This window comes from Streptomyces poriferorum, from assembly GCF_019399235.1.
Classification (GTDB): domain Bacteria; phylum Actinomycetota; class Actinomycetes; order Streptomycetales; family Streptomycetaceae; genus Streptomyces; species Streptomyces poriferorum.
Window position 1 is genome coordinate 1 of record NZ_JAELVH010000066.1, and the last position, 44953, is coordinate 44953.

Below are 44953 nucleotides of genomic sequence, written 5' to 3' on the forward strand. Positions count from 1 at the left end.
CGTCACCGGTGCGGGTGACGACCTCGACGTCGTAGGGGAGGCCGGTGCGGGGCGCGATGCGGGCGTCCTCGCAGGCCCGGTCGAGCACGGCGTCCAGGTCGGCGCCGGTCAGCCGGGTGGAGACGTACCAGGCGGTGCCCTCGCCGAGGCGGTGGCGGGTGACGGCGGGCCCGCCTGCCGGGATGCCGTCGGCGTAGGACCACATCGTCTCGGCGCCGCGCGGGATCACCACGTCCGACCAGAGGTCCCCGGTCAGCTCCGGGCCCTCGGGGGCGCCCTCGGGAGGGACCAGGCGGACCGTGCCGCCCTCGGCGAGCGGGGAGAACTCCTCGACCGTCAGCCCCAGTACGTCCCTGAGCGCGCCCGGGTACGGACCGGGGTGCACGGCGTCGTGGGCGTCGACGATGCCGGAGAAGTACGAGACGACAAGGGTGCCGCCGCCCTCCACGTACCGGCGGAGATTGCGGCCGGACTCCTCGGTGGCGAGGTAGAGGGCGGGGACGACGACCAACGGGTAGCCGGACAGGTCGGCGTCGGGGTGGGCGAAGTCGACGGTGAGGTGCCGGTCGAAGAGCGAGGCGTAGAAGGCGTCGGCGCGCTCCCGGGCGTCGTGGTCCTGGCTGGGGCGCCACTCCAGGGACTGCGCCCACCAGGACTGCCAGTCCCAGACCATGGCCACGTCGGCGACGGTCCGGGTGGTGCGGATCCCGTTCAGCAGGCCGAGATCGGCGCCGAGCCGGGTGACCTCGCGCCAGATCCGGGAGTCCGTGCCGGCGTGCGGGAGCATCGCCGAGTGGAACTTCTCCGCGCCCCGCAGGGACTGGCGCCACTGGAAGAACATCGCGCCGTCGGAACCGCGGGCGACGTGGGCGAGGCTGTTGCGGGCCATCTCGCCGGGGCGCTTGGCGGGGTTGCGGGGCTGCCAGTTGACGCCGCCGGCGGAGTGCTCCAGGAGCAGCCAGGGGGCGCCGCCCGCGACCGAGCGGGTCAGGTCGGCGGCCATGGCGAGGTTGACGTGGGTGCGGCGGCCGTCGGTGATCAGGTAGTGGTCGTTGGTGACGAGGTCGACCTCGCGTCCCCAGGCCCAGTAGTCCACCGAGTCGCACTGGCTGAGGGCGGTCATGAAGTTGGTGGTGACGGGGATGCCGGGGGCGAGCCGGTGCAGGATGTCGCGCTCGGCGCAGAAGTTCTCGCGCATGGTGGCGTCGGCGAAGCGGGCGTAGTCGAGCTGCTGGGCCGGGTTGCCGACGGTGGGCGTGGTGCGGGGCGGGTCGATCTCGTCGAGGCCGTGGTAGCGCTGGCCCCAGAAGGCGGTGCCCCAGGCCGCGTTGACGGCTTCGACGTCTCCGTGACGGGCGGTGAGCCAGCGGCGGAAATGGGCGGCGCAGTTGTCGCAGTAGCAGGCACTGACCGGGACGCCGTACTCGTTGTGGACGTGCCACAGGGCGAGGGCCGGGTGGCTGCCGTACCTGCGGGCGAGCTGTTCGGTGATGTTCGCGGCGGCGGCCCGGTAGTCCGGGTTGCTGTGGCAGATCGCGCCGCGTGATCCGAAGGCGTAGCGGACGCCTTCCCGGCTGACCGGCAGGGCCTCGGGGTGGGCGAGGTAGAACCAGGCGGGCGGGGCGACGGTGGGGGTGCCGAGGTCCGCGCGGATGCCGTTGGCGTGCAGCAGGTCCAGGAGGCGGTCGAGCCAGCCGAAGTCGTAGGTGCCGGGTTCGGGCTCCAGCAGCGCCCAGGAGAAGATCCCGACGCTGACCATGGTGACGCCGGCCTCCCGCATGAGGCGCATGTCCTCCTGCCAGACCTCCTCGGGCCACTGCTCGGGGTTGTAGTCGCCGCCGAAGGCCAGCTGGTGCAGTCCCTGCGGGGCAGTCGCGCGAGGGGTGTGCGGCATGGGCGTCTCCTGGGCTCTTTGGTACAACTTCTGGGAACGTGCACACACACTCTCGGTGGCGCAGGCCCAACATAACCGCACAGCATCAACCATTGACAAGTGTCGGTTTCGTTTCTCTACTGTGAACGCTCACAGCGCACATCAGCGCTGCACCCTCGCTTCTCGTCAGGGGAGACATCCATGAAGTACCGCATCGTCGCGGCGTCCACGGCCGCCGTGCTCGCCGCCACCGCACTGCTCACGGGCTGCGGCTCGTCGGACGACGACGGCAGCGGCGACGGCCCGGCCGCCTCCGGCCCCGTATCGCTCACCTACTGGGCCTGGGCCCCCGGCCTGGACAAGGTCGCGGACATCTGGAACAAGGGCGAGGGCAAGAAGGCCGGCATCACGGTCACCGTGAAGAAGCAGGCCTCGGGCGACGACCTGGTCACCAAGATCATCACCGCGGCGAAGGCGCACAAGGCCCCCGACCTGGTGCAGGCCGAGTACCAGGCGCTCCCCACCCTGGTCTCCAACGACGTGCTGGCCGACATATCCAAGGAGGCGGGCGACGCCAAGGGGAAGTTCGCCGACGGGGTCTGGCAGCAGGCGACGCTGGGATCGGACGCCCTGTACGCGCTGCCGCAGGACTCCGGCCCGCTGATGTTCTACTACCGCCAGGACCTGTTCAAGCAGTACGGCCTGTCCGTGCCCACCACCTGGGACGAGTTCGCCGAGACCGCCCGCGCGCTGAAGAAGAAGGCGCCGGACAAGGACCTCACCACGTTCTCCTCCAACGACTCCGGCCTCTTCGCGGGCCTCGCCCAGCAGGCCGGCGCCCAGTGGTGGACCACCGGCGGCGACAAGTGGAAGGTCGCGATCGACGACCCGGCCACGCAGAAGGTCGCGGGCTTCTGGGGCGGCCTGGTCAAGGAGGGCGCCATCGACAACCAGCCGATGTACACCCCGGCGTGGAACAAGGCGCTCAACACCGGCAAGCAGATCGCCTGGGTCAGCGCGGTCTGGGCGCCCGGCACCCTGACCACCGCGGCCCCCGACACCGCGGGCAAGTGGGCCATGGCCCCGCTCCCCCAGTGGACGGCCGGCGAGAGTGTGACCGGCAGCTGGGGCGGCTCCTCCACCGCGGTCACCAACGACTCGAAGCACAAGAAGGCCGCCGCCGCCTTCGCCAAGTGGCTGAACACCGACTCGGCGGCGCTCGCCGCGCTGGTGAAGGAGAGCGGGATCTATCCCGCCGCCACGGCCGCCCAGACCGGTGGCGCGCTCGCGAAGCCGCCGGCCTACTTCGCCAACCAGCCCGGTTTCTACACCGAGGCCGCCAAGATCGCCCAGGGCACCGCCCCGGCCGCCTGGGGCCCGAACGTGAACGTCGCGTACACCGCCTTCAAGGACAACTTCGCCAAGGCCGCCAAGAGCAGGTCCGACTTCGCTCCGGCGCTGACCGCGATGCAGGACGCCACCGTCGCCGACCTGAAGAAGCAGGGCTTCGGAGTCTCCGAGTGACACGCGCACGCCGCCGGAAGCCGTACGGGGTCAAGAGCGCCCCGTACGCCTTCCTGATCCCCGCCACGGTGCTGTTCCTGCTCTTCTTCGCCCTGCCCATCGGCTACGCGCTCTATCTCAGCCTCCGCCGGACCGAGGTCAGCGGACTGGGCCTCGGCAAGGGTGCCCGCAAGGAGATCTGGGCCGGGTTCGCCAACTACACCGACGCGCTCTCCGACTCGGAACTGCTGCACGGCGCGCTGCGCATCCTCGGCTACGGCGCGATCGTCGTCCCCGTGATGCTGGGTTTGGCCCTTCTCTTCGCCCTGCTCCTGGACACCGAACGGCTCCGGCTGCGCGGCTTCACCCGGCTGGCGATCTTCCTCCCGTACGCGATCCCGGGCGTCGTCGCCGCCCTGATGTGGGGCTTCCTCTACCTGCCCGACGTCAGCCCGTTCTACTTCCTGCTGGACAAGGCGGGTCTGCCGCAGCCGGATCTACTCGACGGCGGACCGCTCTACCTGGCGCTCGCCAACATCGCGGTCTGGGGCGGCACCGGCTTCAACATGATCGTGATCTACACCTCGCTGCGGGCGATCCCCGCCGAGATCTTCGAGGCGGCCCGGCTCGACGGCTGCTCGCAGCTGCAGATCGCGCTCAGGATCAAGATCCCGATGGTGGCGCCTTCACTGGTGCTGACGTTCTTCTTCTCGATCATCGCGACACTCCAGGTCTTCAACGAGCCGACGACACTGAAGCCGCTCACCAACTCCCTCTCCACCACCTGGAGTCCGCTGATGAAGGTCTACCAGGACGCGTTCGTCAACAACGACATCTACGCGGCGGCCGCCCAGGCGGTCATCATCGCCGTCGCCACCCTGGCCCTGTCCTTCGGCTTCCTCAAGGCGGCCAACTCCCGTACGAAGCAGGGGGCCTCCCAGTGACCACGCCGCACCTGAGGCCCCTGACCGCGGCCCCCCGCCGGTTCGCCCTCGTCCCCACCGCCGCCCTGCTGACCGGCGCGCTCTACTGTCTGCTGCCCGTCGCCTGGATCCTGGTCGCCTCGACCAAGTCCGGCAGCGAGCTCTTCTCCACCTTCACCTTCCTGCCCGGCTCCGGCTTCGCGGACAACGTCGCCGACCTGTCCGCGTACCGGGACGGCGTGTACTGGAAGTGGATGGCCAACTCGGCCCTCTACGCCGGGGTGGGCGCGCTGCTGTCCACGGCGGTCTCCGCCGTCTCGGGGTACGCGCTGGCGGTGTACCGCTTCCGCGGCAGGGAGAGCATCTTCAACATCCTGCTGGCGGGCGTGCTGATGCCGCCGGTGATCCTGGCGGTGCCGCAGTACCTGCTGATGGCGAAGGCGGACCTGACCGACTCCTACCTGTCGGTGATGCTGCCGGTGATCCTCTCCCCGTACGGGGTGTACCTCGCCCGGATCTACGCGGCGGCCGCCGTGCCGGGCGATGTGATCGAGGCCGGCCGGATGGACGGCGGCGGGGAGTGGCGGATCTTCCGGACCATCGCGCTGCCGATGATGGTGCCGGGTCTGGTGACCGTCTTCCTCTTCCAGTTCGTCGCGATCTGGAACAACTTCCTGCTGCCGTACATCATGCTCGGCGACGACGAGAAGTTCCCGGTCACGCTGGGTCTTTTCACCCTGCTCCAGCAGGGTTCCAACACTCCGGCCCTCTATACGCTGGTGATCACGGGTGCGCTGCTGGCCATCGTCCCGCTGATCGCCCTGTTCCTGGTCATCCAGCGGTTCTGGAGCCTCGACCTGCTCTCCGGGGCCGTAAAGTCCTGACGGGCCCCGCCAGGACGTCACCTGACGAAAGATCATGCACCATGAGCCGCACAGAACAGACCGGTACGGGACGCCGACGGCCGCCGACGATCCATGACGTGGCGCGGGAGGCCGGGGTCTCCCGGGGCACGGTCTCCAGGGTGCTGAACGGCGGTCACAACGTCAGCCCGGCCGCGCTGGACGCGGTCAACTCCGCCATCCGCAAGACCGGTTACACGGTGAACCGGCACGCCAGGTCGCTGATCACGGGACGCTCCGACTCGGTGGCGTTCCTGCTCACCGAGCCGCAGGAGCGGTTCTTCGAGGACCCGAACTTCAACGTGCTGCTGCGCGGCTGCACGAGCGCCCTCGCGGCGCACGACATCCCGCTGCTGCTGATGATCGCGGGCACGGAGGCCGAGCGCCGCCGGAACATGCGCTACATCGCCGGCCATGTGGACGGGGTCCTGCTGGTCTCCAGCCACTCGGGCGACCCGGTCGCCGCCCAGCTGCACGAGGCGGGCGTCCCCCTGGTCGCCTGCGGGAAGCCGCTCGGGCAGAAGTCGAAGGTCAGCTACGTGGCGGCCGACGACCGGGACGGCGCCCGGGACATGGTGCGCTTCCTGTACGAGTCGGGGCGCCGCCGGATCGGTACGGTCAGCGGCCCGCTGGACACCCCGGGCGGTGTGGAGCGGCTCGCGGGCTACCGCGAGATGCTGGCCGACTGCGGACTGCCCGCCGACGACGCGCTGATCGTGCCGGGCGACTACAGCCGGGCGGGCGGCGAGGCGGCCGCCGGGCTGCTGCTGGAGCGGGCACCCGATCTGGACGCGGTGTTCGTCGCCTCGGACCTGATGGCGCAGGGTGTGCTCGCCGCTCTGGAGAAGGCCGGGCGCAGGGTGCCGCAGGACGTCGCGGTGGGCGGGTTCGACGACTCCCCCGCGGCCCTCGCCTCCCGGCCCGCGCTGACGACGATCCGTCAGCCCTGGGACCGGATCAGCGCCGAGATGGTACGGGTGCTGCTGGCGCAGATCGGCGGGGAGGACCCGGCCGCGGTGATACTGCCCACGGAGCTCGTCCGTCGCGAGTCGGCGTAACGGGGTGTCCCGGCAGCCGTGCCCCCCGCCCTCCACCCTCCCGCTCTTCCATCCGGAAGTCCTTCGAGCCGGGTTTGACTTCCCCGGTCCGCCGGTATCTTCGCCGGACCGCCTCGGATAAACATTCCAACCGCTCACCCTTTTCGGCTCTTTTCCGCCCGGCCGGCAAACCGTCACACGGAACCCGTAAGCGGAGCAGCGTTTTCCATTAACGTCCGCAAGCAGATATCCACCGCACCCGTGCCGTCTACACAAATCATGTCCGAAACCGGTCGCGAAATCGCTGCCGCATCAGCGAGTGCGCCGGTCAACGGCATCGCCCCGCAGCCTCCGCCCCACTGAGCCATGACCACCTGGCCGAAATGGAACTCACCACCCTGGCGCGTTCCCTCCGAACGCACACCGCCGATCATGGTCGTCCGACCCCGCCGGCCCGGACGTCGCTTCTGGACCGCGATACTGCGACTTGCCGGCACATGGGGTCCCCCTGGGCGGCTCCGCGCCACCCCCGCACGCTCCGCCACCGCGCGAGCCGAACGACGGGACACCCAAAGGCCTGGACCACTGGAATCGGCCGGACGTCTCTTTCCTCTCGGTTCGCTCGAAAATGATCTGCTTCGACCCGCGAGAAATAAACAATTAACGATCGCATCATTGACATATGCCTCCCAAATAACGGCTAAGTGGTGACCGGCGAAAACCATTCGCCGTCGACCTGAAAAGCGTGTGGTCGACCCGTGCATCACATGGGAGACACGCAATTGACTGTCACCGGCATATCCAGACCGGCTGCCAGACGGACAAGATCCGCCTGGACCGGGCTGACCGCCCTGGCCGGCGCCTCAGCCATCGCATTACTGGGACTCACCGCTCCGGCGGCGACCGCGACGGCTTCCGCGAGTGCTGACCCGAACACGAAACCGTCCGTGGAGGCCTCCTGCGCCGATCCCGGGCCCGGCCACGTCCGCTGCTTCGCGCTGCGCCGCACCGACGTGAGCGCCAGGAAGGGCGTCCAGCCCGACGCCGCCACCCCGGACGGGTGGGGCGCCACCGCGCTCCAGGGGGCGTACAACCTGCCGGCCGACGGCGGGGCCGGTCAGACGATCGCCATCGTCGATGCCTACGACGGCCCGACGGCCGAGGAGGACCTGGCGGTCTACCGGGCGCAGTACGGACTGCCCGCCTGCACCACGGACAACGGCTGCTTCAAGAAGGTCGACCAGCGCGGCGGCACCGACTACCCGGCGCCCAACAGCGGCTGGGCAGGCGAGATCTCGCTCGACCTGGACATGGTCTCGGCCGCCGCGCCGTACGCGAAGATCGTCCTGGTCGAAGCCGCCTCCGCCAGTTTCGAGGACATGGGCGCCGCCGTCGACCAGGCGGTCGCGCAGGGCGCCAAGTACGTCTCGAACTCCTACGGCACGGGCTACTCCAGCGTTCCGGGCAGTGGTGAGGACCCGGCGGAGACCACCGAGTTCGACGCCCACTACAACCACCCGGGCGTCGCCGTGGTCGCCTCCTCGGGCGACAGCGCGTACGGCGTGTCCTACCCCGCGGCCTCCCAGTACGTGACCTCCGTGGGCGGCACGGCCCTGGAACAGGACTCGTCCACCACCCGCGGCTGGTCCGAATCGGTCTGGTCCAACAGCTACGGCGGACCGGGCTCGGGCTGCTCGCTCTACGAGGAGCGGCCGGCCTGGCAGGAGGGCGTCAGCACCGATTGCGACAAGCGCGCGGTCTCCGACGTCGCCGCGGTCGCCGACCCGTTGACCGGTGTCTCGGTCTACCAGACCTACGGCGGGGACGGCTGGGCCGTCTACGGCGGCACCAGCGCCTCCTCACCCATCATCGCCGGCGTGTACGCGGCCGCCGGTACCCCGCCCACGGGCTCCTACCCCGCCGCCTACCCCTACGCGGCCGGCGGCAGCGGTCTGAACGACGTCGTCGACGGCACCAACGGTTCCTGCACCCCGGCCAAGCTGTGCAGTGCGGGTACGGGCTGGGACGGTCCGACCGGTCTCGGCACGCCCAACGGCGTGCAGGCCTTCCGCAGCGGGCCGCAGGGCGTGCTGAGCGGTGGCGTCACCGACACCACCACGGGCGACCCCGTCGCGGGCGCGGAAATCACCGCGGGCGACTCCCGGGCCACGTCCGGTGCGGACGGCGCCTACTCACTGACTCTTCCGCCTGGCACCTACGACCTGAAGGTCGCCGCCTACGGCTACACGACGGCCACCTTCCCCGGCGTCGAGATCACCGACGGCGGCGCGGTGACCAGGAACCTCGCGCTCACCCCGGTCCCGACCCGGACCGTGTCCGGCAAGGTCACCGACGGCTCCGGCCACGGCTGGCCGCTCTACGCGGCGATCAGCGTCGAGGGGGCGCCCGGCACGCCCGTGGAGACCGACCCGGCCACCGGCACCTATGCGGTCGACCTCCCGGCCGGCAAGTCGTACACCCTGAAGGTCACCAGCAACTACCCGGGTTACCGGAGCGCCTCCAAGGACATCACCGTGGGCGACTCGGCGGTCTCCGCCAATGTGAGCCTGCCGGTGGATGTCTGGGCGGGCACCGCGCCCGGGTACACCGCTACGGACGAGGGCGTCACCGAGCCCTTCGACTCGACCACGTCCGCCCCCGAGGGCTGGACCGTCGACAACGCCGAGGGCACCACCGGCGGATGGGAATTCGACGACCCGGGCAAGCGGACGAACACCACCGGCGGCAAGGGCGCCTTCGCCATCGTGGACAGCGACAAGGCGGGCAGCGGAAAGATCCAGGACTCCACACTGACCAGCCCGTTCTACGACTTCTCGGGCACGGAGCTGCCCGAGCTGAGCTACCGGACCAGCTACAAGCCGTACTCCGGCCAGAAGGCCGACGTCGAGGTGAGCTCGGACGGTGGCACCACCTGGTCCAAGGTCTCCTCGCACACCACCGCCGTCACCGGCTCCAAGGTCACCCTGGCGCTCACCGACCAAGCCGGCAAGTCCGACGTCCGGGTGCGGTTCCACTTCACCGGCAAGTTCAGCTGGTGGTGGCAGCTCGATGACGTGTTCATCGGTTCCCGCGGTCTGTCGGCCGTCCCCGGCGGCCTCGTGGTCGGGCAGGTCACCGATGCCAACACCGGTGCCGGCATCGCAGGTGGGACGCTCACCGGTACCGGCGACGGCGCCGTGAGCACGACCTCGGCCGCCACCCCGGACGACGCGGCGCTCGGTGACGGCTTCTTCTGGGCCTTCGCGCCGGTCGGCAAGCAGACGGTGACGGCCGCGAAGGCCAAGTACACCAGCGCCTCCAAGGCTGTGACCCTCGCCGCCGACTCGACCGTGACCAAGGACTTCTCCCTCAAGGCGGGACGTCTGAAGGTCACCCCCGCCGCGGTCACCGCCCCGGTCGCCTGGGGTGGTGCGGCCACCAGAACCGTCACGATCAAGAACACCGGTGGCGCCGACGCCACCGTCAAGCTGGAGGAGAAGAGCGGCGCCTACACACCGGCCGCTTCGGGCGCCCCGCTGATCAGCGAGAAGGGGTCCTACTCGCCCCTGTCATCGAAGAGCCGGAAGGCCGGCAGAACCGCCGGCGCCACGGCCTCTCCGGCCGAAGGCGGTGACGCCTGGCAGACGGTGGCCGACCTGCCCGAGGCCGTCATGGACAACGCGGTCGCCGTGAACGACGGCAAGGTCTACTCGGCGTTCGGCTACGACGGTACGGACGACACCAGGTCGCTGTACTCCTACGACGCGGCGGACGGCTGGACGAAGCTGGCCGACGCGGCCGACACCCGGGAGGCGCCGGCCCGCGGGTTCATCAACGGGAAGCTGTACATCGCCGGCGGCTGGGGCGCCGGCGGGGATCCGGACGCCAAGCTGGAGATCTACGACCCCGCCTCCAACACCTGGACGACCGGCGCCTCCTCGCCGGCTCCGCTGGCGGGCGCGGGCTCCGCGGTCCTGAACGGCAAGCTGTACTCCGTCGGCGGCTGCACCACCGCGTGCGGCTCCACTTCCGTGACGGTCTACAACCCCTCGGACGACTCGTGGTCCACCGCGGCGGACTACCCGGAGAACGTGGCCTGGGAATCCTGCGGCACCATCAGCGGGCTGCTGTACTGCGCCGGCGGAACCAACAGTGCCGGTGAGCTGAAGTCCGCGTACGCCTACGACCCCGCCGCCGACTCCTGGTCTGCCCTGCCGGACATGCCGGAGACCGTGTGGGCCTCGTCCTACACGGCGGCCAACGGTCTGCTGCTGGTCTCCTCCGGTGTCAGCGGCGGCGCCCTCACCAATGCGGGGTACGCCTACGACCCGGACGCCGGGACCTGGTCGTCCCTGCCCAACGCCGACGTGGCGACCTACCGCGGCGGCGGAGCCCCCGGCTTCTACAAGGTCGGCGGGGCGGACGCTCCCAGCTCCCCGTCCACCGCGGTGGAACTGCTGGCCGGCTACGACCAGGCCGGCGGCTCGGACGTCAGCTGGCTGTCGCTGGACCCCTCGGAGGTCAAACTCCACCCGGGGGACAGCGTCTCGGTCGCGGTGGCAGTGAACGCCTCGGTCGAGGAGATCACCCAGCCCGGTGAGTTCACGGCCCAGATCGGCATCTCGGCCAGCACCCCCTACCCGGTGGCAGCGGTCCCCGTCACCATGACGGTGGCCCCGCCGAACACCTGGGGCAAGATCACCGGAACGGTGCTCGGCAAGTCGGCCACCGGCGCCACGGCACCCCTCAAGGGAGCGACCGTCCAGATCGACTCATGGGCGTCCTCGTACACCCTGATCACGGACAAGGACGGCCACTACTCCCTCTGGCTGGACGCCCGTAACAACCCCCTCACCGTGATCGTCGCCAAGGACGGTTACGCCCCGACGGTGGCCACCGTCAAGGTCATCAAGAAGGGAACCGTGACCACCGACTTCACCCTGAAGAAGGCGTAGGGAACGCGGCGGGCCCACCCCCGGGCCGGGCCCGCCGCACACCGGTCTACCCGAACCGGCAGCCGGCGGTCCACGTCGGCCCGCCGGGACTTCGAGTCGGCCGGGGCCTCCGGACGGCTGACGCGTCGGGTGACGCGTCAGCCGTCCGGCGGTGATGGCGCGCGCCGCGGAACCCGTACCTTCCCTGGGCCCGTGCCGCCCGGCGTCACGCTCCCAGAACCGGGTAGTCCGTGTAACCGCGGTGGTCGCCCCCGTAGAACGTGGCGGCGTCCGGGGTGTTGAAAGGACCGCCCGCGCGCAGCCGCTCGGGCAGGTCCGGGTTGGCCAGGAACAGCACGCCGTACGAGACGATGTCGGCCACTCCCTCCTCGATCAGCGCGAGCGCCTCGGGTCCCGTCGGCCCCTCGCTCGCCGGGTTGAGGACGAGGGTGCCGTTGAACTGCTTGCGCAGGGACTCGGTCAGCTCACGGTCGCCGGCCGCCCCCTCGACGAGGTGCAGATAGGCGAGCCCGAGCGGCTCGACCGCCTGTACCAGTGCGCTGTACGTGGCCTCGGGCGCGGGCTCGTCGATGTCGTTGTACCCGTTGCCGGGCGAGAGGCGGATCGCGGTGCGGGCGGCACCGATCTCGGCGGCGACGGCGCGCACGGTCTCCAGGGCGAAGCGGATCCGGCCCTCCACGGAGCCGCCCCACGCGTCGGTGCGGAGGTTGGAGTTGGGCGCCAGGAACTGGTGGATCAGGTATCCGTTGGCGCCGTGCAGCTCCACCCCGTCGAAGCCGGCGTCCACCGCGTTGCGCGCCGCCGTCACGAAGTCGGCGATCGTCGCCCGGATCTCGGCGTCGGTCAGCTCGCGCGGGGTGACGAAGTCCTTCGGACCCTCGTGGGTGAAGACCTGCCCTGCGGCCGCGACCGCGGAGGCGCCGACGGGGACGAGCCCGTCGGGCAGCAGGACCGGGTGGCCGATGCGGCCGGTGTGCATGACCTGCGCGAATATCCTGCCGCCCCGGGCGTGCACGGCGTCGGTGACGTTGCGCCAGCCGGCGATCTGCGCGGCGCTGTGCAGTCCTGGGGTGCTCGGGTATCCCTGGCCCCCGGCCGACGGCTGGATGCCCTCGGTGATGAGGAGCCCGGCCGAGGCCCGCTGGGCGTAGTACTCCGCGGTGAGCTCACCGGGCGCCCCACCCTCGCCCGCCCGGCTGCGGGTCATCGGCGCCAGGGCGATGCGGTTGGCGAGCGGGGTGCCGGCCAGGTCGAGCGGGTCGAATGCGGTGGTCATGAGAAGCCCCCAGAAAGAGATATGTGGTCGGCCAACCAAAACTATGTGGTCGACCAAGCATCTGCGACGGGTGCCACTCTAGCGCATTACTTGGCCGACCAAGGTAAAGTTGGCGGGACGCCGCGTCCGGCGGCCGCGGAGCCGCCGCGCACCACCAGAGGAGCCCCGATGACCTCCGATCCCGCCTGTACCGAGCTGCCCAGCGCCGCACGCGGCGGTCCGGTCAGCCATGCCGTGTCGCGGGTCGCACGGCTCCACCGGATCGCGGCGGGCAAGCTGCTCAAGGGGGCGGGCCTCTACCCCGGCCAGGAGTTCCTGATGATGTACCTCTGGGACGCGGGGGCGGTCCGGCAGTCCGAGGTGATCAAGGCGGTCGACCTGGACCCGTCCACCGTCACCAAGATGCTCCAGCGCCTGGAGCAGTCCGGACACGTCCGCCGCAGCCCCGACCCGGCCGACCGCAGGGCCGTCCTGGTCGAGGCCACCGACAACAGCTGCGCACTGCTCTCCGACGTGGAACGGGCCTGGACGAGCCTTGAGGAGCACACCCTCGCGGGCCTGGACACCGGGGAGCGCAAGGAGCTGGCCAGACTGCTGGCCCGGGTCGAGGAGAACCTCTGCCGGGAGACGGCTGACTGCCCGGAGAACCGCTGATGGCCTCGGGCGGGAAACGGCCGGACCCTCCGGAGAACCGCTGACGCCCCAGGGTCAGCCCCCGAGCACGTCCAGCGCCCGGTCCACGTCGGCCTCGGTGTTGTAGAGGTGGAAGGCCGCCCGCAGATTGCCGGCCCGGTCGGACACCATCACCCCGGCGCGCTCCAGGTCCGCGGCCCGGCCACCGAGCCCGGGCGCGCCGACGACGGCCGTCGTCCCCGGCACGGGCTTGTGGCCCAGCCCTTCCAGCCCCTGCCGGAACCGGGCCGCGAGCCCGGTGGCGTGGTCGTGGAGGGCGTCGACGCCGATCTCGTTCAGCAGCGCGAGGGAGTGCTCGGCGCCGTGGTACGGGAGGAACGCGGGAGGCTCGTCGTAGCGGCGGGCGTCGGGGGCGAGCGTCCCGACCGGTTCGTACAGGCTGTTCCACGAGTCCGCGGCCGCGACCCAGCCCGCGAAGACCGGCGGCAGCGACCGCTGCGCGTCCTCGGTGACCGTGAGGAACGACGTGCCCCGCGGGCAGAGCAGGAACTTGAAGCCACCGGTGACCGTGTAGTCGTACGCCCCCGCGTCCAGCGGCAGCCAGCCCGCGGACTGAGTGGCGTCGAGCAGCGTACGGGCCCCGTGGGCGGCGGCAGCGGCCCGTACCGCGTCCAGGCCGGCGAGCCGGCCGTCGGCTGACTGCACCGAGGAGAAGGCGACGAGCGCGGTCCCGGGTCGCACCGCGTCGGCCAGCTCCGCCAGCGGTACGTAGCGCATCCGGAGGTCACCACGGACCGCGAACGGGCTGGTGACCGAGCTGAACTCGCCCTCGGGCGCCAGGACTTCGGCCCCGGCCGGCAGCGAGCAGGCGATCAGGCCCACATGGACGGCGACCGAGCTGCCGACCGCGACCCGGCCGGCGTCGACCCCGGCGAGCCGCGCGAAGCCGGCCCTGGCCCGGTCCACCGCGCCGAAGTCGCCCGCACCGGCCCTGCGACCGGTGGCGTTCTCCTCGGCGAGCGCCTTCACGGCGTCGACGGTACGACGGGGCAGCAGCCCGCAGGAGGAGGTGTTGAGGTAGGCGGTCTCCGGCGCGAACTCGGCGGCCACCGCACGGCTGAGCGAAGAGATCATCATGGGCCCAGCCTGAATCCCCCTTAACTCATAGTCAATCACCAAGAGTTAAGGGGTCCACCCAAGCGAAGCTTATGGGTGCAGCTCACAGGCTCAGACAGTGCCGCCGGCCTGCGGAACCTCGCAGGCCCCGTCGGCGTCGCATGCCGCCGCGTCTCCGCCGACCACGGTCAGCGGGCGGTCCTTCCATGCCTGCTCCAGCGCCTGGGCGAAGACCTCGGCGGGCTGGCCGCCGGAGATGCCGTAGCGCCGGTCGAGCACGAAGAACGGCACCGCGTTGGCGCCCAGTTCGGACGCCTCCCGCTCGTCGGCCCGCACCTCGTCCGCGTACGCCTCGGGATCGGCGAGCACCGCGCGCGCCTCGTCCGCGTCGAGACCGGCCTCGACGGCCAGCCCGACCAGCACCTCGTCGTCGTAGACGGAACGCTCTTCGGCGAAGTTCGCCCGGTAGGCGAGGTTCAGCAGCTCGTCCTGGCGGCCGCGGGCCTTGGCCAGGTGCAGCAGCCGGTGGATGTCGAAGGTGCTGCCGTGGTCACGGCCCTCGGCGCGGTAGCCGAGCCCTTCGGCCTGCGCGTTGGCCGCGACGTTCGCCTCCATGGAGCGCGCTTCCTCGGGGGTGCGCCCGTACTTCTGCGCCAGCATGTCGATGACCAGCGCGGTGTCGCCCTTGGCGCGCCCGGGGTCGAGCTCGAAGGAACGGTGGACCACCTCGACCTCGTCGCGGTGGGCGAACCCTGCCAGGCCCTTCTCGAACCGGGCCTTGCCGATGTAGCACCACGGGCAGGCGATGTCGCTCCAGATCTCGACGCGCATGACTCTTCTTCTCTCCAGGCTCTCGTGCGGCTGCTCCCGCAGCACGGAGGGACCCTCCGCTCAGGGGCAAACGCGTATCGGGGTGCCGGCCATTCCCGGGCCCGGGCCCTGCCTCGGACCAGCGGTCCGGCCACCCGGCCACCCGGCTACCCGGCTACAGGACGGTGCGGTCCATCGGACGGGGCAGCGGATCCAGCGCTCCGGCGTCACGGAGGCGCACATAGGCGTCCACGACGGTCTCGATGTCCCCGGGAGGCGCGATGTCGAGGAGTACGCCCGCCCCGCGCAGTTCCTCGCGGGCCACACCCACCCCGGCGGGAGCCGGCCCCGCGCGCCCCGGGGAGAGGTAGGCGAGCCGGCCGACGCTCACATGGGAGAGCGTGTAGTCGAAGCCGGCCCGGTCCTCCAGCGCGTCGAGCAACTCGTCGTCCGTCGCATCACCGAAGTCCGGCTCCCAGATGTCCGCGATCAGCGCGAGGAGCGCGGCTTCGGGGACCTCGGCACCGTCCGGGGAGACGACCGTCAGCACGACGGCCTGGGTCACGTACTCCGACTCACCGCCGCCGCGCCCGGAGACCCCGGCCTCCCAGCCCGGCTCACCCTGGCTCGCCAGGCGCAGCCCGGCCCCGTCCGAGGTCTGCGGGGAGTCGTGGTCGGCCTGGAGCGCGGCCGCCAGCTCCGCCTCGTCGGGCCGGAGCTCCGTGGGGCGGCCGGAGGTGTGGTGCCGGGTCCAGGTCCACGGCTGTCCCGTGGGCACGGAGGAGGCTGCCGGAAGGAGCGCGGGCAGCGCGTCCAGCATTGCCTTCCAGCGTCCCGCCAGCTCCTGGGGTGTCTCCTTCCGGGGGCCCCAGAAGACCCGCACCATACGTCGCATGTCCTGCCTCCACCGTGGTGTGCCGCCGCGAGTCCGGCCGCAGTCCGCCGGGTCAGCCCGCCCGCCGACGGTACCGCCCGGGGGCCGTGCCGTAGCCGCTCGAACGCCTGGACGGAGGCGAATTCCGAGGCATATCGGCCTCGTTGGGCAACCGGACGCAGGGACCCACTCAAGCACTGGACACACATGACAACGACGCCCTGCTGAACGCCATGCGGAACCTGCGAGCGGCTGCCTACTGCGCGGAGTCCGTCAACGCCGACATCGACAGAATCCTGCGCGAAGGCGGCTACCGGGGTACCTCTCGCCGTCCTGCAACGGGGAAAGCGGCCAACTGCGATTATCCGAAGGTGCCTCTCGGCTGAACCGGCGAGCGGGCATCGTGACGGGCCTCGGGTCTCCAGGCGCCCACGACCAACGGGAAGCCCCACACGCACCGATGCCCCCGCCCTCCGGACAAGAGAGGAAGGCGGGGGCATCGAGTCACGCTTCGGTCAGCTGCCGTCGCGCAGGTCCGCGAGGCCCGTCGGGCGGAACTCGATCCGGTCGAAGGAGACCTCGCAGCCCTCACCCGTGGGCGACTGGGCGAGGAAGCCGATGGACGCGCCGGCGGCCCGGTCCGCGTCGCCCAGGGCGAAGACGCGGACGAAGGTCCACTTCTCGCCGTCGGGTGAGGCGTGGCAGGCGAAGGCGTTGCCGGTGCGGCTCAGGCGCAGCCAGTAGGTGTCGCCGTCCACGACGAAGGAGTTGACGTCGTCGGAGTGGCCGCGGGTGACGACGGTGCAGATGGTGGGGCGGTCCGGGGAGAGCTCCAGGCAGATCTTGGCCCACTCCCGGTCGCCGACGTGGAGGTAGAGGACCCCCGCGTCGAAGGCGGCGGCGAAGCCGACGCGTACCCGGGCGATCAGCTGGAAGTCGCCTGCCGGCGCGGGGCCCAGGAGGCGGGGTGCGTCGCTCTCCGTGTCGAGGGCGTCGCCGCCCGGCGGGACGAAGCGGTCCTGTCGGGCGCCCGCGCTGCCGGTGAGTACACCGTCCTCGTAGTTCCAGCCCGTGGCGGGGCCGAACGGCTCCAGGCCGAAGGGGAGTTCGGGAAGGCTCAGGGTCATGCGGGGTGTCCGTTCACGCGGCGGGGCAGGTCCTGCGGGTTGTCCTCGCGGAGCTCCGGCGGGAGCAGCGCCTCGGGGGTGGTCTGGTAGGTGACCGGGCGCAGCCAGCGCTCGATCGCGGTGGCGCCGACCGAGGTGGACGTGGAGGTGGTGGCCGGGTACGGGCCGCCGTGGTGCTGGGCGGGCGCGACGGCGACGCCGGTCGGCCAGCCGTTGACCAGGACGCGTCCGGCGAGCGGGGTGAGCGCGGCGAGGAGTCCGGCGGCGCTGCCGTCCGCCTCCTCGGTGGCGATCTGGAGGGTGGCGGTGAGGTTGCCGGGCAGCCGGGACAGGACCGCGGTGATCTCGTCCTCGGAGGTGTAGCGGGCGACGACGGTGACCGGGCCGAAGCACTCCTCCAGCAGGGCGTCGTGCGCCCCCTCGGTGGCGAGCAGGTGCGCCGGTACGGTCAGGAAGCCGGCCGCGACGGTGTGCTCGCCGCCGGCTCCGGGGGTGACAGGGAGCTCCACGCCCGGAAGTGCGGCGCGCTCGCTCACTCCGGCGAGGAAGGCGTCGCGCATGCGGTGGTCGAGGAGGACTCCGGCCTCGGTGTCGCTGACCGCTCCGGTGAGGGACTTCAGCAGCCGGTCGCCGCTCTCGCCCGCGGGGGCGAGGACGAAGCCGGGCTTGGTGCAGAACTGGCCCGCGCCCATGGTGATCGAGCCCGCGAGCCCCGCGCCGATCTGCTCGCCGCGCTCGGCGGCGGCCGCCTCGGTGATGACGACGGGGTTGAGCGAGCCGAGCTCACCGTGGAAGGGGATGGGGACCGGCCGTGCGGCCGCCGCGTCGAAGAGGGCACGGCCGCCGCGGATCGAGCCGGTGAAACCGGCGGCGCTGACGAGCGGGTGCCTGACCAGTTCGACGCCCGCCTGGAAGCCGTGCACCAGGGTGACGACGTCCTCGGGCAGCCCGTGCTGCGCCGCGGCCCTGCGCAGGAGCGAGGCGCACAGTTCGGAGGTCGCCGGGTGGTCGGGGTGCGCCTTGATCACGACCGGGCAGCCGGCCGCGAGGGCGCTGGCGGTGTCGCCGCCGGGTACGGAGAAGGCGAGCGGGAAGTTGCTGGCCGCGTAGACGGCGACGACGCCGAGCGGGATCTTGTAGCGCCGCAGGTCGGGCCACGGCGGGGTGCGGGTGGCGTCCGCGTGGTCGATGTGGATGTCGAGGTACGCACCCTCGTCGACGACCTCCGCGAACGCGCGCAACTGGGCTGCTGTGCGGGCGAGTTCCCCGGTCAGCCGGGCCGGGCCGAGCGCCGTCTCGGCGTCGGCCGCCTCGATCACGTGCTCACCGGCCCCGGCGAGCAGATCGGCCGCGGTGCGCAGGAACGCGGCGCGCACGGCGCGGTCCGCGAGGGAGGCCCGTACGGCGTGGGCGGCCCGGACCACGCGGTCGACCTCCTCCGCTGTAGCCTCCACCGCAACCTGCTCACGCGGGTTCCCGGTGCGGGGGTCGACGCTCCAGACTGGTGCTGCTGCCACCGTGTTTCCTTCCGCTCCACTGCCACACATCAGAAGTGTTCGGTATTCTGAACAGAGTTCCTGATCGTGAATATGAAGCGACTCTATTTCCGGGCGTTCGGTGTTGGCAAGAAGTCGCAGGGTTTCCCAAGTGGGCTGGAAGGGGCGTTGGGCATGTCGGTTGCCGAGTCTGGTGGGGCACAGGTCAAGTCCGCGGTACGGACGGTGGAGTTGCTGGAGTACTTCGCCGGGCGGCCGGGCATGCACTCCCTCGCCGCGGTGCAGGAGGCCGTCGGCTACCCCAAGTCCAGCCTCTACATGCTGCTGCGCACACTGGTAGAGCTCGGCTGGGTGGAGACGGACGCGACGGGGACGCGGTACGGGATCGGTGTGCGCGCGCTGCTGGTAGGCACCTCGTACATCGACGGCGACGAGGTCGTCGCGGCCGCCCGCCCGACCCTGGACCGGCTCTCCGACGACACCACGGAGACCATCCACCTCGCCCGCCTCGACGGAACGAACGTGGTCTACCTCGCCACCCGCCAGTCCCAGCACTACCTGCGCCCCTTCACCCGCGTCGGCCGCCGGCTGCCCGCGCACTCGACCTCGCTCGGGAAGGCGCTGCTGGCCACCCACAGCGACGAGCAGGTCCGCAAGATGCTGCCCGAGACGCTGCCCGCGCTGACCGAGCACACCCTGACCGACCGGGAGAAGCTCATCGAGGAGCTGCACCTGATCCGCGAGCAGGGCTACGCGGTGGACCGCGAGGAGAACACCCTGGGGCTGCGCTGCTTCGGGGTCGCGGTCCCGTACCGCACCCCGGCCCGGGACGCCATCAGCTGCTCGGTGCCGGTCGCCCGGCTCACACCGGCGCACGAGCAGATGGTCAAGGACGCGCTGTTCGACGCGCGGGACCGGCTGACCCTCGCGACCCGGCGGCTCTGACGGTGGGCGTCTCGCTGCGCGCGGTGCGGGACACCGACCTGCCGTTGTTCTTCGCCTGGATGTCCGACCCCGAGTCGGTCCGTACGGCCGCTTTCACCAGCGAGGACCCGGCCGACCGGCACGCGTTCGACGCGCACTGGGCGCGCGTCCTCGCGGATCCGTCGGTCGTGACGCGCACGGTGCTCGAGGACGGTGTGGTGGTCGGCAGCGCCGGAGCGTACGGGGCGCCGGACGACCGGCAGGTCACGTACTGGATCGACCGGGAACTCTGGGGCCGCGGCCTGGCCACGGCCGCGCTGGGCGCCCTGCTCGACGTCGTACCGGAACGCCCGCTGCACGCACGCGCCGCGGCCGACAACGCGGGATCGCGGCGGGTCCTGGAGAAGTGCGGGTTCGCCGTGACGGGCGAGGACCACGGCTATGCGCACGCGCGCGGCGAGGAGACGGACGAGCTGCTGTTCACCCTGCCCGGGTGAGGACCGCCGCCCCGTCCCACGCGGCAGGCCGGCCGGCCCGCCGCGTAATCCGCCATGACCATCGGGGCCTCGAACACCACTCCGATAACATGCTCGAATTCATGGCGATTGACCTCATCGTCCACACCGCACCGGCGAACCACGCCACTCGGCGCGACAAATGACCCATGTCGTGACGTACTCCACCAGAATCTAACAAATCGGCCAAACTCTTGATACCTATAGCATCGCGGGTGTTTTCGCGAATAACCAACGGAACCACGCCCGGTGGCCGGTGTCGGCCGAAGGCGCTGTTGTGGGCCGCGGCGGGCATGGTGGGCCTCGGATTCCTCGTCGCTCTCGAAATCGCCGCGCGTCACTACGGACTGCCGGGACCGATCGCCGCCCAGGCGCGAGAGGTGATATTCGCTCCCGCCTCGGGGTTCCTGCTGTACGCCAGCATGGGCCTGATGATGGTGGTGCTCACCTGGCGGCAGCGGTTCATCGCGATCGGGACCGCGATCGGTATCGACCTCGTCATCCTGCTGGTGCGCTGGGTGGCCGACGCGCCGGTGACCCACGGCCACCCCTTCGGCAACGGCGCGCTGTGGGTGATCCTGGGGTGCGCGGTCATCGCCGTCACCCGGCGCACCGGTGCTGAACGCCTCCTGTTGCTCAAGGGTGTCGGGCTGGGCCTGCTGCTGGTGACCGGCCGCAAGACCGGCGACACCTGGTTGCTCATCACCTCGAAGACCCGCCCGCTGGTGATCGACCAGTACGTGGCGACCGCCGACCACGCGCTGGGCAACCCGTCGTGGCTGGTGGGCCGGATGGTCAGGGCCACCGGTTCGTTCGGCGAGGTCTTCCTCGACTCCGTCTACACCCAGCTCGCGGTGGCCGCGGTCGTCGTCGCCCTGTACCAGCTGCGCAACGTGTCGGCCGAACGCCGCTTCCCGGCCCACCATCTGGTGCGCACCTTCCTGGTCATCGGCCTCCTCGGGCCGGCCATCTACATGATCTACCCGGTGGTCGGACCGGTCTTCGCCTTCGGCGCCGACGGCGGGCACTGGGCCGCGGCCAACCTGTGGCCCGACACCCTGCCGCCCCGCAGCGGCCCCCACCACATGCCGTTCGACGACTTCACCCCGCGCAACTGCATGCCCAGCCTGCACACGGCGTGGGCCACCACGATCTTCATCCACTCCCGCAAGGGCCCCCGCCTCCTGCGCTACGCGGGCACGTTCTGGCTGATCGCCACACTCGCCGCGACGCTGGGCTTCGGCTACCACTACGGCATCGACATCATCACCGGCGTGATCTTCACCATCACGATCGAGACGGCCCTGCGCTCGCTCGAACGCGGCTGGGACCGGTCCGGAATCCAGCTGGTCGCCTACGGCAGCACGGTCTTCGCCGCGATCCTGGTGGCCGCCCGCTGGCTGCCGACGCAGATGGCCGCCCACGCCTGGCTGTTCGGTCCGCTGCTCATCGGGGCGATGGTCTCGGTGATCTACGCGTACGTGCGCACCACCCGGCAGTGGGATCCGAAGCCCGCCCCGGTGCGGCAGCCGGAACTGCGGCCCGAACTGGTCTGACCCGCCGCGACGGTCCGCCACAGCGGCTCGGCGCAGCGGTCCGCCGCGAAGGCCCGGCACGCCGATCCGACACACGACGATCCGTCCCCGCCGTCCGACACACGACGATCCGTCTCCGCCGTCCGGCGGAGACGGATCGTCGCCGGGCAGGACGCGCCCCGCCCGGCCGCGCGGCAGCGTGAGTGCCATGACGCAGACACCTCTCGCACCCGCTCCCGCACCGGCCGCCGCTCCGGTCACCGACCGCCTCCGCACCGTGCTGCGCTGCGTCGCGATCGTCTCCTGCCTGCCCTACATCGTCCTCAAGGCCGCCTGGATCTCGGGCAGTCACGTCGGCATCCCGGACGGCAGCTCGCTCCTCGACCACCGCACCACGATGGCCGTCGCGAACGGCGCGTCGGTGCTGATGGACAGCGCGGTCGTGGTCATCGCCCTGCTGCTCACCCAGGCCTGGGGCCGGCGGGTGCCCGCCTGGCTGCTCGCCCTGCCGATGTGGGTGGCCACCGGTCTGCTGCTGCCGATCATGACCGGCTATCCGCTCCAGCTCCTGGTCCGGCTTCTGGGCGGGAGGACGGTCAACAAGGGTGACGTGGGCCGGCCCTTCCTGGACGAGTGGGTCTTCGGCGTCGTCTACACCGGCTTCATCATCCAGGGGCTGGCCCTCGGCACCCTGTTCGCGCTGTACGCCAAGGACCGCTGGGGCCACCTCTGGCAGGGCACGCTGCGCGAACTGCCGGACAGCCCCACCGCTCCCGTGCTGCGGGCCGCCGCCGTCGCCGCCTCGCTGATCGCGCTGGTGCCCGGCGCCCTGCACCTGCTCTGGGCCGCCGGTTCGACGGCCGGCCTCAACGAGGGCCGGATCGAGGAGCGCACCAGCGGCTCCGCGGTGCTCGAAGCGGTCTACGTCCTCTTCGTCGCCGTCACCGTCGCCGGGGTCCTGCTCCTCGCCTTCCGCCGCGACTCCGCGCTGCTGCTGCGGGTGCCGCTCGCCCTGGCCTGGGGCGGATCCGGAGCGACGGCCTGCTGGGGCGGCTGGATGAGCATCGCCTCGCTGAGCGATGTCGACGACATCGCCGATCGGCCCACGGCCACCATGGTGCTCATCTACGCTGTCCAGATGCTGGTCGGGACGCTCGTGATGACGCTGGGCGCGTACTTCCTGGCGGAGCGAGCGGCCGCGACCCGGCCGGCGAGCCCCCGGGCGTGACGCCCCTGCTCGGCCGACGGGCCCGGCAGCGCTGGCTGCACCTGATCATCGGCGGCGCCCTTCTGATGCCGTACTTCCTCGTCGGCACGGTGATCGTCGGCCTGTACCGTCCGGACGTCAACGTCTTCAACTCACCGGTCAACCAGCTGATCGCGTTCGCCTACGCCCTGCCGATGGCCGCGGTCACCGCGCTCGTCCCGCTCGCCCGGCCGCTCTCGGTGGCCGTCGCCCGCGCGCTGTGCGGGCTGCCGCCGGACCGGCCGCTCGCGGACGGGCCGGCCAGGACCCGGCAGGCCAGGGTCCGTTCGGCGGCCTGGTTCACCCTCCATGTGGGGCTCGGCGGTGTCATCAGCGGGATGACGCTGGCACTGGTGCCGTTCGCCGTGGGTGTCATGGGGCTGTCGTTCTTCGCAGGACTGCGGGAACCCCTGTCGATGTATCTGCCGGAGGGCCTGGACCGGACCTGGGTCCTGGCCCTGGCGCCCTTCGCCGGGATCGCGATGCTCGTGGCCCTGACCGGATGCGCGGCGGCGGCCGGGGCACTGCTGGCGAACCGGGCGCCGGTCCTGCTGGGCCCGACCCCGGACGACCGGCTGGCCGCCGCCGAACGCCGTGCGGCCGAACTGGCGGTCCGTAACCGGCTGGCCCGCGAACTGCACGACTCGGTCGGCCACGCGCTCAGCGCCGTCACCCTCCAGGCGGGCGCGGCCCGCAGGGTTCTGGACAGCGACCCGGAGTTCGTCCGGGCCGCGCTGACCGCGATCGAGGAGACGACCCGGCGTACCGTCGGCGAGCTCGACACCGTGCTGGGGCTGCTGCGCCGGGACGGCAACGGGGCCGGGGACGGGGCGCCGGACCAGCCGTCCGGCCCGGGGCTCGACGCGCTGGACGGTTTGCTGGCGCACTGCGGGCTGCCCGTCGCGTACGTCGCCGGCGGCGATCCGGACGGCGTCCCGGGGACGGTGTCCCGCGAGGCGTACCGGATCGTGCAGGAAGGGCTGAGCAACGCGCTGCGGCACGGCGGGCGCGGTGGACCGGTGCGCCTGCGGATCACGGTGCACGCCGCCGGGGAACTGGAGATCGTCCTGGCCAGTCCGCTGCCCGAACGGCCGGCGGCGGTACGCCCCGGAGGCGGCCGCGGGCTGCGCGGCATCGCCGAGCGGGCCGTCCTGCTCGGCGGCCGTACCGAGGCCGGCGAACACGACGGCCACTGGCGGCTCACCGCCCTCCTCCCCCTCCACACCCCCGCACAGGAGCAGCGATGAGCACACCGGTCCGGATCGTCCTCGCCGACGACGAACGCATGGTCCGCACCGCCCTGCGGGCCATCCTGGACGCGGAGACCGGCCTGGAGGTCGTCGGCGAGGCCTCGACGGGTGCCGAGGCCGTCTCCGTGGTGCGCGAACTGCGGCCCGATGTGGTGCTGATGGATGTGCGGATGCCGGAGATCGACGGGATCCGGGCGACGGAGCAGATCCTGGCCACGCTCGACCCCGCCCCGCGCGTCGTCGTCGTCACCACCTTCGAGAACGACGCCTATGTGTACGACGCGCTGCGTGTCGGGGCGGCGGGCTTCCTGCTCAAGCGGGCGGCGGCCGAGGACCTGGTGCAGGCGGTACGGCTGGTCGCCCGCAGCGACTCCCTGCTCTTCCCCTCCGCGGTACGGGGGCTGGCGGCCGCGTACGGGAAACGGCAGCCGGCCGCCGCTCCGCCGTGGGTGGCCAGGCTCACCGACCGGGAGGCGGACGTGCTCCGGCTGATGGCGAGCGGGCTCACCAACGCGGAGATCGCCGGCCGGCTGCGGGTGGGCCCGGCGACGGCGAAGAGCCACGTGGCGGCCGTCCTCGCGAAGACCGGTGCCCGGGACCGCACGCAGGCGGTCATCGCGGCGTACGAGTCGGGGTTCATCACGCCCCGCTGACCCGGCTGCCAGGACTTGTCCGCAGAGCCATGGTCACCCCTCGGCCGCCTACGACTCCGGCTCCCGTGACTTCGCGGACACGACCTGGCCGCTTTCATGAGGAATGGGTGAGAAGCGGCACAACCGGGAACGGAGCGCGGCGTCCCGCTCGTCCCTCCAGCGGGATGAACAAGACGATCAGGCGCGCCTCGGTCTTCTCCCTGCTGCTGGTCCTCGCCCTCCTGGGGCGGGCGACCTGGGTGCAGGCGTACCAGGCCCGGGCGCTCGCAGACGACGACCACAACCGGCGGAAGACCATCGCGCAGTACGCGCAGCCGCTCGGCGACATCATCGTGGCCGGCTCCCCGGTCACCGGATCGAAGAGGACGGAGGGTGGTGATCTCGCGTACAAACGCACCTACAAGGGCGGCGATCTGTACTCGGCCGTCACCGGTTACGGCTCACAGGCCTACGGTTCCACCCAGCTCGAAGGGATCTACAGCGAGGTGCTGGACGGCACCGACACCCGGCTGAAGAATCCGCTGGACGCGCTGACCGGCAAGCGGAGCGCACCCGGCAACGTGCTGACGACGATCGACCCGGCGGTGCAGAAGGCGGCGTCCGAGGCGCTCGGCGACGACAAGGGCGCCGCCGTCGCGATCGACCCGAAGAGCGGGCAGATCCTCGGGATGGTCTCCTCCCCGTCCTACGACCCGTCCACCATCAGCGGGACGACGGACGGCGACGCCTGGCAGAAGCTGCTCGCCGACCCGGACAAGCCGCTGGTCAACCGCGCACTGCGGCAGCCGCTGGCGCCGGGTTCGACGTTCAAGCTGGTGGTGGCCGCGGCCGCGCTGGAGAACGGGCTGTACGGCTCGGTCGACGAGCCGACGAAGAGCCCCGTCCCGTACACGCTGCCCGGTACCAGCACCGTCCTGAAGAACGAGAGCGCCACTGCCCCCTGCGAGAACGCGACCCTGCGCGTGGCGTTGCAGTACTCCTGCAACAACGTCTTCGGCAAGGTCGCCGCCGATCTCGGCCAGGACAAGGTACGGGCGATGGCGGAGAAGTTCGGGTTCAACACCGGGAAGCTCGATGTGCCGGTCCGGGCCTCGAAGAGCGTCTACCCGTCCGGGATGGACAAGGCGCAGACGGCGCTGAGCGGTATCGGCCAGTTCGAGGTCACCGCCACGCCGCTCCAGATCGCCATGGTCTCCGCGGCCCTGGCCAACGGCGGCGAGCTGGCCGCACCGCACATGGTCTCCAAGGTGACGGACGCGGACGGCGGCACGCTGGAGGACTTCGAGGACGGTGACATGAAGCGGATCGTCTCCTCGTCCACGGCCAGCCAGCTGCGCAGCGCGATGGTGACCGTGGTGGAGGAAGGCACCGGCACCAACGCCCGGATCGACGGGGCCGAGGTGGGCGGCAAGACGGGCACCGCGGAGAACGGGGTGGACAACAGCAACACCCCGTACGCCTGGTTCACCTCGTACGCGAAGGACGACAGCGACGGCCAGGAGGTCGCGGTCGCCGTGATCGTGGAGGACTCGGGCTCGGCGGCCTCGGAGGTCAGCGGCAACGGCCTCGCGGCCCCGATCGCCCAGAAGATGATGAAAGCCGCGCTCCAGCGGTAAGCGGGACATGAGAGACGTCCCGGCACCCCGATTCGGGTGCCGGGACGTCTCTCATGTCCCGGGCCTCTTCAGGTTTTCGCCCGGTTACGTCTTACTTGGTTACGCACCCACGTCGAAGCGCTTCCGTGACGCGCTGGTACGCTCTCGCCCCGCCCGCCCGCTGCGGGCGGCGGGTGGGAACGTACACAGTCCGACCGTGCGGGCACCGGGATTCGAGCGCTGAGATGAGGTAGCTGTGGGCACATCCATCGACCACGCCGATGCCGCTGCCGCCGAGTTCCATGAGTTCTTCGAGGCCCATTACGCCGAACTCGCGCGGCTGGCGCATCTGCTGACCGGCGAGGCCGATGCCGCCGACGATCTGGCGGCAGACGCCCTGCTGGCGCTCTGGCACCGCTGGGACCGGGTCAGGGACGCCGACCATCCGGTGGCGTACGCGCGCGGCGTCGTCGCCAACATGGCGCGGACCCGGATCCGCACGGCGGTACGCGAGCGACGGCGGATCGCGCTGTTCTGGGCCCCGCGCGGCGGCGGGGACGCGGTCGACGATCCGGACGTGTCGGCGGTCGTGGACGTCCAGGGGGCCCTGCGCAGGCTGCCGTTCCGCAAGCGCGCGTGCGTGGTGCTGCGGCATGCCTTCGACCTCTCGGAGCGGGACACCTCGCTGGTGCTCGGGATCTCGGTGGGTACGGTGAAGAGCCAGACCTCACGGGCCGTCGCGGAACTGCAGCGGCTGCTGGGCCCGGAGACGCCCGGCGCCTCGCATGTGCAGGCGGCCGTGGCGGCGCAGCGCAGCGGAGGAGACCGGTGAAGGACGAGGAGCTGTCCGTGCGGCTGCGGGAGGCCGCCGAGGCGCACCGCCCCGACCGGGAGCGGATGCTGGCCCGGGTGGAGCGGGGCATGGCCGAGGGCCGTCCGCCGGCCCGGGTGGTGCGCCCCCGGCGTGCGGCGGCTCCATGGCTGCGGGTCGCGGGGGCGACGGCCGCGGTCTGCGGGGTGCTGGCGTTCGGCGCGGTGGCCGTCACGTCCGCCGGTGAGGGCGGATCGCACGGGGAGCATGTCGCGGCGCCCGCGGCGTCCTCCCCCGCGCCGTCCGTGACCCCGCCGGCGGGCCTCGGTTCGCTGCGCACCGAGGACGGGCCGCTGTGGGCGGACGGTGCCGTGGACCCGCACTCCAACGCGTACTGGGCCCAGAGCGAGGTGACACTGCGGACGTCCGAGCCGCTCACCTCGCTCACCGTGGAGCTGCGGATCGCTCTCACCGGCGGGGTGAACAGCACCGGTTCCTGGCGCTCGCTGCCGGCGAAGGACTTCACCGTGTCCGTGAGCGAGGACGGCGGCCATCTCGTCTACCGGTGGGCGCTGCGGGCGGGCCGGACCGTGCCCGCCGGTACCCACACGTTCGCGGGGCAGTACAACCACGCGGAGGGCGACCGGGACGCGGCGGGCGACTACCTGACGGCGCACGCGGTCCGCGCCGACGGTGAACGGGCCTCGGTGGGCGACTACTTCGGGCCGGACCACTGACCGGCCGGCCCGGACGGAAAGAAGACGGCTGAACCCGGCAACCCTTGTCCCCAGCGGTGGCGACCAAGAAGCGCAACGCTCCCCCCACCACCGAGGAACGGGACACCGACATGAAGAATCGAGCCGCACCGCACGGCAGTCACGCGCGACGCACCGGCCGCCGCCGCATGATCGCCGCTTCGACCACCGCGCTGGCGCTCACCGGCGCCGCGCTCACCACCGGCCTGCTGGTCCAGTCTGCCGGAGCGGCCCCCGCCGCCGCGGCCGCCGCGTGGCCGACGCCATCGGGTTCGCAGGCCGTCTCGGCGACCATCAAGGTCTCGGGGACGTACGACGGCAAACTGAAGCGCTTCTACGGAAGCGGGGACCTGGGCGACGGCGGTCAGGACGAGGGTCAGGACCCGATCTTCGAACTGGCCGACGGGGCGGTCCTGAAGAACGTCGTCGTCGGTTCGCCGGCCGCCGACGGCATCCACTGCAAGGGCAGCTGCACGATCCAGAACGTCTGGTGGGAGGACGTCGGCGAGGACGCGGCGTCCTTCAAGGGCACCTCGTCGGGCGCCACGTACAAGGTGACCGGCGGCGGCGCCAGGAAGGCCGACGACAAGGTCTTCCAGTTCAACGGCGCGGGCACGCTGAGCATCAGCGGCTTCCAGGTCTCCGACTTCGGCAAGCTCGTGCGCTCCTGCGGCAACTGCTCCAAGCAGTACAAGCGCACGATCGCGGTCAGCGATGTCGATGTGACGGCGCCCGGCAAGGCCCTGGTCGGGATCAACACCAACTACGGCGACACCGCGACGCTGAAGTCGGTCCGGATCCACGGCGACAGCAGCAAGAAAATCAAGCCGTGCGTGCGCTACACGGGCAACGACGACGGTGACGAGCCGACGGAGACCGGCAGCGGGCCGGACGGCACGTACTGCAAGTACAGCAGCTCGGACATCAGTTACGGCTGAGCGACGGTGACGGGAGCCCCGCCGGACCGGTCCGGCGGGGCTCCCGTCACGCGGTGGCGCGTTCTACCGGTACGGACGCCAGTCGCCGAGCCAGGCGGCCGGGGTGTGCAGGCGTGCCTCGGCCGCGGTCAGCCGGGGGCGGTTGGCGGGCACGGTGACGCGCGCGCCGGGGCCCGTGTTGCGGTACTCGGCGAACCGCTGCTCCTGCCACGGGAAGCCCGAGGACATGGTCCCGTACGGCTCGTCCGTGTCGATCCCGGCGCCGAGGTGGCTGTCGCGCACGGTCAGCATCGGGTGTGCGGTGAGGTCGGAGGAGGGCACCCAGGGGCGGGCCAGTTTGAAGTACCCGTCCGGCGCGGTGCTGGTGATGCGGGAGCGCTGCACCAGGTAGCCGTGCGGGTTGGCGCCGGCGGTGCTGGGTGCGAAGACGAAGCCGTACGGCGCTGTCGCCAGGTCGGTGCGGGCCAGGGTGCGGAAGTGGCAGCGGTCCAGGACGGCGGTGGCGCGGCCGAAGACGAAGTCGACGTCGCCCTCGACGTAGCAGTCGCGGTAGTACTGGCGGGCGAACTCGGTGAGGGCGAGCGAGTCGGCGTACAGGGTGTCCTGGTGTCCCAGGAAGCGGCAGCCGTAGAACGCCGAGCGGTCGCCCTGCACCTTGATGGCGACGGCCTGGGTGCCGGTGTATTCGGGGTGGTCGGCGCGCAGCCAGTCGTTGGCGAAGGTCAGGCCGTGGGCGGTGAGTCCGGCGGGCCGTGCGGTGACGGTGGCGGAGCCGCTGGTGCCGTAGGTTCCCGAACCGTCGGGCCGGGGGGTGCCGTTGGCGTTGGCGTACACGATGACGGTGTCGTGCGGGTCGTCGCTCGCGCCGATGAGGGTGAGGCCGGTCCGGTCGGCGGGGATGTCGACGGTCTCGCGGTAGGTGCCCGGGGCGATCACCAGGGTGCGGCCGGTGCCGGTCGCGGCGTCCACGGCGGCCTGGACGGCGGTGTGGTCGCCCCGGCCGCGTGCGTCGACGTACAGCGTGGCGGCGTCGAGGCGGCGGGCCGGTGACCCGTAGCGTCCGAAGGGGCGGGCGCCGGGCCGGCCGTGGGCGTGTGCGGTGGGGGCCGCGCCGAGGGCGAGGGCGGCGCTGCCGCCCGCGAGCAGGGCCAGGGCACTGCGTCTGCTGGGCATGGCGGTACTTCCTTAATCCTTGCGCGGGTGTGCGGCGGGCCGGACGGGCCCCGCCGGCGCCGGTGAGGGCGCCTGCGGGGACCGTCCGGTGCGGGGCTGTCGGTGGTCAGGCGCCGGGAATCCGGCCGGCGCCCGCCTTGAGGCCGACGATCAGCGGCACCAGCAGCGGGTGGTCGACCCTGGTGCGCAGGGTCGGCGTCCATCCGGCGCCCGCGGTGAGCTGCTCGGCGGGAACGCCCGCGTTGTGGACGGCGATGAGGTCCGTCCGGCGGCCGTTGACGTAGTTGTCCGCGGCGGTGACCGTGGACTCGGACCACTTCTTCAGGATCTTCGCCTTGTCGAACTCACCGCTGAGGCTGAACGCGTTGTGCTCGGCGACGAGCTGCGACTTGGCGCCGATGCCGTACGTGTAGCCGTAGACGCTGCCCTTGGACGCGACGAAGTGGTTGTTGTACGAGTCGACCTGTCCGAAGCGGACACGGGGAGCGCGCTCGTTCACGTCCTTGAAGAGGTTGTGGTGCAGGGTGACCCGGAGCTTGCCGCTGTCGGTCGCGCCGGCACCGTCGCTGTTGCCGATGAGCATCGTCTTGTCGTGGTCCTTGAGGACGTTGTACGAGACGGTGACGAGGTCGGCGCCCTTGACGATGTCGAACAGTCCGTCGTGCTGCTGGTACAGCTCGTCGAAGTAGCGCGGCTGGTCGGCGTCGGAGCGGTCCCCGTCGCTGAAGGTGTTGTGGTCGACCCAGACGTGGTCGGAGCCGTAGACGACGAGGTTGTCGTACTCGGAGTTCCAGTGGCCGGTCTCGCCGTCCGTGGGGTCCCACTGGGGGAAGCAGTCGTAGGTGTCCTCGAACGAGATGTTCCGGACGATGACGTTGGAGACGTTCTGGATCTGGAGGCTGGCGCCGATGACCGTCGCGTCCTTGCCGACGCCGACGAGTGTGGTGTTGGACGGGACGTAGACGTTCACGGCGGCCTTCTGCAGCTTGGCCGAGGCCAGGCGGGCGTCCTCCAGGGGGCCCGAGGGAACCTCGGCGCGGCCCCAGGTGGCCGGGTCGTAGGCGGCGAGGTACTTGTCCAGGGAGTAGCCGTCGGTCTGGTACGCGTCGCAGTCGATCGGGGTGCCCGCGGCGTCGGAGTTCCCGTGGACGGTGCCGTCGATCCTGATGATCTTCGGGGCGTCGCCCGCGTCCTCGAAGGCTGCGATGAGTTCGGCCCGGTTGCTCACGGTGTAGATGTGGTCGGGGGTGGCGTCGGCGCCGCCGGTGGTGGAACCGTCGGCGGCGGCCCAGCCGTCGCCCTGGGCGAGGACGGCGCGGTCGATGCCCTGGTGGCGGTCGGGCCCGCCCGGGTGCCCGGTGGCCTGGGCGGGGACGGACACGGCGAGCGCCAGGGAGGCGCAGCCCATCACCAGGGCAATGGCGCGGGCATGACAGATGCGTGCGGGCATGGCGGATCCTTCGGTGGTGAGGTGAGGTGAAGTGAGCCGAGGAGGAGCGGGGGCGGCGGCCGTGGTCAGGCCTGCGGCCAGGTGATCCATTCGAGCGGGATCGCGGAATCGGTGCGTCGTACGTCGCGCGGGGCGAGTACCTTCCCGGCCACGAGGGCCCGGGCGACGAGCCGCGCGGCCTCGATGGCGCCGCGGGGCCGGAAGTGCGTGTTGTCCTGTCGCCCGTCGGGGTAGTTGGGCGACTGCCCCGGCTCCAGCCAGTTGAAGTACTCCAACGTGCCGTCGGGGCCGAGTTCCTGCCAGCGCGCGAGCGTGAGCGCCTGGAGGTCGAGCAGGGGTACGCGCTCCTCGGCGGCCAGCGCGCGCATCGCGGCCGGGTACGTGCCGTGGGTGGGCTTCGCCGTACCGTCGTCGGCGAAGCGGCGGCGCTCCACCGGGGTGAGCAGCACCGGCCGCGCCCCGCGTGACCGTGCGCCGTGCACGTACTGCCGCAGGTAGTCCTGGTAGGTGGTGTACGGGTCGGTGCCGCGGGCGGGGTCCTCGGTCTTCTCGTCGTTGTGTCCGAACTGGATCAGCAGCAGGTCGCCCCCGCGCACCTCCTCCAGCAGGGCGGCGAGCCGTCCCTCGTCGATGAAGCTCTTCGAACTGCGGCCGTTCATCGCATAGTTGGCGACCGTCAGGGTGTGGCCGAGGAAGAACGGCAGGGCCATGCCCCAGCCGGTCTCGGGCGCCGCGTCGGCGTACTTCTGCGCGGCGGTCGAATCGCCGGCGATGTGCAGGGTGCGGGGGCGGGGGCGGCCGCCCGGGCCGTGCGCCGCCGCGGTGGTGGCGGTGGCGAGTGCCAGGGGCAGCGCGGCGACGGCGGCCGCGGCCTGCCTGCGGGTGAGTGACACGGTGAAGCTGCCTCTCTCATGGATGCGTAGCGGTGCGTACGCGCGGGGCGTACGGCGGTACGGGGTGCAGGAGGAGAAGTGCAGGAGGAGAGGGGACCGGCGGCGGGACGCGACCCGAACCGCCGCCGGTCCCCGGTCACCGGGGTGGTCGGCCTGGCGGGGTGCGCCGGCTCAGCCGTTGCCGATCTCCTTCCACTCCTTCTGGGCCTTGTTCAGCTCGTCCGCGATCTTGTCCAGGAAGTCCTTGGCCGTGACCTTGCCGAGCAGCAGCTTCTGGAACTCGGGCTCGTTGTCCGCCTTGCTGATGTTGTTCCAGTCCGGCAGGTAGTACGGCAGCTGCACGATCTTCGTGGAGCCGTCGGTGAGGGCCTTCGCGGCGAGCTCGGTCGACTCGGTGGCGCTGATCCACGGGTCCTTGGCGGCCTCGGTGTTGGCCGGGATGGCACCCGCGGACTCGTTCCACTTGCTGTTCCACTTGTGCGAGGCGGCGAACTCGATGAACTTCCAGGCGGCCGTCTTGTTCTTGCTCGACCGGAACAGGCCGAGCCCGTCGACCGGGTTGGAGACCTGGACCCGGGTGCCGCCGTCGCCGATCGGGTTCGGTATGCCGGCGAACTTCTCCTTGCCCAGCGCCTTCAGGTGGTCCTGGTAGGAGCCGAGGTTGTGGCTCAGCATGCCGATGGTCCCGGTGTCGAACTGGGCGACCATCTTGGTGAAGTCGTTGTTGACGTCGGCGGCGGGCGTCGCCTTCTTGTACAGCGCCACGTACTTCTCCAGCGCGGCGACGTTCTTCGGGTCGTTGAGCGTCGTCTTGTCGCCGTTCCAGAACTCCGTGATGCCGGACTGGCCGTACGCGGCGTCGATCGCCTGGGCGATGGAGCCGGCGCCGCCACGGATCGTGTAGCCGAACTTGTTGTCCTTGCTCGCGGTGAGCTTCTCGGCCGCCTTGTAGAAGTTGGCCCAGGTGGTGGGCGCCTCGAGGCCGGCGGTCTTGAACAGGTCGGTGCGGTACCAGGTCACGCCGTTGTTGGCGGAGGTCGGCACGGAGTACATGTCGTCGCCCCGGCCGCCCGCGGCCTTGACGCCGTCGACCATGCTCCCGACGAGCTTGCCGTTGAGGGTGGAGCCCTTGATCCGGTCGTTGAGCGGGTCGAGGGCCTCCTGCGAGACCATGTTGGCGAGGTAGGCGGTGCCGACGCCACCGACGTCCGGCAGTCCGCCGCCCGCGATGGCCGTGTCGTACTTGGACTGCACGTCGGCGATCGGGATCGGCACGTACTTGACCTTGATGTCCGGGTACTTCTTCTCGAAGTCCTTGATGATCTCGGTCCAGATGGCGGTACGCGGACCACCGTTGTTGTCCCAGAAGGTGATCTCGCCCTTGCCACTGCCCTCGGTGCCGGTCTCGCTGCCGTCGTCACCACAGGCGGTCGCGGTCAGTGCGAGCACCGCGGCAAGGGAGACAGCCGCCGCGGCACGCCCCCGCTGCGTCTTCGAGATGTTCATGATCGGCTCTTCTCTCTCGGTTCTCTCGGTTCGTGCGCATGAGTGGGGGGTTTCGGTGGTCCGGTGCCGGCCGGCCGTCGCCCTTCGACGGCCCGGCCGGTACGCGTTTCAGGGGGTGGTTCGGAATCCGGTGAAGCAGGCCGTCCCGGCCGGCCCCGTTCCCGGCGGTGCGGTGGCGAACAGGCCGAGCAGGGCGCCGACCCAGCGCCACGGCGTGGCGGCGAAGACCTGGCCCGACGCCAGGAATCCGGCCCCGTCCCCGGTATCGGCGAAGAAGCGGCAGCGGGCGCCGGGGGCGACCTCGATCCGGAGCCGGGCCGTGCCGTCGGGGGCCGCCCTGCCGTGTTCGGCGTCGCGTTCGTGCTCGGCGACCGTCTCGGCGTACCGGTGCACGAGCCGTATCCCGTCCGCACCGTCCGCCGGCCGCTCCAGGCCGATCCAGCTGAACGCGTCCCCGAGCACCGCGAGACCGGCCTTGGCCCCCGGTACCTCGCTGCCGAGGGCGAGTTCCGCCTCGACGGTGAACGTCTCGGCGGGCAGCCGCTGGACCAGCACGTTGGGCAGGGCCCGCAGATCGTGTGCGTACGCGGTCCGTACGCAGCTGAGCCGCAGCCCGTCCCCGCCGTGCTCGACGGTCCAGCCGGGGCGGGGGTCGGCCGTCCACTGCCACTGCCTGCCGTACCGGCCGCCCGGGAAGCTGTCGCCGCTGGCCGGGGCCGCCGCGGACTGCTCGGGCGCCGCCGGTTTGGTGTGTACGGTGACGGGCTCGCCCTGGTCCCCGATGACCGGCCAGCCGCCGTCCGCCGCGTCCCAGCGCATCGGCTGGAGGTGCACCACCCGCCCGTACGCCCCGCGCTCCTGGAAGTGCAGGAACCAGTCCTCGCCGGCCGGGGTCGTGACCCAGCCGCCCTGGTGCGGCCCGTTGACCTCGGTACGGCCCTGGGAGAGGACGACGCGCTCCTCGTACGGCCCGAAGAAGTCCCGGGAGCGGAAGGCGCCCTGCCAGCCCGTGCTCACCCCGCCGGCCGGGGCGAGGATCCAGAACTCGCCGTCCCGGCGGTAGAGCTTGGGGCCCTCCAGGGTGAACCAGCCGGGGATCGTGTCGGCGTCGATCAGGGTCTTGCCCTCGTCGAGGAGCTCCCGTCCGTCGGGGCTCATCCGGTGGCCGGTGAGCCGGTTCTTGATCCCGGAGCGCGACTTGGCCCAGGCGTGCACGAGGTACGCCTCGCCGGTCTCCTCGTCCCACAGCGGGCAGGCGTCGATCAGTCCCTTGCCGGCCTTGACCAGATGGGGCGCGCTCCACGGTCCGCGGACGTCCTCGGCGTTGATCTGCTGGATGCCGTGGTCGGGGTCGCCCCAGAAGATCCAGAATCGTCCCGCGTGGTGCCGCAGCGACGGCGCCCACACCCCGCAGTCGTGCCGGGGCACGGCGAAGTCGGCGGCCGGCTCCAGGCGGTCCAGGGCGTGGCCGATCAGGGTCCAGTTGACGAGGTCGCGCGAGTGCAGCAGGGGCAGTCCGGGGACCCGGCCGAAGCTGGAGGCGGTGAGGTAGAAGTCCTCACCGACCCGCACCACGTCGGGGTCGGACCAGTCGGCGTTCAGCACCGGGTTGCGGTAGGTGCCGTCGCCGAGATCGGCGGTCCAGGGGCGCTCGGCCTGGGCGCTCACGCGGTCACCGCCCGGCGGACGTAGGCCGCGGCCTCGTCCCGGCCGAGCCGGCCGTCCGCGATGACGGTGACGACCCGGCGCACGATCGTCGCACCCGCGGGGACGGGGAGCCGGCGGTCGGCGGCGAGGGAGGAGCCCACACCCGGATACTCGGTGGTCCGCACGAACCACGGGTCCCGGCGGGTCTCCTCGGTCGCCCCGGCGAACACCAGGGTCCAGCCGTCGCCGCTCATCGCCACCCAGTCGGCGGCCTTCCCGTGCACCGCCTCCTCGCCGTCCGCGGACCCGCTGAACACGGCGGGCGCCGAGGCCTCCTTGGGCGCGCGCCAGAAGAAGCCGCCGTATCCGGCGCCCGGCCGGCCGTTGGTCGCGGGGCTGCCGATCGACAGGTCCGAGGTGCCCCGGTTGGTGAGCGAGAAGGAGAAGTCCAGCGCCCAGGCGGCCGGGGAGAGTTCCGCGGCGGCGACCGTGCGGTGCTCCCGCAGCAGTTCGGTGTCGCCGGCCTCCCAGCTGAGCTCCTCGACGAACCCGTCCGGGTCGCGGAGCTTCCAGCCCAGGTGACGCTGGACGCCGTGGTTGTCGAGCACGGTGGGGCCCTGGTCGCGGACGAAGGTGCGGCCGCCCCAGAAGTTGTGCCCGGCGACGTCCGGGACGGCGACGGAGGTGCCCAGGTGGTGCACGTGGTCGGCCGGACGCTCCTCGGTGACGGGCGTGCCGGCGAGGGTGGTGACCGGGTGCAGGTAGGGGCGGCCGTCGGCGGCGGGGAGGTAGGTGTAGCGGCCGACCGGGCGGCCGGCGCAGCTCAGCAGTGCGGTGGTCGTCGTCACGATGAACTCACCTCGGTGGTAGGTCCTGTCTCCAGACCGGACCTGAGCGCCCAGGGGGCGCCGAGTTCGGAGAAGAGGGTGAGGGTGTCGGCGCCCGCCGCGACCAGTGCGTCGATCCCGCGCACCACCCGGCGGGGGGCGGCGGAGGCGGTCGCGGGCACGGTGTACCAGGCGTCGGCCGGCAGGGCGCGCGGCTCGTCCGCGGTCCGTACGGCCTCGACGACCTCCATGAACGCCCCGGTGCGGTGCGGCGGTACGAGCAGGGCGGCATCCCGCACCAGGTGCTCGACGAGGTTCTCCAGGAGGTCGGTCCGCCGGTGCACCGCCTCCTCGGGGCCGTGGCCGGCGCGCTGGACGAGGACCCGGTCCTGCTTGTACCAGAAGGTGATCCGGCCGCGGTCGCCGTGGACGATCACATAGGGCTCCCCGGCCTGCTCCGCGCAGAGGGTGACGGCGGCGGTGACCGGGACGCCGGAGGCGGTGGTGATGCGGACGCAGGAGGTGTCGTCGGCCTCGATGCCGTGGGCGCGGAAGAGCTCTGTCTCGACGGCGACGACGTCCTGGGCCGTGCCGCTGCCGGCGAGTTCGAGGGCGGTGGCGACGGCGTGGGCGAGCGGGTTGGTCAGGACCCCGTCGACGACGTCGGTGTCCCCGATCCGGCGCCGCCCGGCCCAGGGCGCCCGCCGGTAGTAGGCCTCGTCCCGGACCCAGGCGCCGGCGGCCCCGTAGCCCTGGACGGTACCGATCGCGCCGGTGCGCACGAGCTCGCGGATGGCGGGCACGGCGTGCGAGCCGAAGGACTGGAAACCCACCTGGCAGGCGATGCCGGCGTCCCGCACCCCGGCCAGGATGCGTTCGAAGTCGGCCCGCGTCGCGGCGGGCGGCTTCTCCAGCAGGAGGTGGACGCCCCGGCCGGCGGCGGTGAGCGCCAGTTCGGCGTGGGTCTGGATCGGGGTGCAGATGACGGCGGCGCGGGCCCCGGTGGAGTCCAGGAGCGCGCCGAAGTCGGCCGACTGCTCGGGGAGTTCACCGGCGAAGGCGTCGAGTTCGCCGTCGTCGAGCGGCTTCAGTTCGCAGACTCCGGCGAGCCGGACGAGGCCCTGGTGCTGGAGGCGGCGGATGTTGGCGAGGTGCCAGCGTCCGTGGCCGCGGGCGCCCGCGAGGACGATCGGGACGGGTGTGGTGGTGGACAGGGACGGCATGTCCGTCACCCCTTCACTGCGCCGGCGCTGAAGCCGGTGATGAGCCACTTCTGGATGAAGGCGAAGACGATCACCACGGGGACCGCGGCGATCACTCCGCCGGCTGCGAGCGCGCCCAGGTCGACGCTGTCCGCGCCGATGAGGGTGTTCAGGCCGACCGGGATCGTCTGCTTGTCCTGCTCGCTGAGGAACATCAGGGCGAACAGGAAGTGGTTCCAGCTGTGCACGAAGGCGAAGGAGCCGACCGCGATGAGGCCGGGCCGCAGCAGCGGCAGCACGACCGCGCAGAAGGCCCGGAAGCGCGAACAGCCGTCCACCCAGGCGGCCTCCTCCAGGGTGACCGGCACGTTCTTGATGAATCCGCTGATCAGGATGATGGAGAGCGGCAGCTGGAACACCGTCTCGGCGATGACCACGCTCCCCAGGGAGTTGATCATCTGGAGGTTCTTGAAGATCTCGAAGAGCGGTACGAGCATCAGCGCGCCCGGGATGAACTGCGAGCAGAGCAGCGCCAGCATGAAGCCGTTCTTGATCCTGAAGTTGAACCGGGCCAGCGCGTAGCCGCCGGCCAGCGCGACGAGCGTCGTGCAGACCAGGGTGCAGACCCCGACGATCATGCTGTTCTGGAAGAAGACGGCGAAGCTGCGCTCGTTCCAGACCTTGGAGAAGTGCTCCCCGGTCATCGGCCAGGGCACCAGCGAGGTGGAGCCCGCGGGGCGCACGGCGAACAGGAACATCCAGTAGAACGGGATGAGGGTGAAGACGAGGTAGATGCCGAGCGGTACGTAGATCTGCCAGCGCGGTACGTCGTCGAAGGCGCGTTCGCGGCCGGGCTTGCCGCGTCGGTGCGCGGCCGGCGTGCGGTGGTCCCGGACGGGCGGTCGTGCGGCGTCGGTGCCGTTCTTCTCGGCCAGTGCGGCAGTCACTTGTGTTCGCCTCCGAACTTGCTCAGGCGCAGATAGACGATCGAGCAGAAGAGGAGGATCACGAAGGCGACGGTGGTGAGCGCGGAGGCGTACCCGAAGTCGTGGCCCTCGATGCCGGTATTGGCGACGTAGAGCGGCAGGGTGGTGGTCTCGCCTGCCGGTCCGCCACCGGTGAGGGTGTAGAGCAGGTCGACGTTGTTGAACTCCCAGACACCGCGCAGCAGCGTGGACAGGATGATCGCGTCCCGCAGGTGGGGCAGGGTGATGTGGAAGAACTGGCGCAGCCGCCCGGCGCCGTCGACGGACGCCGCCTCGTACAGCTCCTTGGAGACGGACTGCAGGTCGGCGAGGATGAGGATGGCGAAGAAGGGGACTCCGCGCCAGAGTTCGGCGACGGTCGCGGCCCAGAAGACGGTTCCGGTGTCGGAGAGCACCGAGGTGCCGTAGTCACCGATGCCGGCGTCCGCCAGGTAGCGGCTGAACCCGGTCGAGGAGTTGTAGAGCAGGATCCAGATGGTGCTGGTCAGCACACCGGAGACGGCCCACGGTGAGAAGACCATGGCGCGGGAGATGCCGCGGCCGATGAAGCTCTGGTTGACGATCAGGGCGAGCGCGAGCCCGAGGGTGAGCTGGAGCGCGACCTGGACGACCACCCACTGGGCGCTGAAGCCCAGCGTCGTCCAGAACTGGTCGTCGTCGGTGAAGATCCGGGTGAAGTTGTCGAAGCCCGCGAAGCCGTTCCGCCACGGCTTGGTGACGTTGTAGTTCTGCAGGCTGTAGTAGAAGACGCTGATCACCGGGTAGGCGATGAAGCCCAGCATCAGCAGCCCCGCGGGGGCGATCAGCAGATATGGCAGTCGGCGGGGGCTCGCGGAGCGGCGCCTGGGCACCTTGGGCGGTGTGGCCACAGCGGCGGCTTGGGCCATGACACGTCTCCGTTCTCTCTCAGGTACGGGGTGCACGGTGGTGCTGAGGGTGCGTGCGGGTGCTGACGGTGCGGTGATGCGTGTAGTACGCAAGCGCTTGCCGCATGATGTTCGATATGCCGAACGAGGCGGGGCGCCCGAATTCTGCTGGGCCGTTCAGCCGGCGTAGGGGTCGGGGACTTCTCCCGGCCTGGCCAGGAAGGCGAAGTCGCAGCCGGTGTCGGCCTGAGTGATCTGGTCGTGGTACAGCGCCCCGTAGCCACGCTCGAACCGGGTGGCGGGCGGCGTCCACTCGGCCCTGCGCCGCTCCAACTGCTCTTCGGTCACGTCGAGATGGAGCAGCCGCGCCTCGACGTCCAGGGTGATCGGGTCACCGGTCCGCACGAGTGCGAGGGGGCCGCCGACATAGGACTCGGGGGCGATGTGCAGGACGCAGGCGCCGTAACTGGTGCCGCTCATCCGGGCGTCGGAGATCCGCACCATGTCCCGTACTCCCTGCTTCAGCAGGTAGTCGGGGATCGGCAGCATCCCGTACTCGGGCATCCCCGGACCGCCCTTGGGTCCGGCGTTGCGGAGCACCAGCACATGGTCCGGAGTGAGGGCCAGTGCCGGGTCGTTGATGGTGCGCTGCATCTCCTTGTAGTCGTCGAAGACGACCGCGGGGCCGGTGTGGCGCAGCAGGTGGGGCTCGGCGGCGATGTGCTTGATGACCGCCCCGTCCGGACAGAGGTTGCCGCGCAGCACCGCCACGCCGCCCTCCTCCGCCAGCGGGTTGTCGCGTTCGCGGATGACGTCGCTGTTGTGCACGAGCGCGCCGTCGAGCTGTTCGCGCAGGGTGTCGTGGGAGACCGTGGGCCGGTCCAGGTGCAGGACGTCGGTCAGCCGGGCCAGGAAACCGGGCAGTCCGCCGGCGAAGTGGAAGTCCTCCATGAGGTACTTCCCGCCGGGCCGCAGGTTGGCCAGCACGGGCACGGTGCGGGCTACGCGGTCGAAGTCGTCCAGGGTGAGCTTGATGCCGGAGCGGCCCGCCATGGCGATCAGATGGATGACGGCGTTGGTGGAGCCGCCGAGCGCGAGGACGGTGGCGACGGCGTCCTCGTACGCCTCCGCGGTGAGGATCGACGACAGCTTCCGCTGCTGCCACACCAGTTCGACGATCCGGAGGCCCGACTGTGCGGCCATCCGGTCGTGGCCGGAGTCGACGGCCGGGATGGAGGAGGCCCCGGGGACGGTGACGCCGAGCGCCTCGGCGGCTGCGGTGAGAGTGGAGGCGGTGCCCATGGTCATGCAGTGGCCGGGTGAGCGGGCTAGCCCGTTCTCCAGTTCGTCCATCTCGCAGTCACCGATGAGTCCGGCCCGCTTGTCGTCCCAGTACTTCCACATGTCGGTGCCGGAGCCGAGGACCTCGTTGCGCCAGTGCCCCGGCAGCATCGGCCCGGCCGGCACGAAGACGGCGGGCAGGTCGACGGAGGCGGCGCCCATCAGCAGCGCGGGCGTCGACTTGTCGCAGCCGCCCAGCAGCACCGCGCCGTCGACGGGGTAGGAGCGCAGCAGCTCCTCCGTCTCCATCGCCAGCATGTTGCGGTAGAGCATCGGGGTCGGCTTCTGGAACGTCTCCGAGAGGGTGGAGACGGGGAACTCGAGCGGGAAACCGCCGGCCTGCCAGACACCGCGCTTGACCGCCTGCGCGCGGTCGCGGAGGTGGACGTGGCACGGGTTGATGTCCGACCAGGTGTTGAGGATCGCGATGACCGGCTTGCCCAGGTGCTCCTCGGGGAGGTAGCCCAGCTGGCGGGTGCGGGCCCGGTGGCTGAAGGAGCGCAGCCCGTCGGTGCCGTACCACTGGTGGCTGCGCAGCTCCTCGGCGGCGATGCGGCCGGTCATATGGACCACCCCGCGACCTGGTCGGCGACCTCGGCGCGCTGCGACTCGGGCAGCACCCGGCTGGGCGGGCGCACATCGCGGCCGCACAGGCCGAGCGAGGCCAGCGCCTCCTTGACGACGGTCACGTTGTTGGCGGACTGCCGGTCCGCACGCAGTTCCTCGAAGCGGCGGATCTGCTCCCAGACCTTCATCGCGGCCGGGTGGTCGCCGGCCCGCAGCGCCTCCAGCATGGCCAGCGAGACGCCGGGCGCGATGTTGACGAGGCCGGAGGTGAAGCCGGTGGCGCCCGCGGAGAAGTAGGCGGGGGCGTACAGCTCGGCGAGGCCGGCGACCCAGACGAAGCGGTCCAGGCCGGCGTCCCGGGCGAAGGCGGCGAAGCGTGCGGCGTCCGGGACGGCGTACTTGACGCCGATGACGTTGGGGCAGCTGTCGGCGAGCACCGACAGGCACGCGCCGTCGAGGTGCGGGTTGCGGATGTAGGGGACGACGCCGAGTCCGGGGACGGCCTCGGCGATGGCCCGGTGGTAGTCGATCCAGCCGTCCTGCGAGACGTACGGGTGAACGGGCTGGTGCACCATCACCATCTCGGCGCCGGCGTCGCGGGCGTGCTCCGCGGCGGCGACGGCGGTCGGCACGTCGTGCCCGACACCGACCAGGATCGTGGCGCGGCCGCCGGCCTCCTCGATGGTCAGCTCGGTGACAGCACGCCGCTCCTCAGGGGCCAGCGCGTAGAACTCCCCGGTGTTGCCGTTCGGGGTGAGGATGCGCACGCCGCCGTCGAGCATTCTTCGCAGCAGGACGCGGTGCGCCTGCGTGTCGATGGTGCCGTCCCCGGCGAACGGGGTCACCGGGATCGCCACGACGTCTGCGAGGGCCGCCTTCAGCGGTGTGAGGTCCATGCGGACAGGCCTTTCGTCGATGTGCTGCTGGTTCACGCCGCGTCACCCCCGTCTTCGTCGTCGGGGAACGCGCGGCGCACGAACGACGCGATGTGGTCGTGCAGAGCCCCGGCCGCCGCGTCCGCGTCGTCGGCGAGCGCGAGGCGCAGGATCTCCCAGTGCTCGGCCGCCTCCCGCTCCCAGGACGGATTGTTCGCCCATGCGACCGTGGAAACGAGAGCCGCCTGGTCGCGGACCTCGTCGAGCATCCGGCCCAGCAGCGGGTTGCCGCAGGGGAGGTAGAGCGCCCGGTGGAAGTCCCGGTTGGCGAGCGACCGGTCTGCCTTGTCGAGCGCCGAGTCGGCACGCTCCAGGGCCTCCTGGGCTTCGTCGAGCGAGGCCCTGCGGGTGATGGTGCGACGCAGCGCCTCGGGTTCGAGCAGCAGCCGCACGTCGTACACCTCCCGGGCCATGGTCGCGTCGACCAGCCGCACGATGGCGCCCTTGTACTGGCTCATGACGACCAGGCCGGTCCCGGCGAGCGTCTTGAGCGCCTCACGTACGGGGGTCTTGGACACCCCGAACTGTGCGGCGAGTTCGGTCTCGACGAGCGCCTGCCCTGGTCTCAGCTGCGCCGTGAGGATCGCGTGCTTGATCGCCTCCAGCACGTACTGGGTGCGGGACGGAATCGGGGTGGGCGCAAAGGTCATGAGTGAAGGGCTCTCGCATCTCGCGTATCGCGTCTCATATATGACGTACGAAGTACGACGCGATGAAGCTAGAGGCGCCGCGAATGTTTCGTCAACGCTTCTGACAGAAGAACTTCACCGGACTACGACGTGTGCCGTACACGGATCTTCCCGGCGGACCGCCCCGCCCCGCCGTCTACGGCAACGTCCCGATGTCCGGCAACGGCCTTACCCGCCAGCCTGATCGCGTAACGGACGTGCAGGTCAGGGAGGTTCGATGGGTCGGTCGGCGACAGGGCGGGTACTGCGGGACCGGACGGCCGGGCTGCTCCTCACCTCGGTCGTGGTGTCCGGTTTCGGCAGTTCCGCGATGTCACTGGCCGCCGGGATCTGGGTCAAGTCGCTGACGGGCTCGGACAGTCTGGCGGCGCTGGCCCTCTTCGCCGTCTGGCTGCCGGTGCTCTTCGGGCCGGTTCTCGGAGCGGTGGCCGACCGGCTGCCCAGGAAGCCCCTGCTGGCCGGGGCGAACGTCGCCATGGCACTGCTGCTGACGACACTGACCGCCGTGGACTCGGCAGGGCGGATCTGGATCCTGTTCGCTGTCCTCCTGCTGTACGGGACGAGCTCCGTACTCATGGACGCGGCCGAGTCCGCGCTGGTCGCACAGGCCGTGGACGCCCACCTGCTGGGCGACTTCAACGGCTTGCGGATGATGGCGAACGAGGGCGTGAAGCTGGTGGCCCCGCTCACCGGCGCGGCGCTCTGCGCCCGCTTCGGCGGCACCGCGGTGGCCCTGCTGGACGCGGCCTCCTTCGCCCTGGCCGCAGGCCTCTACGGGCTGCTACGGGTACGGAGACAGACACCGGCCGGGGCCCGCCGTTCCTCCGGGATGCGGCAGGTGTGGGGGTCACCGGTGCTGCGGCCGCTGGTGCTCGCCGGGTCCGTCACGATGCTGTGCGCCGGGCTCAACGGGGCGATGCTGTACGCCGTCGTGGACGGGGTGCTCGGCCGCTCCCCCGCGTACGCCGGAGTGCTCTACGCGGCGCAGGGCATCGGGTCCGTCACGGTCGGGCTGCTGGCCGGACCGCTGCTGCGACGGCTGCCTGAACGGGTGTTCGCGGCGGCGGGCATCACCGCGTTCGCACTGGCGGTGGGCCTGCGGGCGCTGCCGTACGACACCGTGGCGCTGATGGCGTGCGCACTGATCGGTCTGGGCCTGCCCTGCGTGCTGATCGCCGCGATGACGGCGGTCCAGCGGGAGACGCCGGACGCCGTCCTGGGCCGGACGTCCGCGACCGCGGGCACGCTGATGATGGCGCCCAACGCGGTGGCGCTGGCGCTCGGCGCGGGGCTGCTCGCGCTGGTGGACGTGCGGGTGCTGCTGCCGCTGGTGGGCGCGGTGGCGCTGCTGACGGCCGCCACGCTGGTCACGGGCCGGCGGGGAAGGCTCCCCGCCGGCCCGCGGACGTCAGCGGCCGAGGCGTGAGAGCGCCCCGGTGACGGCTTCGAGGTCCGGCCCCGAGGCCAGCCCCGCGTGATACAGGCGCAGTTGGTTCGCGCCGAGCGAGGTCGCGTGGGCGGCGTCGCGCTCCAGCGTGCCGGGGCTGCCGCCCATCCCGCGCACCACGGCGAGGTTGGCCGCGAGGACGCCTCCGTGTCCGGCGAACGGGCCGAGCACCGCCTCGCGCGCCGCGTCACCGCCGGTGCACGGCAGCACCACGCCGTCCGCCACGGACAGGATGTGCTCCGGGTCGACGCCCACGTTGGCGCCGGACCGGTACGGCGCGGGGTCCGCGTGCAGCAGCACCTGGAACCCGGGGGCGGCGGCCGCGCGCACCGCGGCGACCACCGACTCCTGTAGCCTGCGGGCCACCTCGGTGCGATACCGGAGCGTGGCCCCGGCCAGATCGGTGCCGAGCAGCTTCTCGACCCCGCCCCAGCCCGCTTCCGGGGTCCCGGAACCGGCCCAGACCGGCTCCAGCGCGCCCCGCACGGCACGGTTCAACTCCTCGGCGTCCAGCCCCTGCTCGCCGTATCCGGCCCGGCAGTCCGGGCAGAAGCACAGCGACATCAGGTACTGCGCCGCGTCCCCGAGGCCGACGCCCCCGACCTTGTCGTGGGCGTGCAGATGCGCGAAGCCGTACCAGCCGCACGACTCCAGCTCGGTCCCGCCCGCCCCGTCCC

At 71.4% G+C, this 44953-nt stretch carries 36 protein-coding genes and 1 pseudogene; 17 read left to right on the top strand and 20 right to left on the bottom strand.

The features are described from left to right. Positions 1-1894: beta-galactosidase (locus JGS39_RS14365; protein WP_219569406.1), on the bottom strand; the 1894-nt coding region annotated here is incomplete at its 3' end. Between the two features lie 180 nt (positions 1895-2074). Here JGS39_RS14365 and JGS39_RS14370 point away from each other — a divergent pair. From JGS39_RS14370 to JGS39_RS14390, 5 genes are all read left to right on the top strand, one after another. Continuing rightward, complete coding sequence (locus JGS39_RS14370) at positions 2075-3397, top strand: ABC transporter substrate-binding protein (protein ID WP_219569407.1); 1323 nt, start codon at positions 2075-2077, stop codon at positions 3395-3397. Next, positions 3394-4320 (top strand): carbohydrate ABC transporter permease, encoded by a 927-nt coding sequence (locus JGS39_RS14375; RefSeq protein WP_219569408.1) that lies wholly within the window; start codon positions 3394-3396, stop codon positions 4318-4320. Before JGS39_RS14370 ends, JGS39_RS14375 begins: the two co-directional genes overlap by 4 nt. Next, positions 4317-5183 (top strand): carbohydrate ABC transporter permease, encoded by an 867-nt coding sequence (locus tag JGS39_RS14380; RefSeq protein ID WP_219569409.1) that lies wholly within the window; start codon positions 4317-4319, stop codon positions 5181-5183. The genes JGS39_RS14375 and JGS39_RS14380 overlap by 4 nt, the downstream gene beginning before the upstream one ends. Before the next feature lie 41 nt (positions 5184-5224). Then, positions 5225-6259, top strand: a complete 1035-nt coding sequence (locus JGS39_RS14385; RefSeq protein ID WP_219569410.1) for a LacI family DNA-binding transcriptional regulator — start codon at positions 5225-5227, stop codon at positions 6257-6259. An 848-nt stretch (positions 6260-7107) separates the two neighbouring features. Then, positions 7108-11193 (top strand): carboxypeptidase regulatory-like domain-containing protein, encoded by a 4086-nt coding sequence (locus JGS39_RS14390; protein ID WP_443742891.1) that lies wholly within the window; start codon positions 7108-7110, stop codon positions 11191-11193. Between the two features lie 205 nt (positions 11194-11398). Here JGS39_RS14390 and JGS39_RS14395 read toward each other — a convergent pair whose 3' ends face one another. After that, complete coding sequence (locus JGS39_RS14395; RefSeq protein WP_219569412.1) at positions 11399-12469, bottom strand: alkene reductase; 1071 nt, start codon at positions 12467-12469, stop codon at positions 11399-11401. 168 nt (positions 12470-12637) lie between these two features. Between JGS39_RS14395 and JGS39_RS14400 the strand changes: the two genes are divergently transcribed. Next, positions 12638-13123: a MarR family winged helix-turn-helix transcriptional regulator gene (locus JGS39_RS14400; RefSeq protein WP_219569413.1), complete on the top strand. Its 486-nt coding sequence runs from the start codon at positions 12638-12640 to the stop codon at positions 13121-13123. Between the two features lie 54 nt (positions 13124-13177). Here JGS39_RS14400 and JGS39_RS14405 read toward each other — a convergent pair whose 3' ends face one another. From JGS39_RS14405 to JGS39_RS14425, 5 genes are all read right to left on the bottom strand, one after another. Continuing rightward, positions 13178-14239 carry an aminotransferase class V-fold PLP-dependent enzyme gene (locus JGS39_RS14405; protein WP_219569414.1) on the bottom strand — a complete coding sequence of 354 codons (1062 nt, stop codon included), beginning with the start codon at positions 14237-14239 and terminating at the stop codon, positions 13178-13180. Between the two features lie 90 nt (positions 14240-14329). After that, positions 14330-15049 (bottom strand): DsbA family oxidoreductase, encoded by a 720-nt coding sequence (locus JGS39_RS14410; RefSeq protein ID WP_219569415.1) that lies wholly within the window; start codon positions 15047-15049, stop codon positions 14330-14332. Between the two features lie 154 nt (positions 15050-15203). After that, entirely contained in the window at positions 15204-15923 is a 720-nt protein-coding gene (locus JGS39_RS14415; RefSeq protein WP_219569416.1) for an Imm52 family immunity protein, read from the bottom strand. Positions 15924-16417: 494 nt separating this feature from the next. Then, positions 16418-17029 (bottom strand): DUF1349 domain-containing protein, encoded by a 612-nt coding sequence (locus JGS39_RS14420; protein WP_219569417.1) that lies wholly within the window; start codon positions 17027-17029, stop codon positions 16418-16420. Next, the gene (locus JGS39_RS14425) at positions 17026-18546 is read right to left on the bottom strand and encodes an aldehyde dehydrogenase (NADP(+)) (RefSeq protein WP_219569418.1); all 1521 of its coding nucleotides are present in this window, start codon (positions 18544-18546) and stop codon (positions 17026-17028) included. Before JGS39_RS14425 ends, JGS39_RS14420 begins: the two co-directional genes overlap by 4 nt. 153 nt (positions 18547-18699) lie before the next feature. Between JGS39_RS14425 and JGS39_RS14430 the strand changes: the two genes are divergently transcribed. From JGS39_RS14430 to JGS39_RS14475, 10 genes are all read left to right on the top strand, one after another. Next, on the top strand, positions 18700-19470 hold the full coding sequence (locus tag JGS39_RS14430) for an IclR family transcriptional regulator (RefSeq protein WP_219569419.1): 771 nt from the start codon (positions 18700-18702) through the stop codon (positions 19468-19470). Positions 19471-19472: 2 nt separating this feature from the next. Continuing rightward, positions 19473-19946, top strand: coding sequence for a GNAT family N-acetyltransferase (locus tag JGS39_RS14435; RefSeq protein ID WP_219569420.1), 474 nt, complete (start codon positions 19473-19475; stop codon positions 19944-19946). A gap of 290 nt (positions 19947-20236) precedes the next feature. Further along, positions 20237-21520 (top strand): phosphatase PAP2 family protein, encoded by a 1284-nt coding sequence (locus JGS39_RS14440; RefSeq protein WP_219569439.1) that lies wholly within the window; start codon positions 20237-20239, stop codon positions 21518-21520. Between the two features lie 187 nt (positions 21521-21707). After that, on the top strand, positions 21708-22727 hold the full coding sequence (locus JGS39_RS14445; RefSeq protein ID WP_219569421.1) for a hypothetical protein: 1020 nt from the start codon (positions 21708-21710) through the stop codon (positions 22725-22727). Further along, positions 22724-23992 carry a sensor histidine kinase gene (locus JGS39_RS14450; RefSeq protein WP_308120414.1) on the top strand — a complete coding sequence of 423 codons (1269 nt, stop codon included), beginning with the start codon at positions 22724-22726 and terminating at the stop codon, positions 23990-23992. Before JGS39_RS14445 ends, JGS39_RS14450 begins: the two co-directional genes overlap by 4 nt. Further along, positions 23989-24648: a response regulator transcription factor gene (locus JGS39_RS14455; RefSeq protein ID WP_219569422.1), complete on the top strand. Its 660-nt coding sequence runs from the start codon at positions 23989-23991 to the stop codon at positions 24646-24648. The genes JGS39_RS14450 and JGS39_RS14455 overlap by 4 nt, the downstream gene beginning before the upstream one ends. A gap of 164 nt (positions 24649-24812) precedes the next feature. Beyond that, a complete protein-coding gene (locus JGS39_RS14460; protein WP_219569423.1) occupies positions 24813-26264 on the top strand; it encodes a peptidoglycan D,D-transpeptidase FtsI family protein in 1452 nt (483 codons plus the stop codon). 235 nt (positions 26265-26499) lie between these two features. Next, positions 26500-27075 (top strand): SigE family RNA polymerase sigma factor, encoded by a 576-nt coding sequence (locus JGS39_RS14465; protein WP_219569424.1) that lies wholly within the window; start codon positions 26500-26502, stop codon positions 27073-27075. After that, positions 27072-27791, top strand: coding sequence for a hypothetical protein (locus JGS39_RS14470; protein ID WP_219569425.1), 720 nt, complete (start codon positions 27072-27074; stop codon positions 27789-27791). The genes JGS39_RS14465 and JGS39_RS14470 overlap by 4 nt, the downstream gene beginning before the upstream one ends. Positions 27792-27901: 110 nt before the next feature. Next, complete coding sequence (locus JGS39_RS14475; protein WP_219569426.1) at positions 27902-28747, top strand: pectate lyase; 846 nt, start codon at positions 27902-27904, stop codon at positions 28745-28747. A 63-nt stretch (positions 28748-28810) separates the two neighbouring features. Here the strand turns inward: JGS39_RS14475 and JGS39_RS14480 are convergent, their stop codons facing one another. The 12 genes from JGS39_RS14480 to JGS39_RS14535 form a co-directional block, all read right to left on the bottom strand. Beyond that, positions 28811-29920: a pectinesterase family protein gene (locus JGS39_RS14480; protein WP_219569427.1), complete on the bottom strand. Its 1110-nt coding sequence runs from the start codon at positions 29918-29920 to the stop codon at positions 28811-28813. A gap of 106 nt (positions 29921-30026) precedes the next feature. Next, positions 30027-31370: a pectate lyase family protein gene (locus JGS39_RS14485; RefSeq protein WP_219569428.1), complete on the bottom strand. Its 1344-nt coding sequence runs from the start codon at positions 31368-31370 to the stop codon at positions 30027-30029. A 65-nt stretch (positions 31371-31435) separates the two neighbouring features. Next, entirely contained in the window at positions 31436-32263 is an 828-nt protein-coding gene (locus JGS39_RS14490; protein WP_219569429.1) for a rhamnogalacturonan acetylesterase, read from the bottom strand. A gap of 171 nt (positions 32264-32434) precedes the next feature. Then, positions 32435-33769 (bottom strand): ABC transporter substrate-binding protein, encoded by a 1335-nt coding sequence (locus JGS39_RS14495; protein WP_219569430.1) that lies wholly within the window; start codon positions 33767-33769, stop codon positions 32435-32437. 108 nt (positions 33770-33877) lie between these two features. Beyond that, positions 33878-35437 (bottom strand): glycoside hydrolase family 43 protein, encoded by a 1560-nt coding sequence (locus JGS39_RS14500; RefSeq protein ID WP_219569431.1) that lies wholly within the window; start codon positions 35435-35437, stop codon positions 33878-33880. Beyond that, positions 35434-36264, bottom strand: coding sequence for a DUF6807 domain-containing protein (locus tag JGS39_RS14505; protein WP_219569432.1), 831 nt, complete (start codon positions 36262-36264; stop codon positions 35434-35436). The genes JGS39_RS14500 and JGS39_RS14505 overlap by 4 nt, the downstream gene beginning before the upstream one ends. Next, entirely contained in the window at positions 36261-37466 is a 1206-nt protein-coding gene (locus tag JGS39_RS14510) for a Gfo/Idh/MocA family protein (protein WP_219569433.1), read from the bottom strand. The genes JGS39_RS14505 and JGS39_RS14510 overlap by 4 nt, the downstream gene beginning before the upstream one ends. A gap of 5 nt (positions 37467-37471) precedes the next feature. Next, positions 37472-38392 carry a carbohydrate ABC transporter permease gene (locus tag JGS39_RS14515; RefSeq protein WP_219569434.1) on the bottom strand — a complete coding sequence of 307 codons (921 nt, stop codon included), beginning with the start codon at positions 38390-38392 and terminating at the stop codon, positions 37472-37474. Further along, positions 38389-39318 (bottom strand): carbohydrate ABC transporter permease, encoded by a 930-nt coding sequence (locus tag JGS39_RS14520; RefSeq protein WP_219569435.1) that lies wholly within the window; start codon positions 39316-39318, stop codon positions 38389-38391. The genes JGS39_RS14515 and JGS39_RS14520 overlap by 4 nt, the downstream gene beginning before the upstream one ends. 156 nt (positions 39319-39474) lie before the next feature. Then, on the bottom strand, positions 39475-41202 hold the full coding sequence (araD, locus tag JGS39_RS14525; RefSeq protein ID WP_219569436.1) for an L-arabinonate dehydratase: 1728 nt from the start codon (positions 41200-41202) through the stop codon (positions 39475-39477). Continuing rightward, positions 41199-42101: a dihydrodipicolinate synthase family protein gene (locus JGS39_RS14530; protein ID WP_219569441.1), complete on the bottom strand. Its 903-nt coding sequence runs from the start codon at positions 42099-42101 to the stop codon at positions 41199-41201. The genes araD and JGS39_RS14530 overlap by 4 nt, the downstream gene beginning before the upstream one ends. 32 nt (positions 42102-42133) lie before the next feature. Next, positions 42134-42790, bottom strand: a complete 657-nt coding sequence (locus JGS39_RS14535) for a GntR family transcriptional regulator (protein WP_219569437.1) — start codon at positions 42788-42790, stop codon at positions 42134-42136. Between the two features lie 256 nt (positions 42791-43046). Between JGS39_RS14535 and JGS39_RS14540 the strand changes: the two genes are divergently transcribed. Next, entirely contained in the window at positions 43047-44255 is a 1209-nt protein-coding gene (locus tag JGS39_RS14540) for an MFS transporter (RefSeq protein ID WP_219569438.1), read from the top strand. Here JGS39_RS14540 and JGS39_RS14545 read toward each other — a convergent pair. Continuing rightward, positions 44238-44953, bottom strand: a pseudogene (locus JGS39_RS14545) (hypothetical protein); the annotation flags it as partial. The gene JGS39_RS14540 and the pseudogene JGS39_RS14545 overlap by 18 nt on opposite strands.

Coding starts and splice junctions, on each gene's coding strand:
- JGS39_RS14410 (WP_219569415.1), bottom strand. CDS start 15,049: ATGCGCGTCGAGATCTGGAGCGACATCGCCTGCCCGTGGTGCTACATC.
- JGS39_RS14540 (WP_219569438.1), top strand. CDS start 43,047: ATGGGTCGGTCGGCGACAGGGCGGGTACTGCGGGACCGGACGGCCGGG.
- JGS39_RS14395 (WP_219569412.1), bottom strand. CDS start 12,469: ATGACCACCGCATTCGACCCGCTCGACCTGGCCGGCACCCCGCTCGCC.
- JGS39_RS14460 (WP_219569423.1), top strand. CDS start 24,813: ATGAACAAGACGATCAGGCGCGCCTCGGTCTTCTCCCTGCTGCTGGTC.
- JGS39_RS14475 (WP_219569426.1), top strand. CDS start 27,902: ATGAAGAATCGAGCCGCACCGCACGGCAGTCACGCGCGACGCACCGGC.
- JGS39_RS14520 (WP_219569435.1), bottom strand. CDS start 39,318: ATGGCCCAAGCCGCCGCTGTGGCCACACCGCCCAAGGTGCCCAGGCGC.
- JGS39_RS14405 (WP_219569414.1), bottom strand. CDS start 14,239: ATGATGATCTCTTCGCTCAGCCGTGCGGTGGCCGCCGAGTTCGCGCCG.
- JGS39_RS14495 (WP_219569430.1), bottom strand. CDS start 33,769: ATGAACATCTCGAAGACGCAGCGGGGGCGTGCCGCGGCGGCTGTCTCC.
- JGS39_RS14445 (WP_219569421.1), top strand. CDS start 21,708: ATGACGCAGACACCTCTCGCACCCGCTCCCGCACCGGCCGCCGCTCCG.
- JGS39_RS14530 (WP_219569441.1), bottom strand. CDS start 42,101: ATGGACCTCACACCGCTGAAGGCGGCCCTCGCAGACGTCGTGGCGATC.
- JGS39_RS14385 (WP_219569410.1), top strand. CDS start 5,225: ATGAGCCGCACAGAACAGACCGGTACGGGACGCCGACGGCCGCCGACG.
- JGS39_RS14480 (WP_219569427.1), bottom strand. CDS start 29,920: ATGCCCAGCAGACGCAGTGCCCTGGCCCTGCTCGCGGGCGGCAGCGCC.
- JGS39_RS14415 (WP_219569416.1), bottom strand. CDS start 15,923: ATGCGACGTATGGTGCGGGTCTTCTGGGGCCCCCGGAAGGAGACACCC.
- JGS39_RS14420 (WP_219569417.1), bottom strand. CDS start 17,029: ATGACCCTGAGCCTTCCCGAACTCCCCTTCGGCCTGGAGCCGTTCGGC.
- JGS39_RS14370 (WP_219569407.1), top strand. CDS start 2,075: ATGAAGTACCGCATCGTCGCGGCGTCCACGGCCGCCGTGCTCGCCGCC.
- JGS39_RS14430 (WP_219569419.1), top strand. CDS start 18,700: ATGTCGGTTGCCGAGTCTGGTGGGGCACAGGTCAAGTCCGCGGTACGG.
- araD (WP_219569436.1), bottom strand. CDS start 41,202: ATGACCGGCCGCATCGCCGCCGAGGAGCTGCGCAGCCACCAGTGGTAC.
- JGS39_RS14400 (WP_219569413.1), top strand. CDS start 12,638: ATGACCTCCGATCCCGCCTGTACCGAGCTGCCCAGCGCCGCACGCGGC.
- JGS39_RS14485 (WP_219569428.1), bottom strand. CDS start 31,370: ATGCCCGCACGCATCTGTCATGCCCGCGCCATTGCCCTGGTGATGGGC.
- JGS39_RS14510 (WP_219569433.1), bottom strand. CDS start 37,466: ATGCCGTCCCTGTCCACCACCACACCCGTCCCGATCGTCCTCGCGGGC.
- JGS39_RS14455 (WP_219569422.1), top strand. CDS start 23,989: ATGAGCACACCGGTCCGGATCGTCCTCGCCGACGACGAACGCATGGTC.
- JGS39_RS14535 (WP_219569437.1), bottom strand. CDS start 42,790: ATGACCTTTGCGCCCACCCCGATTCCGTCCCGCACCCAGTACGTGCTG.